This window comes from Pseudomonas sp. K8 (genome assembly GCF_014889455.1).
Taxonomy (GTDB): Bacteria; Pseudomonadota; Gammaproteobacteria; order Pseudomonadales; family Pseudomonadaceae; genus Aquipseudomonas; species Aquipseudomonas veronii.
The window spans coordinates 55,530-102,267 of record NZ_VJWO01000019.1 but is presented as its reverse complement, the minus strand read 5'-3'; the positions used below and the strand labels follow the sequence as shown (position 1 = coordinate 102,267).

The window sequence follows — 46,738 nt, the reverse complement described above, 5'->3', positions numbered from 1 at the left end:
CTTTCATGCTCTGGCCGCCTTACAAAATTTGTTAAAAAAAAATAATAAAACTACCGAAAAACAAAAACCGGGGCACTGGGCCCCGGCTTCCGTCAACCCAACGCTTAAAGGCGTTCGAAGACGGTGGAAATGCCTTGGCCGAGACCAATGCACATGGTTGCAACCCCGAGGTTGCCGCCATTTTGCTTCATCACATTGAGCAAAGTGCCGGAGATTCGCGCGCCGGAGCAACCGAACGGGTGGCCCAGGGCGATCGCGCCGCCGTGCAGGTTAACCTTCTCGTTCATCTTGTCGAGTACTTTCAAATCTTTCAGCACCGGCAGGGCCTGTGCGGCGAAGGCTTCGTTGAGCTCGAAGAAGTCGATATCGGCGACGGTCAGGCCCGCGCGCTTCAAGGCTTTTTGTGTCGCCGGTACCGGACCATAGCCCATGATCGCCGGGTCCACACCCGCTACGGCCATCGAACGAATCACCGCCATCGGCTGGATACCCAGGTCCTTGGCACGCTGCGCCGACATCACGATCATGCACGAGGCACCGTCGGTGATTTGCGACGAAGTGCCGGCTGTCACGGTGCCGCCCTTTGGATTGAACGCCGGTTTCAAGGCGGCCAGGCTTTCCAGGGTGGTATCCGGACGAATGGTTTCGTCGTAGTCGAACAGTTTCAGGAAACCGTTCTCGTCGTAGCCGTTCATCGGGATGATTTCATCCTTGAACTTGCCTTCCACGGTCGCCTTGTGGGCGAGCTGGTGGGAACGCAGGCCGAACGCATCCTGGGCTTCGCGGGTAATGCCGTGCATCTTGCCGAGCATTTCCGCGGTGAGGCCCATCATGCCCGAGGCTTTTGCCGCGTGCAGCGACATGTGCGGGTTGGGATCGACACCGTGCATCATGCTGACGTGGCCCATGTGCTCCACGCCACCGACCACGAATACATCACCGTTGCCGGTCATGATCGCCTGGGCGGCCGTGTGCAATGCACTCATCGACGAACCACACAGGCGGCTGACCGTCTGGGCGGCCGCGGTGTGCGGGATCTGGGTCAGCAAGGAAGCCATGCGGGCGATGTTCCAGCCCTGCTCCAGGGTCTGGTTGACACAGCCCCAGATCACGTCTTCGACTTCGTTCGGGTCGACCTTGACGTTACGCTCCAGCAATTTGCTGATCAGGTGCGCCGACATGTCTTCGGCGCGGGTGTTGCGGTGCATGCCGCCCTTGGAGCGGCCCATCGGCGTGCGACCGAAGTCGACAATCACGACGTCTCTTGGATTCAAGCTCATAAATATTCTCGCTCAAGTGTATGGGACGCTTAACCGAAGAAGCTCTGGCCGTTCTTGGCCATCTCACGCAGCTTCGCGGTCGGGTGGTACAGCGGGCCCAAATCAGCGTATTGATCAGCCAGGGCAACGAACTCGGCCACACCGATCGAGTCGATGTAACGCAGCGCACCGCCACGGAATGGAGGGAAACCAATACCGTACACCAGGCCCATGTCGGCTTCGGCGGCGGTTTCGACGATGCCGTCTTCCAGGCAACGCACGGTTTCCAGGCACAGGGCGATCATCATCCAGTTGATGATGTCCTCGTCGGACACCTCACGCTGTTCATAGATGACCGGCGCGAGCACTTCGTGGACCGACGGATCGGCAACCCTCTTCTGCTTGCCCTTCTTGTCGGTCTCGTAGGCGTAGAAGCCCTTGCCGTTCTTCTGGCCCAGGCGCTTGGCCTCGTAGAGCGCGTCGATCGCCGAGCGGCGGTCGTCTTTCATGCGGTCCGGGAAGCCTTCAGCCATCACGTCGCGACCGTGGTGGCCGGTGTCGATGCCGACCACGTCCATCAGGTACGCCGGGCCCATCGGCCAGCCGAATTTTTCCATGACCTTGTCGATACGCACAAAGTCCACACCGGCGCTGACCAGCTTGGCGAAACCGCCGAAGTACGGGAACAGCACGCGGTTGACCAAAAAGCCCGGGCAGTCGTTGACCACGATCGGGTTCTTGCCCATTTTCTTGGCGTAGGCAACGGTGGTGGCGACGGCCAGCTCGCTGGACTTCTCACCACGGATCACTTCCACCAGCGGCATCATGTGTACCGGGTTGAAGAAGTGCATGCCGACGAAGTTTTCCGGACGCTTGAGGGCCTTGGCCAGCAGCGTGATGGAAATGGTCGAGGTGTTGGACGCCAGGATGGTGTCGTCTTTGACCTGGGCTTCCACTTCCGCCAGTACCGCTTGCTTGACCTTCGGGTTTTCGACAACCGCTTCGACCACCAGGTCGACGTGGCCGAAATCGCCGTAGGACAGCGTAGGACGAATGCCGTTGAGCACTTCAGCCATTTTCGCTGCGGTCATGCGACCTTTATCAACCCGACCTACCAGCAGCTTGGCCGCTTCCGCCAGGCCTTGCTCGATGCCGTGTTCGTTGATGTCTTTCATCAGGATCGGCGTGCCTTTGGACGCCGACTGATAGGCGATACCGCCGCCCATGATGCCGGCACCGAGTACGGCAGCCTGTTTCACATCCTTGGCGACTTCATCGTAGGCCTTGGCCTTTTTCTTCAGTTCCTGATCGTTCAGGAACAGACCGATCAGGCTCTGGGCAGCGGAGGTCTTGGCCAACTTGACGAAACCTGCCGCTTCCACTTCCAGGGCTTTGTCGCGACCGAAGTTCGCGGCTTTCTGGATGGTCTTGATCGCTTCAACCGGCGCCGGGTAGTTCGGGCCGGCCTGGCCAGCCACGAAACCTTTGGCGGTTTCGAACGCCATCATTTGTTCGATGGCGTTGAGCTTGAGTTTTTCCAGCTTCGGCTGACGCTTGGCCTTGTAATCAAATTCGCCGCTGATGGCGCCCTTGATCAGGTTCAGCGCGGCTTCGGCCAGTTTGTCCGGAGCAACCACAGCATCGACGGCACCGACTTTCAGCGCGTCTTCAGCTTTGTTTTCCTTGCCGGCGGCGATCCACTCGATGGCGTTGTCGGCCCCGATGATGCGCGGCAGGCGCACGGTGCCGCCGAAACCTGGGTAGATGCCCAGCTTGACTTCCGGCAGGCCGATTTTCGCAGTGGCCGACATGACGCGAAAATCCGCCGCCAGGCACATTTCCAGGCCGCCGCCCAGCGCGATGCCGTTGATCGCGGCAACGGTCGGCACGTTGAGGTCTTCGAAATCGCTGAAAATCTTGTTGGCTTCGAGGTTGCCAGCCACCAGCTCGGCATCGGGCAGCTTGAAGCTCTCGACGAATTCGGTGATGTCGGCGCCGACGATAAACACGTCCTTGCCGCTGGAGACGATCACGCCCTTGACCGAAGCATCTGCTTTGATGGCGTCTACGGCCTGACGCAGTTCGTTCAGGGTTAGACGGTTGAACTTGTTGACGGACTCACCCTTGAGGTCGAATTTCAGTTCGACGATGCCACTTTCAAGAGCCTTAACCGTGATGGCTTTACCTTCGTAAATCATCAACTGATCTCCACGATATGGAAGCTGAACAGTACACATCGGACGCTGGCCTCTGGTTGGACATTGATGATTTCGTCAATGCTCACCCCAATGCGCCAGGCACACCCGCCAATGCGATAGTCGGGATTCTGTATGAGACGTCTGACAGACAAACGCTCAATTCATACGCCCGTTTGATTTGGGTACGCCACCTTCATCCAATTCCGGGCAATTGTCAATCGCTCGAAAGCGCTAGGAAAAACGCGACTTTCCAGTCATTTCAGAACCCCAACCCTTGGCCCACGCTTCGCCAATATTCAACTATTCACCAAATCAATAATGAATACAGCGTAGGAAAAGACTGTACAGATCCGGATATCCGGCTACGCTTGCGGCAGCCATTACAGAATAGTCAAAACGCCTGGGTGAATACCCGGCGTGAAACACACAGCTTTACCGGCCTGCCTGGCCAACCCCGCCCGATGATGATGTCGGGCTTTTTATTGCCCGACGTTCAGGCCAGGGCCTTGAGCAACGTATCAATGGCCTGCAGGTCGCTCACATCACCCTTCTCGCCCCAGCACAACGCGATCATTTGCCGGTCTGCCTCGACTTTGTAGACGTTGGCCGGCAGCGTCGCAAAATGCGCCAGCAATTGCTCGTCCACGCAGGCTTCCTGCCATTGATTGACCCACACGCCAGGCTCCAGCTGCCAATAACTCCATAGTGCAGGGACCTTGCCGCGCCGTGGCCGGTGGTATTGCGCACACGGGCTCGGCGGCTCCTGCTTGAGCCAGTGCGGCCACGCCTGGGGCGCCAGTTGCATCGCCAGGCCCATGCGGCGCGCCTCCATGCGCAGGGCCATGCGCCCACTCTGATGGCGCGACGGGCGCAGCCATGCCAGGGGGCTCAAAACCACCGCAAGGATTGACACCACTATCCAGACCGTCATATGTGTACTCCCGATTTTTTAGATAAGCGGATTTGACCTGACGCAACCCCATCCGCTTGAAAGCAGCCATACTGAACTTATTGCAGTCCCCTGGAGGAACGCCCCATGTCATACGAACATATTCTGGTCGCCGTAGACCTGACCGAAGAGTGCGATCCAGTGATCAAACGCGCCGTGGATCTGGCTGGCACCACTGCCAAACTGTCCCTGGTGCATATCGTCGAACCGATGGCCATGGCCTTTGGCGGCGACGTGCCGATGGACCTGTCACAACTGCAACAGCAGCAATTCGATCAAGCCAAGGAACGCCTTGAGCGCCTGATCACCAAGTACCCGCCCCTGAAAAAAGATCAGAGCCACCTGACCTATGGTCAGCCACGCCAGGAAATCCATCACCTGGCCAAGGAACAGGGCTGCGACCTGATCGTGGTCGGCAGCCATGGCCGTCACGGCCTGGCCTTGCTGCTGGGCTCCACCGCCAATGACGTCCTGCACGGCGCACCGTGCGATGTGCTGGCGGTGAAGCTGGTAAAAGGCGCGTAGGACCGATCGAGATCCAATATGGGAGGGAGCTTGCTCCCTTCCACATGTTGGACTGCAGCTCATATAAAAAACCCGGTGCTCATTGAAATGAACACCGGGTTTTTTAATGCACTGGAATCAATCAGGCGTCCAACTCGGCCCAACGTTCAACCAGCACTTCCAGCTCCTGGTTCAAGGTTTCCAGGGACGCGATGACCTCGGCGGTTTCCGCCGCCGGACGCAGGTAGAAACCCGCGTCAGCCATTTGCGCTTCGACCGCAGCGATCTGCTGCTCCTTGGCGTCGATTTCACCCGGCAGGGCTTCCAGCTCACGCTGCAGCTTGTAGCTGAGTTTCTTCTTCGCGGCAGGCGCGGCTTCCGGCGCCGGTGCAGCGGCGGCCACGGGGGCGACGACGGCGGAGGTCAAGTCGGCCTTGCCGGACTTGCTCTCGGTCACGCCCAGCAGGCGCGGCGAGCCGCCCTGGCGCAGCCAGTCCTGGTAACCACCGACGTACTCGCGCACCTTGCCTTCACCTTCGAAGACCAGGGTGCTGGTGACCACGTTGTCGAGGAATGCCCGGTCGTGACTGACCATCAGCACAGTGCCGTTGAAGGTCAGCAGGACCTCTTCCAGCAGCTCGAGGGTTTCCACGTCGAGGTCGTTGGTCGGTTCGTCGAGGACCAGCAGGTTGGCCGGCTTGCTGAACAGCTTGGCCAGCAACAAGCGCGCACGCTCACCACCGGACAAGGCCTTGACCGGCGTGCGTGCGCGCTGCGGGCTGAACAGGAAGTCGCCCAGGTAGCTCAGCACATGGCGGCTCTGGCCGTCGATATCGATAAAGTCGCGGCCTTCGGCGACGTTGTCGATCACGGTTTTTTCCAGGTCCAACTGGTGACGCAACTGGTCGAAGTAGGCCACGTCGATGCGCGTGCCCTCTTCCACTTTACCGCTGGTCGGTTGCAGGCCGTTAAGCATCAGCTTGAGCAACGTGGTCTTGCCGGTGCCGTTGGCGCCGAGCAGGCCGATACGGTCGCCGCGCTGCAGGACCATGGAGAAGTCCTTGATCAGGAACGGACCGTCCGGGTGATGGAAGCTGACGTTCTCCAGCACCATCACCTGCTTGCCCGACTTGTCGGCGGTTTCCAGCATGATGTTGGCCTTGCCGGTGCGCTCGCGACGCTCACTGCGTTCAACGCGCAGGGCTTTGAGTGCGCGTACACGGCCTTCGTTACGGGTGCGGCGCGCCTTGATGCCCTGGCGGATCCACACTTCTTCCTGGGCCAGGCGCTTGTCGAACAAGGCGTTGGCGGTTTCTTCAGCGGCCAGGGTGGCTTCTTTGTGGACCAGGAAGCTGGCGTAGTCGCCGTTCCAGTCGATCAGGCCACCACGGTCCAGCTCGAGGATGCGGGTCGCCAGATTCTGCAGGAAGGACCGGTCGTGCGTGATGAACAACACGGCGCCCTGGAAATCCTTGAGGGCTTCTTCGAGCCAGGCGATCGCGCCGATGTCCAGGTGGTTGGTCGGTTCGTCGAGCAGCAGCAGGTCCGGCTCGGACACCAGGGCCTGGGCCAGCAGGACGCGGCGACGCCAGCCGCCGGACAATTCGGCGAGGGTCTTGTCGGCCGGCAGTTGCAGGCGGCTCAGGGTGCTGTCCACCAGTTGCTGCAGGCGCCAGCCGTCGCGGGCTTCGAGGTCTTGCTGGACGTGCATCAGCTTGTCCAGGTCTTCCTCGGTGACGCAGTTCTGCGCCAGGTGATGGTATTGCGCAAGCAACTCACCGACGCCGTCCAGGCCTTCGGCGACCACGTCGAACACTGTCCGTCCGTCGGCCACCGGCAGTTCCTGCGGCAATTCGCCAATCTTGAGGCCCGGGGCGCGCCATACAGAGCCGTCATCGGGCTTCTGGTCGCCTTTTACCAGCTTCATCATGCTGGACTTGCCGGTGCCGTTGCGGCCGATGATGCACACCCGCTCACCACGGGCGATCTGCCAGGACACCTTGTCCAACAACGGCATAGCGCCGAAAGCAAGGGACACATCGCTGAATTTGAGCAGGGTCATACGCTTCTCCAAAAACTGGGCGCGCATTCTACCTGAGTTGAGGGTGGGATGCGGCCGGCATTTTCGCTACGGGTGGGTTCTGTAAGACAATTCCTGCGAACTTGAACGAACAGGTCGGCAAAGCTTTCACCGGCCGCAGGCAAAAGGCTAAGCTAGAGGCAATGAGTGTCGGCGGTGCCGGCGCTAGTCGTGATTTCTTTGCACGGACGTCTCATGCGCAGTCGCCTTTTCAACTTTTTATCTTGTCTGCTTCTTACCGCCACTGCCGCTCAATCCGCCCTGGCCGTGGACATAACCACCCAACGTCAATATTACGATGAAGCCAAACGCGCCCTGGCCAAGGGCGATACCGGGCCCTACATGCAATACAGCCAGGCCTTGGCCGACTATCCGCTGACGCCGTACCTGGCCTACGACGAGCTGACCGCACGCCTGAAGACCGCGAGCAACGAGGAAATCGAACAATTCCTCGCCAAAAACGGCGACCTGCCCCAGGCCAACTGGATGAAACTGCGTTGGTTGCGCTGGCTGGCCGAGCGTGGCGACTGGCAGACCTTTGAAAAGTACTACGACCCCAAGCTCAATTTCGTCGAGCTCGATTGCCTGCATGGCCAGTTCCAGCTCACGCACAATCTGAAAGCCGAAGGCTACAAAACCACCGAAAAACTCTGGCTGACCGGTAAATCGCAACCGTCCGCCTGTGATGCCACGTTCGCGCAGTGGGCCGCAGATGGCCAACTCACCGAACAGAAAATCTGGGACCGCGCCAAGCTCGCCGCCGAAGCCCGCAACTACGCGCTGGCCAACAGCCTGGTGAAAAGCCTGCCGACCCTCGGCGCCCAAGGCCGCCTGATGGTGGACGTGGCGCAAAAGCCGGAGATGCTCAACGACCCATCGCGCTTCCTGCCGGCCACCGAGGCCATGTCTGACGCCGTGGGCCTGGGCTTGCGCCGCCTGGCACGGCAGGACCCGGACAAGGCCATGGCCATGCTCGACGGCTATGCCAGCAGCATGCACTTCTCCCGTGACGAAAAAGTGGCGATTGCCCGCGAGATCGGCCTGACCCTGGCCAAGCGCTTTGATCCACGCGCTCTTGAGGTGATGACCAAGTACGACCCGGAACTGCGCGACAACACCGTGTCCGAATGGCGCCTGCGCCTGCTGTTGCGCCTGGCCCGTTGGGAAGACGCCTACCAACTCACGCGCAAACTCCCGCAGGACTTGGCCACCACCAACCGCTGGCGCTACTGGCAGGCCCGCAGCCTGGAACTGGCCGAGCCGAAAAACCCGCAAGCCCTGGTGCTGTACAAGAACCTGTCGCGGGAGCGCGATTTCTACGGATTCCTCGCCGCCGACCGCTCCAAAGCGCCGTACCAACTGATGAACAAGCCGCTGTTGATGAGCCAGGCGCTGATCAACAAAGTGCGCAACACCCCCGGCGTGCGCCGCGCCCTGGAGTTCTATGCGCGGGGCCAGGTGGTCGATGGCCGCCGCGAGTGGTACCACGTCAGCCGTCACTTCAACCGCGACGAAATGGTCGCCCAGGCCAGGCTGGCCTACGACATGAAGTGGTACTTCCCGGCGATCCGTACCATCAGCCAGGCGCAGTACTGGGATGACCTCGACATCCGCTTCCCAATGGCCCACCGCGACACCCTGGTGCGCGAAGCCAAGGTGCGTGGCCTGCATTCGAGCTGGGTGTTCGCCATCACCCGCCAGGAAAGCGCGTTCATGGACGACGCCCGCTCCGGCGTCGGCGCCAGCGGCCTGATGCAGCTGATGCCCGGCACCGCCAAAGACACCGCGCGCAAGTTCAGCATCCCGCTGGCCTCCCCGGCCCAGGTGCTCGATCCGGATAAAAACATCCAGCTCGGCGCCGCTTACCTGAGCCAGGTACACAGCCAGTTCAACGGCAACCGCGTCCTCGCTTCCGCCGCCTACAACGCCGGCCCGGGCCGCGTGCGCCAGTGGCTGCGCGGCGCCGATCACCTGAGTTTCGACGTGTGGGTGGAAAGCATCCCGTTCGACGAAACCCGCCAGTACGTGCAGAACGTGCTGTCTTATTCGGTGATCTACGGGCAGAAGCTCAATTCGCCACAGCCGTTGGTGGACTGGCATGAGCGGTATTTCGACGATCAATAAAGCGTGACGCACACACAAAAATGCCCGCATCCTTCGATGCGGGCATTTTTTTGCGCGGTGATTTCAGTGCGCAGCCTGTTCCTCCACGCCATCACTGAACTGCAACGCCGCCAACCGCGCATACAGCGGGTTGCTCGCGATCAACTGCTGATGCGTGCCGATCGCCACCAGCTTGCCCTGGTCCATCACTGCGATCCGGTCCGCATGCTTCACCGTCGCCAGCCGATGCGCGATGACCAGCGTGGTGCGGCCCTGCATCAGTTGTGGCAGCGCCTGCTGGATCAGGTGTTCGCTCTGGGCGTCGAGGGCGCTGGTGGCTTCGTCCAGCAGCAGGATCGGCGCATCTACCAGCAACGCGCGGGCGATCGCCAGGCGTTGCCGTTGGCCGCCGGAGAGGCCCATGCCGCCGTCGCCGAGGTGGGTCTGGTAGCCATCGGGCATTTGCAGGATGAAGTCGTGGGCATGGGCAATCCGCGCCGCGGCTTCGACCTGCTCGCGAGTGGCGCTCGGGTTGCCGTAGCGGATGTTGTCTTCGACACTGCCAAAGAACAGCGCCGGGCTCTGGGACACCAGAGCAAAGTGGCGGCGCAGGTCCTGGGGGTCGAGTTCGGTCAGCGGCTGGCCTTCGAGCAGGATGCGGCCGTGCTGGGGATCATAGAAGCGCAGCAACAGGTCGAAAATCGTCGACTTGCCCGCGCCCGACGGGCCCACCAGCGCGAGGGTTTCGCCGGGGTTGATGGTCAGGTTCAAACCGTCGATGGCGTAAGTGTCCGGCCGCGACGGGTAGGAAAAGCGCAGGTCTTGCAGCTCCATGCGGCCGCTGACGCGTGGCGGTAATTGCACGCTGCCGGCGACGGGCGCCTGGATCTCGTTGTGCGACTGCAGCAACTCGCCGATCCGCTCTGCCGCCCCCGCGGCGCGCTGCAACTCGCCGAGCACTTCGCTCAAGGTGCCGACGGCGCTGCCGACGATCAGGCTGTAGAACACGAACGCGGCCAGTTCACCACCGGAAATGCGCCCGCTGATCACATCCATGCCGCCGACCCACAGCATCACCCCGACAGCGCCGAGCACCAGCATGATCACCAGGGTAATCAGCCAGGCGCGCTGGGCAATGCGCTTACGTGCGGTGCTGAAAGCGTCCTCGACGGTCACGGCAAAGCGTTGTTCGTCCTGCGCCTGGTGGTTATAGGCCTGCACGGTCTTGATCTGGCCGAGCGTCTCGGACACGTAGCTGCCGACGTCGGCGATACGGTCCTGGCTCAAGCGCGACAGGCTGCGCACGCGGCGGCCGAAAATCAGGATCGGCGCCAACACCAGCGGCAGCGCCACCACCACGATGCTGGTGAGCTTGGGGTTGGTGACAAACAGCAGCACGATGCCGCCGATGACCATCAACGCATTGCGCAGGAACAGCGACAGCGAGGAGCCGATCACCGATTGCAACAATGTGGTGTCGGTGGTCAGCCGCGACTGGATTTCCGAGCTGCGGTTGTTTTCATAGAAGCCCGGATGCAGGTAGATCAGGTGGTTGAACACCTGCCGACGAATGTCCGCCACCACCCGCTCGCCGATCCACGACACCAGGTAAAACCGCGCAAACGTGCCGACGGCCAGGCCCAGTACCAGGATCATGAACAGGCCGATGGATTGGTTGAGCAAGTGCGGCGACTGGGTCATGAAGCCCTGGTCCACCAACAGGCGAATGCCCTGGCCCATGGACAAGGTGATGCCGGCGGTGACGATCAGCGCCACCAGCGCGCCAAGCGCCTGCCAGCGATAGGGCGCAATGAAGCGGCTGGCCAGGCGAATTGCACGGCGTTGTCGGACTGAGAACATGGGGGGCATCACCTGATGAGGGGAGATCGGAACCTACAGACAACATTGGGGGAACTTGGGTAAATAACAATGAGTCGGGTTAATTATGCCCGCCCACTCTGCCCCCTAGAGGTTATCGGTCTAACACCCGGCTGGAAATTTGTAACGGTTTCTGGTGGACTGAGTATTCGAAGCGATGATCTTGCAAGGAGTTGTAACAGCTCGGTCACGCGGGGGGGTTAAAGTTGGTACACAACCTGATGAGGAGACAGGCCATGACCTTGCAAAACAGCAGCGATGCCAAGATTGAAGTAATCCGCCAACCGCAATACCTGCCTTGCTCCGTCATCGACGCCCAAGGCCGCGAAGTGCAGATTACCGAAGACATGATCCAGCAAGCGTGCCGCGAGCTGGAACAGCGACTGGTCAAGCCTGCCCAGCAAGGCTGAAGCGCCCACGCTCTTTCAGAACCGGCCTTGATGGCCGGTTTTTTTGTGACCTCGTTCCTACAGCAGTTCAGCGCCCAATGCCTCGACGATGCCAGACAACAGCGCCGATTGCCCATGGATACGCACCTTCAAGCCATCGATCTCACGGCGCTCCGGATAGTGCTTGCGCAGCAGATCGAACGCCTTGCGTTGCTCGTCCACCGTTCCCACGAGGCTGCGACGGAAATCCGCATCGTCGCGACGCGGGTCGTACACGCTGCGGCATAACGTCGCCAGCGCCCAGGCGGGGTCGGTAGACGCATTCAAGTGGACCTCGGCCAGCCACGGCGGCGGCAGCAAATCACTCAGTTCAATCGCCGGCGCCTGGCCCAGATGCGCGCAGAACGCCTGGTAGATCTGCGCCGTGCCGCGCTGCTTGCCGTCCAGGCTGTAACCGGCGATGTGCGGAGTGGCCAGCACGCAGAGGTCGGCCAGGTCGACATCCACTTCGGGCTCGCCTTCCCACACATCCAGCACCGCTTGCAGGTCTTCACGCGAAAGCAGCACGTCGCGCAGGGCGGCGTTGTCCACCACCGGGCCACGGCTGGCGTTGATCAGCCAGGCACCGGGCTTGAGGCGGTTGAGGCGCTCGCGGTCGAACAAGTGCCAGGTGGAGCCGTTGCCGGACTTGGTCAACGGCGTGTGCAGGCTGATCACGTCGCATTGCTCGATGATCTGCTCCAGGCTGACGTAGTCACCGTCTTCGGCGATCTGCCGCGGCGGGTCGCAGACCAGCACGTTCCAGCCCAGGCCCTTGAGCACCTTGACCAAACGCCCGCCCACTTCACCGGCGCCGACGACACCGTAAGTCCGCTGGTTGAGGTCGGCGCCCTCGATCTCGGCCAGGGTCTGCAAGCTGCCCAGCACGTAGTCCACCACGCCACGGGCATTGCAGCCGGGCGCGCTGGACCATTGAATGCCGGCACGCTGGAAATAGTCGAGGTCCAAATGATCGGTGCCGATGGTGCAGGTGCCGACAAAGCGCACCTTGGAACCTTCGAGCAAGGCCCGGTTGACGTTGGTCACCGAGCGCACCAGCAGCACATCGGCCTGCTCGACGGTGGCGCGGTCAATAGAACGGCCGGGCACCCGGCGTATTTCGCCAAATCCTTGGAAGAAAGCATCGAGCAGCGGAATATTTTCGTCGGCAACAATCAGCATGGCAGGCTCCTTTGGCGGAACAGCAGTGTACAGGGATGCGATCGGTGTTCCACCGCAGATCGAAGGTGGACGCTGCGGCGCCTGGAAGATCGCTTACAAATAGCTAACACAGGTTTTTTCCTGACCGCTGCGTCAACGCGTAGAATCCGCCGTCCTGCGCTCTTCTTTGGACATCTGCACGTGAACACCGCCACCGCCACCCTCACCCGTCCCGCCCGCATCAGCCGGGAAGTGCGCGGCCTGCTGACACTTGCCGTGCCGATCATGATCGGCCAACTGGCAACCACCGCGATGAGCTTCGTCGATGCGGTGATGGCCGGGCGCGTCAGCCCGCAGGACCTGGCGGCGGTGGGCCTGGGCAATTCGATCTGGATTCCGGTGTACCTGCTGATGACCGGCACCTTGCTGGCCACCACGCCGAAAGTCGCCCAGCGCTATGGCGCCGGTCACTACAGCGAGATCGGGCCGCTGGTACGCCAATCCCTGTGGCTGGCGGTGGTGGTCGGCATCATCGCGTCACTGCTGCTGCTCAGCGCCGAACCGATCCTGCACGCGATGAAGGTTGAACCCGACCTGATCGAACCGTCCATGGGCTACCTGCACGGCATCGCCGCAGGCATGCCGGCCGTTGCCCTGTATTACGTGTTGCGTTGTTTCAGCGACGGCCTGGGCCGCACACGCCCGAGCATGGTCCTGGGCCTGTGCGGGTTGGCGCTGAATATCCCGCTGAACTACATCTTCATCTATGGCCATTTCGGCGTGCCGGCCATGGGCGGCGTGGGCTGCGGCTGGGCCACGGGCATTGTGATGTGGGTGATGATGCTCGGCCTGGCGGGCTGGACGCGCTGGGGGCCGGCGTACCAGAGCAGCGAACTGTTCAAGCGTTTCGATTGGCCGCAATGGGCGGTGATCAAGCGCGTATTGGGCATCGGCCTGCCGATCGGCATCGCGATCTTTGCCGAATCGAGCATCTTCGCGGTGATCGCCCTGCTGATCGGCAGCTTGGGCGCCACGGTGGTCTCCGGCCATCAGATCGCCCTGAACGTCAGTTCCCTGGTGTTCATGATCCCCTACTCCCTGAGCACGGCCGTCACCGTGCGCGTCGGCCAGGCCCTCGGCCGTGGCCTGCCGCGTGAAGCGCGCTTCGCTGCCGGGGTCGGCATGGGCACGGCGCTGGCGTATGCCTGCCTGTCCTGCAGCCTGATGCTGGTGTTCCGCGAGCAGATCGCGGCGATCTACACCCCGGACCCGGTGGTGATCCACCTGGCGTCGACGCTGATCGTGTTTTCCGCGCTGTTCCAGTTTTCCGACTCGATCCAGGTCACCGCCGCCGGGGCCTTGCGCGGTTATCAAGACACCCGCGTGACCATGGTGCTGACCCTGTTCGCCTACTGGGGCGTGGGGTTGCCGGTGGGTTACGCCCTGGGGCTGACCGACTGGCTGGGCGCGGCGAGCGGCCCCAGCGGTTTGTGGCAGGGGCTGATCGTGGGCCTGAGCTGCGCGGCGGGGATGTTGCTGGTGCGCCTGGCGCGCAGCGCACGCCGACGCATTCGCCGGGACAAGGTGCGGGGTTAAGCAGCACACACCCGCGCTTGCTCGCGAAGGTCGCCAGCGATAACGCAGCTTGCCTGGTTTGACGTGGCGCTCTCGGGGTCTTCGCGAGCAAGCTCGCTCCTACAGGAATCGGCGGCTTAGTTTTCGCGAGCAAGCTCGCTCCTACAGGAATCGGGGGCTTAGTCGAGCTTCTTGCGGATCCAGTACAGGTACGTACCGGCCTGTTCCTGCTGAGCCACCAGTTCATGGTCAAGGAACACGCAGAACTTGGGAATGTCGCGGCGGGTCGACGGGTCGGTCGCGATCACCTTGAGCAGGCCGCCAGGCGGCAGGTCACGGATGTGCTGGTGCAGCATCATCACCGGCTCCGGGCAGTTCAGGCCGGTAGCGTCGAGGGTGCCGTCGACGGCAGTGTCGGTCATATCGCTCATTGATTACTCCTACGGCAGGCGCTCAGTTTAACGGGCCTTGGTTTTCTTCACATCCACCAGCCGACGCAAGTGGCAGGTCACTTCCTCACGGTCGTGGTACAGCTGCTTACAGCCGATTTCCACACGAATACCGCGCGCCTTGAAGCCGTCTTCGATGCGCTCGAGCAAACGCTTGACCTCGGCGTAACGCTGCTTCATCGGCAGTTTCAGGTTGACCACCGCTTCACGGCAATAGCCTTCGCCGATCCAGGTTTCCAGCAAGGCGGCGTTGCGAGCCGGTTTTTCGACGATGTCGCACACCATCCAGTCCACCGGCTGCTTGGGCACGAAGGTGAAACCGTCGGCCATCAAGTGTTGCACCAGGCCGGTGTCCATCAGGCTTTCGGCCATGGGGCCGTTGTCGATGGCGGTCACCAGCATGCCCCGGTTGACCAGTTGCCAGGTCCAGCCGCCCGGAGCCGCGCCCAGGTCGACGCCGGTCATGTCGCCGTGCAGGCGCTCGTCCCACTGGTCGCGGGGGATGAAGTGGTGCCAGGCCTCTTCCAGCTTCAGGGTCGAGCGGCTGGGCGCATCGCGGGGGAATTTCAGGCGCGGGATGCCCATCGGCCACATCGCCGAGTTATTCGACTCGGCCAGGCCCATGAACACTTCGCGGCCGCTCTTGAAGGTCAGCAGCAGGCGCGGCTTGCTCGGGTCGTCCACCAGCTTGCCGGCGTTCAGCAGGGCTTTGCGCAGGTGAACTTCGAATTTCTTGCAGAAGTTCGACAGCTCCTTGCCGTCGTTGGTGTCGACCATCTCCAGCCACAGGCTGCCGCACACCGGGAATTCGCGCAGGTGCGCGAGGATCACGCTGATGCGGTCGGTTTCCGGCAGGTCGATGAACACCCCGCGCGCCCACTGCCGCGGGAAGATCAGCTCGGCAAAACGCTGGCCGTGCATCAGGCGCCGGGCACCGTCTTCCTCGGTGCAGACAAATTCGGCGCAGGCGCTGCCGGTCTTGGCCTTGGCGTAGCCGGAAACGTTCAGGCGCGCGGCGTGTTCCGCGATCTCGGAACAGACCTCGCCTTCAAAACCCGGGCGGCAGTGCATAAAAAGGGTGTTCATCGACTCTCCTGGCGACCCAACGGACTTGCGCTATCGCAATGTCTGTCATGAAAACGCGCGCATGATAACTGACTTCGGAACCTTGGATCTGTCCATAGAGTCCAGTAATTAGCCAGCTACTGAAAACAGGGCTAGTTTGATAGTTCTGTTCGTCCCGTCAGGTCCGTAGCCGTGCGGACCATAAGGAGTCATGTAATGTCATCCCTTGATAGCCTGAGAACCCTTAAAACCCTGCAAATCGACGACAAGACTTATCACTATTTCAGCTTGCCCGAAGCCGCCAAGCGCCTGGGTGACCTGGATAAGCTGCCGATGTCTCTCAAAGTACTGCTGGAAAACCTGTTGCGCTGGGAAGACAACAAAACTGTCACCGGCGCCGACCTCAAGGCCATCGCCGCCTGGCTCAAAGAGCGCCAGTCCGACCGCGAGATCCAGTACCGCCCGGCCCGCGTGCTGATGCAAGACTTTACCGGGGTGCCCGCCGTGGTCGACCTGGCTGCCATGCGCGCCGCCGTGGCCAAGGCCGGTGGCGACCCGCAGCGCATCAACCCGCTGTCGCCGGTGGACCTGGTGATCGACCACTCGGTGATGGTCGACAAGTTCGGCACCACCGCCGCGTTCGGGCAAAACGTCGACATCGAAATGCAGCGCAACGGCGAACGCTACGCCTTCCTGCGCTGGGGCCAGAGCGCCTTCGACAACTTCAGCGTGGTGCCGCCGGGCACCGGCATCTGTCACCAGGTCAACCTCGAATACCTCGGCCGCACCGTGTGGACCAAAGACGAAGACGGCCGCACCTATGCGTTCCCCGACACCCTGGTCGGCACCGATTCCCACACCACCATGATCAACGGCCTCGGCGTGCTTGGCTGGGGCGTGGGCGGGATCGAAGCGGAAGCGGCGATGCTCGGCCAGCCGGTGTCGATGCTGATTCCGGAAGTGATCGGCTTCAAGCTCACCGGCAAATTGAAAGAAGGCATCACCGCCACCGACCTGGTGCTGACCGTCACCCAGATGCTGCGCAAGAAAGGCGTGGTCGGCAAATTCGTCGAGTTCTACGGCGACGGCCTGGCCGACCTGCCCCTGGCAGACCGCGCCACCATCGCCAACATGGCCCCGGAATACGGCGCCACCTGCGGCTTTTTCCCGGTGGATGAGGTGACCCTGGACTACCTGCGCCTGTCCGGTCGCCCGGCGCAGACCGTCAAACTGGTCGAGGCCTACACCAAGGCCCAAGGCCTGTGGCGCAACGCCGGCCAGGAGCCGGTGTTCACCGACAGCCTGGCCCTGGACATGGGCAGCGTCGAAGCCAGCCTCGCCGGGCCGAAACGCCCGCAGGACCGCGTGTCGCTGCCGAATGTCGGCCAGGCGTTCAGTGACTTCCTCGACCTGCAATTCAAACCGACCAACAAGGAAGAAGGCCGCCTGGAAAGCGAAGGCGGCGGCGGTGTGGCCGTGGGCAATGCCGATCTGGTGGGCGAAACCGATTACGAGTACGACGGCCAGACCTATCGTCTGAAAAATGGCGCCGTGGTGATCGCCGCGATCACCTCCTGCACCAACACCTCCAACCCCAGCGTGATGATGGCGGCCGGGCTGGTGGCGAAAAAGGCCGTGGAAAAAGGCCTGACCCGCAAACCCTGGGTAAAAACCTCCCTGGCCCCCGGCTCCAAAGTGGTCACCGACTACTACAAGGCGGCCGGCCTCACCCAATACCTGGACAAGCTCGGTTTTGACCTGGTGGGTTATGGCTGCACCACCTGCATCGGCAACTCCGGCCCGTTGCCCGAGCCGATTGAAAAAGCCATCCAGAAAGCCGACCTGGCCGTGGCGTCGGTGCTGTCCGGCAACCGCAACTTCGAAGGCCGCGTCCACCCGCTGGTGAAAACCAACTGGCTGGCCTCGCCGCCGCTGGTGGTGGCGTATGCGTTGGCCGGTACGGTACGCATCGATATCAGCCGCGAACCGTTGGGCAACGATCAACACGGCAATCCGGTCTACCTCAAGGACATCTGGCCAAGCAGCCAGGAGATTGCCGACGCGGTCGCCCAGGTCAGCACCGGTATGTTCCACAAGGAATACGCCGAGGTGTTCGCCGGCGACGCACAGTGGCAAGCCATCGAAGTGCCGCAGGCCGCGACCTACGTGTGGCAGAAGGATTCCACCTACATCCAGCATCCACCGTTCTTCGACGACATCGCCGGGCCGCTGCCAGTGATCAAGGACATCCACGGCGCCAACGTCCTGGCCCTGCTGGGCGATTCGGTGACCACCGACCACATCTCCCCCGCCGGCAACATCAAGGCCGACAGCCCGGCCGGCCATTACCTGCGCGAACAAGGCGTGGAACCGCGCGACTTCAACTCCTACGGCTCACGCCGCGGCAACCATGAAGTGATGATGCGCGGCACCTTCGCCAATATCCGTATCCGCAATGAAATGCTCGGCGGCGAGGAAGGCGGCAACACGCTGTATGTGCCCACCGGCGAGAAAATGCCGATCTACGACGCCGCCATGAAGTACCAGGCCACCGGCACGCCGCTGGTGGTGGTCGCCGGCCAGGAATACGGCACCGGCTCGAGCCGCGACTGGGCGGCCAAGGGTACTAATCTGCTAGGGGTCAAGGCAGTGATCGCCGAAAGCTTCGAGCGCATTCACCGTTCCAACCTGGTGGGCATGGGCGTGCTGCCGTTGCAGTTCAAGCTGGACCAGAACCGCAAGGCGCTCAAACTCACCGGTAAGGAGAAGATCGACATCCTGGGCCTCAGCGACGCGCAGATCGTGCCGCGCATGAACCTGACCCTGGTGACTACCCGCGAGGATGGCAGCAGCGAGAAGATCGACGTGCTGTGCCGGATCGATACCCTCAATGAAGTGGAATACTTCAAAGCGGGCGGCATCCTGCACTATGTGCTGCGCCAGTTGATCGCGTCATAAGGCGATCTCAAAAGCAATGGAGGTCCAATGTGGGAGGGGGCTTGCCCCCGATAGCGGTGTGTCAGTCATCAGATGTATCGACTGATCCACCGCCATCGGGGGCAAGCCCCCTCCCACAGTTTTGACCGCATTTAAAACTTCAAGTCAGCCGAAGAGCCACTTCCACAGCAGTACCAAGACGACAACCGCCAGCACCGGCCGCGCAATGCGGTAGGCCTTGGGATGCTTGCGCTTCCACTGCTTGACCACGCTGCTGATCTTGTCGCTGAACGACTTGCTCCAGGCATAAGCCTGGTTGATGCCGCCGACGCGTTCGTCGTCCAGGTTCTGCGGCGCGGTGGCGCGGCCCAGTTGCGCGCTGACCCAGCGGTTGATGCGGGTCATCAGCGGATTGCTCAGCGGGCGCTCGATGTCGCAGAACAGGATCACGCGGGTCTTTTCCGTCTCGTTCTTCACCCAGTGTACGTAGGTCTCGTCGAACATCACGTCTTCACCGTCGCGCCAGGCGTACTCCTGGCCGTCGACGAAAATGCGGCAGTCGTCAGAGTTCGGCGTGGACAGGCCCAGGTGATAACGCAGGGAACCGGCAAACGGGTCGCGGTGCGGGTTGAGGTGACTGCCGCCCGGCAACAGCGCGAACATCGCGCCCTTGACGTTGGGGATGCTGCTGACCAGAGCCACGGTTTTCGGGCACAGGGCCTCGGCCGAGGGCAGCGGTTTGTCGTACCACTTGAGGTAGAAACGCTTCCAGCCCTTCTTGAAGAACGAGCCGAAGCCGGCGTCGTTATTCTTTTCGGCGGCGCGGATGTAACCCTCGTCGAACAGGTGCATGGCCTCTTCGCGGATCACTTCCCAGTTGTCCTTGAGCACGTCCAGTTCCGGGAACTTGCTGCGGTCCAGGTACGGCTTGGACGGCACGGCCGAGAACAGGTACATCAAGGCGTTATACGGGGCAAACAGCGCCGAGTGGTTGACGAACTGGCGCAACATCGGCAAACGGGCCTTGCCGCGCAGGTGTACGTACAGCGTGCTGCCGATAAACACCAGCAACACCGACAGTTTGGCGGCCAAAGAAAAGGTCATGCAGCAACTCCTGGAAATAAGCGCCTGGCCAACAACCTCCCGTCGAGGGGAAACCAGGCGTAGCAGCCGGCCATGATAAACACTCCGGACCTCGGGAAAAACCCGCGCAGTCCAACAATCAGCGTTTAAAACGGCGCGAGGGTAGGCCAATTATGCATAAGGCCCCCGCTCACACGCTGATTTGCATCAAGCCTGGTTTTCTTGATCGGTAAACAAATCACTGAACAGCATGCTCGACAGGTAGCGCTCGCCGGAGTCCGGCAGGATCACCACGATGGTCTTGCCCTGCATCTCCGGCTTCTCGGCCAGGCGCACGGCGACCGCCATCGCCGCGCCGCAGGAGATCCCGCACAGAATCCCCTCTTCCCGCATCAGGCGCAGGGCCATGGCCTTGGATTCGTCGTCGCTCACCAGTTCCACGCGGTCGACCATCGACAGGTCGAGGTTCTTCGGCACGAACCCGGCGCCGATGCCCTGGATCTTGTGCGGGCTCGGCTTGATCTCTTCACCGGCCAGCGCCTGGGTGATCACCGGCGAGACGATCGGCTCGACGGCCACCGACAGAATCGGCTTGCCCGCAGTGTTCTTGATATAGCGCGACACCCCGGTAATGGTGCCGCCGGTGCCCACGCCCGCCACCAACACGTCGACGGCGCCGTCGGTGTCGTTCCAGATTTCCGGGCCGGTGGTTTTTTCGTGGATCGCCGGGTTGGCCGGGTTTTCGAACTGCGCCGGCATGTAGTAGGTGGCCGGGTCGCTGGCGAGGATTTCCGCGGCTTTGTCGATTGCGCCCTTCATGCCCTTGGCTGGTTCGGTCAGCACCAGCTCGGCGCCCAGGGCCTTGAGCACTTTGCGGCGCTCGATGCTCATCGACGCAGGCATGGTCAGCACCAGTTTGTAGCCACGGGCCGCGGCGACGAACGCCAGGCCGATGCCGGTGTTGCCCGAGGTCGGTTCGACAATGGTCATGCCCGGCTTGAGTTTGCCGGTGCTTTCCGCGTCCCAGATCATGTTCGCGCCAATGCGACACTTCACCGAATAACCCGGGTTACGCCCTTCGATCTTGGCCAGGATGGTCACGCCACGCGGTGCGATGCGGTTGATCTGAACCAGAGGCGTGTTACCGATGGAGTGCGCGTTGTCTGCAAAAATGCGGCTCATGACGGGTCCTTGAGGCGGCTTGAAGAAAGCCCCAAGGGTATGCCTCGTCTTCCAAAGCGTCCAGTCAGAGGAACGTCGGAGACATCGCAATAGTCAATCTCCTACAAGCCCGCAGAACAGCCCCGGGAACGACCATGCCTTCGATCGACTGAGCGCACGCGTGACTGGTCATTCAGAGACTGAATAACCCGTCTGCGTTCACAGTCGCCGGGGCCGCACGGTATAGTCGGGCATTGATGAATTCGAGGAATGACCGATGAAGTTCGAAGGCACCCAGGCCTACGTTGCCACCGATGACCTGAAACTGGCCGTCAACGCGGCCATCACCCTGGAGCGGCCGCTGCTGGTCAAGGGCGAGCCGGGCACCGGCAAGACCATGCTCGCCGAGCAGTTGGCCGAATCCTTCGGCGCCAAGCTGATCACCTGGCACATCAAGTCCACCACCAAGGCCCACCAGGGCCTGTACGAGTACGATGCGGTCAGCCGCCTGCGCGACTCGCAGTTGGGCGTGGACAAGGTGCATGACGTGCGCAACTACCTGAAGAAGGGCAAGCTCTGGGAAGCCTTCGAGGCCGAGGAACGGGTGATCCTGCTGATCGACGAAATCGACAAGGCCGACATCGAGTTCCCCAACGACCTGCTGCAAGAACTCGACAAGATGGAGTTCTACGTCTACGAAATCGACGAGACCATCAAGGCCAAGAAACGCCCGATCATCATCATTACCTCCAACAATGAAAAAGAACTGCCGGATGCGTTCCTGCGCCGCTGCTTCTTCCATTACATCGCCTTCCCCGACCGCGCCACCCTGCAAAAGATCGTCGACGTGCATTACCCCGACATCAAGAAAGACCTGGTCAGCGAAGCGCTGGACGTGTTCTTCGACGTGCGCAAAGTGCCGGGCCTGAAGAAAAAGCCCTCCACCTCCGAACTGGTCGACTGGCTCAAGCTGCTGATGGCCGACAATATCGGCGAAGCGGTACTGCGCGAACGCGACCCGACCAAGGCCATCCCGCCCCTGGCCGGTGCGCTGGTGAAGAACGAGCAGGACGTGCAATTGCTCGAACGCCTGGCGTTCATGAGCCGTCGCGGTAACCGATAAGGGCGCCTGCCATGTTGCTCAACCTGTTCAATGAAATGCGTGCAGCCAAGGTGCCGGTGTCGGTGCGCGAGCTGCTCGACCTGATCAACGCCCTGAAACAGCGGGTGATCTTCGCCGACATGGACGAGTTCTACTACTTGGCCCGGGCGATCCTGGTCAAGGACGAACGCCATTTCGACAAGTTCGACCGCGCCTTCAGCGCCTATTTCAACGGTCTGGAAAAGCTCGACGACCACCTGCAGGCGCTGATCCCCGAAGACTGGCTGCGCAAGGAATTCGAACGCTCGCTGAGCGACGAAGAACGCGCGCAGATCCAGTCCCTCGGCGGCCTGGACAAGTTGATCGAAGAGTTCAAGAAACGCCTGGAAGAACAGAAAGAGCGCCACGCCGGCGGCAACAAGTGGATCGGCACCGGCGGCACCAGCCCGTTCGGCTCCGGCGGCTACAACCCGGAAGGCATCCGCGTCGGCGATGCGGGCAAGCGCCAGGGCAAGGCGGTGAAAGTCTGGGACCAGCGCGAGTACAAGAACCTCGACGATCAGGTGGAACTGGGCACGCGCAACATCAAGATCGCCCTGCGCCGCCTGCGCAAGTTCGCGCGCCAGGGTGCGGCGGAAGAGCTGGACATCGACGGCACCATCGACCACACCGCCCGCGATGCCGGCTTGCTGAATATCCAGATGCGCCCGGAACGGCGCAACACCATCAAGCTGCTGTTGCTGTTCGACATCGGCGGCTCGATGGACGCCCATGTGAAGATCTGCGAAGAACTGTTCTCCGCCTGCAAGACCGAGTTCAAGCACCTGGAATACTTCTACTTCCACAACTTCGTGTACGAGTCGGTGTGGAAGAACAACCAGCGCCGCACGTCGGAGCGCACCTCCACCCAGGACTTGCTGCACAAATATGGCGCCGATTACAAAGTGATCTTTATCGGCGATGCCTCGATGGCGCCGTATGAAATCACCCAGGCCGGCGGCAGCGTCGAGCATTGGAACGAGGAGCCGGGGTATGTGTGGATGCAGCGCTTCATGGCCAAGTACAAGAAGCTGATCTGGATAAACCCGTATCCGAAGGACACCTGGGGCTATACGGCGTCGACCGGGATCGTGCGGGAGTTGGTCGAAGACCAGATGTATCCGCTGACCTTGCGCGGGCTCGAAGAAGGCATGCGGTTCCTTTCCAAGTAACCCGATATCTCCCATAGGCGTGGCGTCACTGGCACTTCAACGCCTCGCGAATGCGCTGCACGGAAGCCACCGAACTGGCGTTATCGCCATGCACACACAAGGTATTGGCCCGCAGGACCAAGGGGCTGCCATCGCTGGCGGTCAAGGGTTCGCCACGGGAAATGGTCAGGGATTGCTGGATGATGGCTTCGGTATCGTGGTGTACCGCGCCGGGCAATTGGCGGGAAACCAGGTGCCCCTTGTTGTCGTAGGCACGGTCGGCGAACGCCTCGAACCACAAGATCACACCGTATTCGTCGCCCAGCGCCTGGGCCGCACGGTTGTCGCGGGTGGCCAGCAGCATCAGCGGCAGTTCGCCGTAAGCGGCAACGGCCTGGATCACCGCACGCAACTGCGCGGGGTTGGCCATCATGTCGTTGTACATCGCGCCATGGGGTTTGACGTAGCTGACCCGTCCGCCCTGGGCGCGGCAAATGCCGTCGAGCGCGCCGATCTGGTAGTGCAACAGGTCTTGGATTTCTTCGGGCGTGTAGGCCATGGAACGGCGGCCGAAACCTTGCAGGTCCTGATACGCCGGGTGCGCCCCGACCAGCACGCCATGCTTGAGCGCCAGGCCGACGGTCTTGCGCATGATGCTCGGGTCGCCGGCATGGAAGCCACAGGCTACGTTGGCGCAATCAATGAACGGCATGACCTCAGCGTCCAGACCCAGGTTCCAGTTGCCATAGCTTTCGCCGATGTCGCAATTCAATAGCAGACGGCTCACGCTGAGTGCTCCTGTAGGCTTTGTTTTTTTGTAGTGTGGGATCTTTTACACAAGACTCGCAACTTATCCCACCGTCCCAGCGACACTTATCGTGAAACGGCGCGATTTTTGGCGTGTGTCCGGGACGGTGTCCACCCCATAAAGGTCGACCCCATGAAGTTGAAGGAACGCGATTAAAACGGTGGGAGCAAGCCCCCTCCCACCATTACAGGCCTTTCTACAGCCCTTTCAAATCACGCTCTTCGATCGGCCGGCTCTGGCGCAGGCGCTTGCCGCCCAGCACCACCCAGTCGATCAAGCGGAACAGGCACTCCAGGCCGAACGACAACAACATCGCCCCGCCCAGGCCCCAGCCCATGGCTTCGGGGGTCAGCAGGATCTGGTAGCTGTAGCCGTTCCAGGTTTCCAGGCGGATCGCCGGGTCGGCCGCGACCGCTACCTGCAATGCGCGAATGTACCAGGGGCCTTGCATGGCCTGGAATTGCTTGTCCAGCGCCAACTGGCGATCCAACAACGTGCCGAGGCTGTTGGCATCGCTGCGAAACACCGGGTCGTCGCTGGCGCGGTAGTGGGCGACCAGGGCCTGCAGGTCGCCGTTGAAGAACTGTTGCGCGGTGGATTCAAAGCCGCGCAGGCCGGTCTGGGCCTCGATCAGGTGGGCTTCGACGCGCTTGGCGTAGTCATTGATGAACCCCGGCACTTGCACACCGACCAACAAGCCAATGGCAAACAACACCAACCGCAGATAGCTGAGCAACATAGTCGACTTCCTTACTCGGTAATGCCCTGGCTGACGCATTCACCGCGCCGCCACAGGCTCCACTGGCCCGGTTCGTAGCGGGTCCAGTTTTCGTTGTCGGTCAGGGGTTCGGTGGCGATCACCGTTACCACATCGTTGGGCGTGGTTTCGGCCTGGAAATCGACGATCACGTCGACATCTTTCAAACGTGCCGGGCCGAACGGAGCACGCCGGGTGATCTGGGCCAATTTGGTCGTGCAGTAGCAGAACAACCAATCGCCGTCGCTGAGCAGGCAGTTGAACACGCCTTTGCTGCGGTATTCGGTGCAGGCGGCGATCAGGTCCGGCAGCATCTGTTCGATCTCCACCGGCTCCGGGAACGCCTCGCGGACGCGGTTGAGCAGGTCGCAGAACGCCGCTTCGCTGTCGGTGTCGCCCACCGGCCGGTAAAACGTGGCGCGCGGGGTGAAGTCGGCCAATTGGCCGTTGTGTGCAAAGCACCAGTTACGCCCCCACAGCTCGCGCACGAACGGGTGGGTATTGGACAGACACACCTTGCCCACGTTGGCCTGGCGGATATGGCCAATCACCACTTCACTTTTGATGGGATAACGCTGCACCAGCCGCGCGACTTCCGATTCGCTGCTCGCGGCCGGGTCCTGGAACAGGCGCAGGCCACGACCTTCATAGAACGCGATGCCCCAACCATCGCGGTGGGGGCCGGTACGCCCACCGCGCTGCATCAGCCCGGTAAAGCTGAACACGATATCGGTGGGGACGTTGGCACTCATGCCCAATAATTCACACATGCCAGGGCTCTCGCTGCAGGGCAGACAACGTTAAAGGCGCGGCTCGACCCGCATACCGCCCACAGGCGCCGGGCGACGGAACGGCTCGTCATCGTCTTCGGGCTCGGCGGCCAAGGCGGCATCAGCGGCGGCCTTGCGCTCACGGCGGGCATTGGCGGCGCGCTCGATGGGCCAGCGGATCAACACAAACACGAGGTACACACCAAAGGCGATCATCGTGTACATGAACAAGTCGGAGACGGCCCGCCAGGCGTTGTTGCCGACCTTGAGCACCAGGTCCAGCGCAGTAATCGCCACGGCCGGCGCGAACTGGGTCTTGACCGGGTCGACGATGGTCGGGCTCAACAGCAGCACGGCCATCAGCAATTGCAGTGGCTCGCGCAACCAGCGCCAGATCCAGCGGGTCATGCGCCACCACACCAACAGGCAGCCCAAAGCGGCGAAGGCGTAAAGGCCCCAAGCGGTCAGATAATCGTTCTCGGTCATGGTGTCCATGGCAAGGTAGGCAAACAGGCCGCTATGATAACGGCTTTTGCGTGTCGCGGCTGCAATGCCTGCCACCATCCGCCAGACAGAGAGTGCTCCATGCCGCCATCGACCCCCATCACTGCCGCCCCGATTGCCCGCAAGGCCCCAGGCCAGGACCCTTACGCCTGGCTGCAAGTACGTGACAGCGCAGAAGTGATGGATTACCTGAAAGCCGAAAACGCCTGGCAGGAAGCCCAACTCGCCGGGCAACAGGCGCTGCGTGAAACCCTGTTCGAAGAGATCAAGGGCCGTATCCTCGAAACCGACCTGTCGCTGCCCTCCCCCTGGGGCCCGTACCTGTATTACACGCGCACCACCGCCGGCGACGAATACGCCCGCCACTACCGCTGCCGGCGCCCGGCCGACGACAGCAACCAGGTGGATGACAGCAGCGAGGAGCTGTTGCTCGACCCCAACGTGCTGGCCAACGGCGGCTTTTTCTCCCTCGGTGCGTTCAGCATCAGCCCCGACCATCAGCGCCTGGCCTACAGCCTCGATACCAATGGCGAAGAGATCTACACCCTATATGTGAAGGAATTGGCCACCAACAAAGTCAGCGAACTGGCGTTCGATAACTGCGACGGCAGCATGACCTGGGCCAATGACAGCCTGACCCTGTTTTTCGGCGAACTGGACGATACCCATCGTCCGCACAAACTCTACCGCTATCGCCTGGACGGCACCGCCGCGCAGGAAGTGTTCCACGAGACCGACGGGCGTTTCTTCCTGCACTGCTACCGTTCCAGCTCCGAGCGCCAGTTGCTGGTGGCCCTGGGCAGCAAGACCACCAGTGAAATCTGGGCGCTGGACGCCGACCAGCCGCACCTGGACTTCACCTGCCTGGCGCCACGGGTCGAAGACCACGAGTACGACGTCGACCACGGCCAGCTCGACGGCGCGTGGACCTGGTTCATCCGCAGCAACCGCGACGGCATCAACTACGCCCTGTTCGTCGCCGCCGACACCGGCCGCGTGCCGACCCAGGCCGACTGGAAAAACCTGATCCCCCACAGCGATGAGGTGATGCTCGACGGCGTGAGCCTGAATGCCGGCGCCATGACCTTGAGCCTGCGCATAGGCGGCCTGCCGGTCATCGAAGTGCATCCCCAGGGTCTACCGACCTATCGTGTGGAATTGCCTGACGCTGCCTACAGCCTCTACGTACAAAACAGCCTGGAATTCCCCAGCGACAAGATCCGCCTGCGCTATGAAGCCCTGAACCGTCCGGCCCAGGTGCGCCAGTTGGAACTGGCCAGCGGCGCGCAACAGGTGCTCAAGGAAACGCCGGTACTCGGCGTCTTCAACGCCGACGATTACGTCAGCCAGCGTTTGTGGGCAACCTCCGCCGATGGTACCCAGGTGCCGATCAGCCTGGTGGTCAAGCGCGACCAGCTTGGCAAACCGACGCCGCTGTACCTCTACGGCTATGGCGCCTACGGCCAGAGCCTCGATCCGTGGTTCTCCCACGCGCGCCTGAGCCTGCTGGACCGTGGCGTCGCGTTTGCCATTGCGCATGTACGCGGCGGCGGCGAGCTGGGCGAAGCCTGGTATCGCAATGGCAAACAAGAACACAAGCAGAACACGTTCAGCGACTTTATCGCCTGTGCCGAACACCTGATCGCACAGGGTTTGACCTGCGCCAAACAGCTGGTGATCAGCGGCGGCAGTGCCGGTGGCCTGTTGATCGGCGCGGTGCTCAACCAGCGTCCGGAACTGTTCCAGGCGGCGATTGCCGAAGTGCCGTTCGTCGACGTGCTCAACACCATGCTCGACCCCGACCTGCCGCTGACCGTCACCGAGTACGACGAGTGGGGCAACCCGCAGGAGCCCGAGGTCTATGCGCGCATCAAGGCGTATGCGCCGTATGAGAACGTGCGCGCCCAGGCCTACCCGGCCCTGCTGGTGATCGCCGGCTACAACGACAGCCGCGTGCAATACTGGGAAGCGGCCAAGTGGGTGGCCAAGCTGCGCGACACCAAGACGGACGACAACCTGCTGCTGCTCAAGACCGAACTGGGGGCCGGCCATGGCGGCATGAGCGGGCGTTACCAGGGATTACGTGACGTAGCGCTCGAATATGCATTTGTGTTCAAGGCGCTGGGGCTGGTTTAGCGGTCCTGTCTGAACGCTGGAGCGCTCGACGCGGTTAACCGCCGGGTGTCTTCGGTTTGCTGTCGTTCGGTGGCACGCCGGGGACCGTCTGGTCCTTCGGTGGCGCAGGTAACACAATAGGCACCAGCGGCGGCGAGCCGTTCGTCTTGGGCACCGCCGGCGGAGTGACTTGCGGATACAGCGTCGGGGTGGGGGTGCCCGGCGCGCCTGGGGTTGGCGCCGGCGCGACCGGTACGGTTTGCAACTCCTGAGCCTGCGCCACACCCAATGTGAGCGCGCCCAACACAATGACCGTTAGAATGCTGCACTTCATCGATGGCTCCATGGCCTGACCGGAATGTCGTAAGGCTACTCCCAACCGCGCAAGAATGCCCTTCCCAATGAGATCTCCATGAAACGTTTCGTTCTGCTGGACACCACCCCGATCCCCGACAACGGCGGTGCCTTGTGCCTGTTCGAATACGGCGAGGACTTTGTCATCAAGATCCAGGGCGGCGACGGCGGCCAGTTGATGAACACGCGCATGCACGGCTCCGAAGACGCGCTGGCAGAAATCCCTTGTCGCAAAGTCGCCGGCCGCCCCGGTTCGCGGGTATTGATCGGCGGGCTGGGCATGGGGTTCACCCTCGCGTCGGCCCTCAAGCACCTGGGCAAGACCGCCGAAGTGGGGGGGGCAGAACTGGTGCCCGGTGTCGTGGAATGGAACCGTGGCCCTTTGGGCGAAAAGGCCGGGCGCCCGCTGCTTGACCCGCGCACCGTGGTCCGCATGGAAGACGTGGCCAAGGTGCTGCAAGCCGAGCCCCAGGGCTTTGATGCGATCATGCTCGACGTGGACAACGGCCCCGAAGGCCTTACGCAAAAAGCCAACAGTTGGCTCTACTCCGCCGGTGGCCTGGCCGCCTGCGCCAAGGCCCTGCGCCCCAAGGGCGTACTTGCGGTGTGGTCGGCCAGCGCCGACAAGCTGTTCAGCGACAAACTGCGCAAGGCCGGTTTCAAGGCCGAGGAAGTGCAAGTGTTCGCCCATGGCAACAAGGGCACGCGGCACACCATCTGGATTGCGGAAAAGCTCAAGGGCTAATTGCGCCGCGATTGGCTAGAATCAACCCTATCCGTGACCCACCCGAAGACAGGAGCCATGATGAGCTCGACCAACCCGCCCTCCCACACCGCCAAGCTCGACCGCATCCTCGCCGATGCCCAGCGCGACCGGGAAATGGGCTACCGCGACAAAGCCCTGAAAATGTACCCCCACGTGTGCGGCCGCTGCGCCCGTGAGTTCGCCGGCAAGCGCCTGAGCGAACTGACCGTACACCACCGCAACCACAACCATGACGACAATCCCCAGGATGGGTCCAACTGGGAGTTGCTGTGCCTGTACTGCCACGACAACGAGCACTCGCGCTACACCGACCAGCAGTACTTCGGCGAAGGCTCCACCAGCAGCCCGACGATCGCCAAGGCCACGCACAACCCGTTCGCGGCGTTGGCAGGGTTGATGAAGAAAGACGACTGAAGTTGCACGCGGGCTGCCCCGCCCTCTTCGCGGGCAAGCCCGCTCCTACCCTTGACCGCATTCCAGAGCATGGACACGGGCCAATGTGGGAGCGGGCTTACTCGCGAAGGCAGCAGTGCCAGCGGCGCAGCGCTCGATAGCGACCACAGCCCGACCAATCCCCGTATAATCGCCGCTTTTCTCCAAGGCACCCTTCCCCGTGGGCAATAAACGCTACAGCTGCATCGGTCTGTATAACCCCAAATCCCCCGAAAACGTCGGTTCGGTGATGCGCGCCGCCGGTTGCTACGGCGTGGCCTCGGTGTTCTACACCGGCAAACGCTACGAGCGCGCCCGGGATTTCATCACCGACACCAAGAAGGTCCACCACGACATTCCGCTGATCGGCATCGATGACCTGAGAAAAATCCTGCCGCTGGGCTGCATCCCGGTCGCCGTCGAACTGGTGGACGGCGCCCGCCCGCTGCCCGAATACACCCACCCCGACCGCGCGCTGTACATCTTCGGCCCCGAGGACGGCTCCCTCGACAAAGAGATTCGCGACTGGTGTGAAGACGTGGTGTACATCCCGACCACCGGCTGCATGAACCTCGCCGCCACCGTCAACGTGGTGCTCTACGACCGCCTGGCCAAGGGCAATAACACCCGCTCGGGGCCCAAATACTGAGTTGCCGGGAACATCCGGCGCCTGCACACAGTCAGTTGCGTATCACTAGCCCTTGTTGGAGACCGATCATGAGCGACAGCAAAACCCTGCGACCTGTCATTGAATCCACCCCACGCCAGGCCCGCCCCACGCAGAACGTACACGGCTGGGAGCGCATCGGCTCGGTGGCCGGCGGCGTGATCATGGTCGGCAAAGGCCTGCGCCGTGGCGGGATTTTCGGGCTGCTCCAGGTGGCGATTGGCGGCGTGGCGCTGACGCGTGGGTTTACCGGGCACAGTTCGCTCAAGGACAAGCTGGAACAAGGTCGCCAGGAAATGAACAGCCTGCGCACGAAAATCGAGCGGGCCGGTGACGAGTTGAAGAACCTGAAGACCAAGGCGCAAGCGGGGGCCGAAAAGGCCACAAAAACCACCGGCTGAGCCAAGTCTTCTGCCTGTTGCTGATCCAGATGTGGGAGGCGGCTTGCTCCCACCTTTATTCTGGGTCAGCGCAACAGCTTGGAGTCCAGCACCACCGACGACTCGCCGATAATGCTCTGGGCCAGTCGCACAAACTCTGGGGTGCTGACGCTGTTCGCCCGCATCACCACTTGCGCGAGATCATCCAGCGAGCGCTTGTTGTGGGTTTTCACGCGGATCTCGCGATCCAGCTCCTGCATCACCACCACTGCCCGCGCCACGGTTGCGCCGCTGACGTGCTCGCCACGCAGGCTGGTGACGTTCTTGCCTTCGCGGGTCAACCGCGCCTGTATCGCCGCATAGCGCTCATCGGTGATCCCGCCGCCACGGCGCAACAGTTCGATCGCGTAATACTCCGCCAGGCCTTCGCTGATCCAGTCGCTGGCATCATGGTCACTGAAGCGGCCGATGGCATGCACCACTTCGCGGATCAACGGGCTGCTGCCGTTTTCACTGACCAGCGGCGTGCGGCTGTTGAGGTAGACCGAGTCGCGCGCCGAGAAGGCGCCACGGCGCATCGGGTCGCTGGCGCCGACAATCAATAGCTTGGCGGGGTGACGCGGGAACGCGGCTTCCACCTGCGGCCAGACGAAAGTCAGCAACGTCAGCACGTCCATACGGCGCATGGCCTGGCCCTTGGGCGAGGTCACGGTGACGTCGGTTTCGCCCAGGCGCACACGGCGGCTGCCGAGGTTACCGGCGAGCATCCAGCCGGTGGGCCGGTCGAACAGGCGCGAGACGTTGTTGATCCGGAAGGTGTGCTTGCCGATACGCGGCCAGGCGGTTTCGACGCTTTTCCAGCCCGTCGGCAGCTCGAACACCAGGCGCGAGACCAGCTCGACGCCGTCCTGCTGGTCGAGGTGCGCGGTCGGCACCAGGTCTTCCCCGCGAAACAGCGCCCAATCCGGCGTCATGCGCGTTTCATAGATACCCGGCTTGCGCGCATGGCTGAGGCGTACACGGTAGGTCAGGCTGGCCTTGTCGGCGCTGGGTTGCCAAAGGCCGCGATGGCCACTGACTTTCCATTGGCCATCGGCCTTGAAATCGCTGTAGTCACCGTCGCGACCCAGCTCGAAATCCAGGCTGCGCACCGCCGAACCCTGGGACAGACTCACGCGCACCTCAGCCTGATCGCTCTGGGGCAGCAGTTTGACGTGATAGTCCAGGTCGACTTTCTTCGCGCACCACGCCGGTGTGCTCAGCGCCAGCAACACCAGGCTGGCCGCCAGCCGGGTCAGGCCCTTCATACTCGCTCCTTGTTCAGCCAGCGCGGAAGATCAGGTAATCCTCCCAGTCTTCTTCGGGCACGCTGCCTTCGCGGAGCATGCGTCCGGACTGGGAAATGCGTTCGTGATGCACGGCGTCACGGTCGCCGCAGACCAGGTGATGCCACAGCGGCAAGTCCTTGCGCTCGCTGACCAGGCGGTAACCGCAGGTGGGCGGCAACCACTTGAACTGGTCGGCTTGGCCCGGGGTGAGCTGGATGCAGTCGGGCACCGACGCGCGGCGGTTGGGGTAATCGGTACACTGGCAGGTTTTCAGGTCGAGCAGTTTGCAGGCGATGCGCGTGTAATAGACGCTGTTGTCGTCTTCATCCTCGAGCTTTTGCAGGCAGCACAGGCCACAGCCGTCGCACAACGACTCCCACTCCTCCTGATCGAGGTGTTCAAGGGTTTTGCGTATCCAGAAAGGTTCGACTTTGGCGGCCATGGCTCTACATCGGTATCGGTGGGTGAAAAGGCCGCCAGTCTAGTGCCCAAGGCCACTGGGGCCAAGCGCTTACGACTGGCGGTGTTGCAAGACTTGTCAGTCTAGTGGGAGCGCAGTAGCTTTGAGCGCCGAATTGACGATCAGGAACTGCCCATGAGCACCAACCCCCGCGCTGCCGATTACCCGATCAACCCCCAGTTCACTGAGCGCTGGTCGCCTCGCGCCTTTACCGGCGAGAGCATCCCGCAGGAAACCCTGCTGAGTTTTTTCGAAGCCGCGCGCTGGGCGCCATCGGCCTACAACTCGCAGCCCTGGCGTTTTCTCTATGCGCGCCGTGACACGCCGGACTGGGAACGTTTCCTCGGTCTGTTGAACGAATTCAACCGCAACTGGGCGCAGCATGCGTCGGCCCTGGTGATCATCGCCTCGAAAACCGACTTCATCGCCCCCGGCGCCAGCGAAGAAACCCCGGCGCTGTGGCACACCTTCGACACCGGTTCGGCCTGGGGCTACCTCGCGCTGCAGGCCAGCCTCAGCGGCTGGCACAGCCATGGCATGGCCGGCTTCGATCAGGCGCTGACGCGCAAAGAGCTGAAGATTCCCGAGGGTTATGCGCTGCATGCGGCGGTCGCGATTGGCAAGCTGGGCGACAAGTCGAGCTTGCCCGAGTACCTGCAAGGCCGTGAGACCCCAAGCCCGCGCAAGCCGTTGAGCGAGCTGGTTTCGCAAGGCGATTTCAGTCTCTAGGACTGACGTGGGAGCTGGCTCGCCAGCCCCCACCTGTGGTTCGACGCGGTGTCAGTAGCCGCGCTCGAAATCCACTTCACCGCGCAACACTTGCTTGGCCTGGTAGGCGCGCACGTTTTCCAGAAACAGTTGCACCATCATCGATGGCGAGGTCGGCGCCGAGCTGTGCCCGGTCAGCAGCAAGCCCCAGGCGGTCCAGAACGGGTGGCGCTGCGGCAACGGTTCCTGGCGGCACACGTCGATCACCGCGCCAGCCAGGTGCCCTTCTTTCAACGCTTCGACCAGATCCGCATCAACCACCGCGACACCGCGGCCGACGTTGATAAACAACCCGCTCGGCTTGAATTGCTTGAACAGCGCCGCGTCGTACAGGTCGTGGGTGTTCGGCGTGTTGGGCAACAGGTTGATCACGTAGTCCGCTTCGCCCACCAGCCGGCCGAGCTGATCGAGCGCGGCCACTTCGACAAACGGCGCCTGCTCGCGCGCCTGGCTGGCGATGCCGTACAGCTTGACGCCAAACGGCACGAGGAACTGCGCCACGCGCTGGCCGATATCACCGCAGCCGACGATCAGCACCGTGCGCCCCGCCAGGCTCTGGCCCATGCGGTTGTCCCACTTGCGCTCGACCTGGCTGACCAGGCGCGCCAAGACTTCGCGTTCATGGCCGAGCATGTAGGTGAGGATAAATTCCGCCATGACCTGGCCAAAAATCCCCACCGCACGGGTCAAGCGATAGTCGCGGGGCAGGCCGTCGGCCAGCAGCGGCGTGATGCCGGCCCAGGTCGATTGCAGCCACTGCGGCTGGTGCCCCTGGCGCAACAGGGTGGCGAGCAGGTCCGGCTGGCCGAGCCACACCGGGCAATCGGCGGCCAGGCGCGAGAGTTCGGCCGAGTCGCCGCTGGTCAACACCTCGAGGTCCGGGGCCGCTTCGCTCAGCAACCGGGCGTAGAGCGGGTGATCCTGTTCAGCAATCAGAACACGCATGGTGCAAACCTTTCAAAAACAATGCGGACGGCCGCCCGCATCCTTACGGCCACCATCCATTAATACGATTCCATGGAAAAGAATGCGCCCCGGGCAGGGCACGCCACGATCACATCGGGTCGTTGCGGCGCAGCAGCTCTTCGGGCAAGTGTTCGATGTACTCGTCCTCGGCCGGTGGCATTTGCAGGTGGTAGCCCTGCTTTTCGAGGTTTTCCAGGACCACTGCGATGTCCTCGCGCGACAGCTTGCGCTCGGGCGTCAGCACCATGTCGAAGGCGTGATGGGCCTTGCCGAAGGCTTCCATCAAGGGTTCCGGCACGCGCTCCAGGGCATCGCTTTTCAGCACGTAGAGATACATTTCGTTGCGTTTCAAGCTGCGATAGATGGAGCAAATACGTTTCAAGGCTGTTCTCCGGCAGTGGCCAGGCTGTCGAGCAGCGCCTGGCCCATCAACTCGCGGCGCCAGCCACGCAGCGAGTCTGGCAATTGGTAAGGCCCGTCGGGGTAGCCACTTTTGACCAGGGCTTCGAGGGTTTTCTTGCGCAGCATCAGTTCCGGCGCCATCTCCAGACGTTCGGCTTGCGCCTGGCCCAAGGCGCGCAGGTGCTTGATCAGCGTCGCGGCGTCCACCGGCAGCGGTTCAGCCACGGCGGGCGGCCATTGGTCCATGGACACGCTGCCGGCGCGCTTGATCAGGTCCAGCAGAAACTGGCCATCCTGACGCACGGTACGCGGGTGCATGTCTTCGATTTTGCCCAGGGCGACGAGGTTATCCGGCTGGGATTTGGCCAGGGGCCACAGCGAGTGTTCACGAATGATGCGATTGCGCGGCAGGTCACGGGCACGCGCTTGCTGCTCGCGCCAGGCGCACAGTTCACGCAGCACGGCGAGTTGGGCACGGGACAGTTTCCACGCCAGCTTGGCCTCGCGGTACACCTCGTAAGGGTCGACTTCGCGGCGCAGGTTGGCCACCAGTTCGGCACCGTCTTCCAGCACCCAGGCGTACTTGTCGTCCGACAGCCGCGGGCGCAGGCGAATGAAGACCTCGGCCAAGTGGACCGCATCTTCGGCGGCGTAGCTCACCTGGGTCTCGGACAACGGGCGCTGCAGCCAGTCCGAGCGGGTTTCGCCCTTGGGCAAGTCGATATCGAGCACGGCTTGCACCAGGCGCGAATAGCCCATGGAGAAGCCGAGGTTCAGGTAAGCCGCGGCCAGTTGGGTGTCGAACAACGGCACTGGCAGGCTGCCAGTCAGGCGCAGCAACACTTCCAGGTCTTCACTGCAGGCGTGGACCACTTTGATCACGGCCGGGTTTTCCAGCAACGCCGCCAGCGGTTGCCAGTTGTCGATGGTCAGGGGGTCGATCAGGTAAGCGCGAACGCCATCACCGATCTGGATCAGCCCGGCAATGGGATAAAAGGTGTCGACCCGCATGAACTCGGTGTCGAGGGCGACGAATGGCAACTGCTGCCATTCGGCGCAATGCTGGCCGAGGCTATCGTTGTCGCAGATCCAGTGAATATCGATGGCCACACGGCTCTCCCTTGAAGAATGGCGCGCAGTATATATCGCGGAAGGGACTTGCGAGCATCCGCAGTGCACACGCAATCATGAAAACTCCGACAGCATGTGAAGAATAGTCGGACAGATTGGAGTTATCCCATCTTACGTAGAACGTAGACACGCCATACGCTGGAGCCAGGAATGAACTCCTGGTGATTCAGGATCTGGAACCCCGCCTGGCAGAACTCCTCCTCCACTGGCGTCCGGGAGGCGACCGACACGATCACGGTGTCGCGGCTGACCCGATGAAACTCCTGTAGCAGCGCTTGGCGCCCTTCGCGGCTGGGCACGTGGCGAAACAATTCCAGACAGAAAATGCAATCTACCGCGTTCGCCGACAAGCCGATGGAAAATGCCGAGCCCTGAAAGGTCTTGACCCGCTTGAGCAGCGCCGCCGGGTGATGGGTGCGGGCGTGGTCGAGCATGTCCTGGGAGTTATCCGAGGCGAGGATGACCCGGTTGACGTGTTCGGCCAACACCGGCCAGAACCGCCCCGAACCGCAGGCCAGGTCGAGGATCAGACCGGGCTCGCCGGCCACCTTGAGGGCATTGCGCACCAGCCGCCCGTCACGCCACGCCGCCAGACGCCGGCGCAGCCCAGGCGGGCGCGTATCGCCGCAGACCCTGGCGTGCTCACGGTCACAGCGTTCGGCGTATTCGATCTCGATGGACGAAAGTGGTGGTGACAACATCACGGGCTCATGTGAGTGGAACGGTAGTGAACGACCTTGATTCGCAGCTTAACCAGTGCAACGTGAAAAAAAGGTCGAAAAAACCACCACCGTCAATCCGTTCACGCCGAGTGCAGATACCAGCGCCAATCCTGCTCGCCCACCTCGCCCATGAACTGCCGATATTCAGCCCGTTTCACCGCCAGGTACACGCCGAGGAACTCACTGCCGAACGCCTCCCGTGCCCAGCTGGAGTCTTCCAGGGCGCGCAGGGTGGTGAGCCAATCGGTGGGCAGCAACGCGTTGGCCTGGGCGTAGCCGTTGCCTTCCACCGGAGCGCCGGGGTCAAGTCGTTCGCGGATGCCGCGGTGGATACCGGCGAGGATCGCCGCCGCCGCCAGATAGGGGTTGGCGTCGGCGCCGCAGAGGCGGTGTTCGATGTGCCGCGACGGCGCCGGACCACCCGGCACACGCAGGCTGACGGTGCGGTTGTCGACGCCCCAGGTGGCGGCCAGCGGCGCATAGCTGTTGGTCTGGAAGCGGCGATAGGAGTTGGCGTTGGGGCAGAACATCAGCAGCGAATCGAGCAAGGTGCTGAGCATGCCGCCCACGGCCTGGCGCAGCAGCGGCGTACCGTCGGCGGCCTCGCTGGCGAACAGGTTATGGCCCTCGGCGTCCGCCAGGCTGACATGCATGTGCATGCCGGTGCCGGCCAGGTCGTCGAACGGTTTGGCCATGAAGCACGCCGTCATCCCGTGTTTGTGCGCCACGCCTTTGACCAGGCGTTTGTAGCGCACCGCTTCGTCCATCGCTTGCAGGGCATCGGTGCGGTGTTCGAGGGTGATTTCGACCTGGCCCGGCGCGTATTCGGAAATCGCCGTGCGCGCCGGGATGCCTTGCAGTTTGCAGGCGCTGTAAAGGTCGGCGAGAAACGGCTCGATCTGCTCCAGCTCGCGCAGGCCATAGACCTGGGTCGCACGCGGGCGGCCGCCGTCCATGTCACGCGCCGGTTGCGGGCGGCCGTTGTGGTCGGGTTTCTGGTCGAGCAGGTAGAACTCCAGTTCCGCCGCCATCACCGGGTAATAACCATCGGCCTTGAGCCCGTCGATCACCCTGGCCAGCACGTGCCGGGGGTCGGCCACGGTGGCGGGCAAGCCTTCGGTGGGGTGCATGCTGACTTGCACCGCCGCCGTCGGAATCAGCCGCCATGGCATGCGCTGCAAACTGCCGCTGATCGGGTAGGCGCGACAGTCGATATCGCCCACCTCCCACACCAGCCCGGAGTTTTCCACGTCATCGCCATGGATGGTCAGGCCAAGGATCGTGCTGGGCAGCGGGCGGCCGCTTTCATACACCGCCAGCAGTTCGTCGCGATGCAGCAACTTGCCGCGCGGCACGCCATTGTTGTCGAGGATGAACAGCTCGAACATCTCGATGTCCGGGTTCTGCTCAAGGAAAGAGCGGGCTTCGTGCAGGCTGGCAAAAACACTCATGGCAATTCTCATACGTTTGCGTCAGGCAGGCGCACAGGCGCCGCCGGGCGGATGCGCGCAGGTGCGCGTCATCCATCGGATAGATCAACGTAGGAGAGAGGTATCTGGTGGGCGCGCATGTCGACAGTGGAACAGGGCCCAGAAAGCCAGCGCGGAGGGCAACGCCTCGACATCCGCCGGACCGCTCGGCGCGAGCACGCCAGGCAGTGTCTCGGGGTAAGTGTCGGGGTAACCGTCCATGGGCGAATCACAGTGAGGGAGATGCCTGGCAGCGTCACACGCCGGGTCAGGGGCGTCAATTCAGGGTTGACGGAGTTTGGTTGCACGTTGGCTAAACATTCGCCGTCCTTGCCACCCCGCCATCTTGCTGGAAATAATGGCCGCCCGATCATGCCCAAGGACTCGACCGCATGAAAGCTCCTTTAGCCCTGTGTGTATTGGTGAGTCTGGCGACACCCGCCCTCGCGGACACGCCCCCCTCGCGCCTGGACAACGTGCTCGACAGCGGCACGCTCACCGTCTGCACCACCGGCGACTACAAGCCCTACACCTTCCTGCGTGCCGATGGCCGCTACGAAGGCATCGATATCGCCATGGCCGAGTCCCTGGCCAAGAGCCTCAACGCCAAAATCGCCTGGGTGCCCACCACCTGGAAAAGCCTGATGCCGGACTTCCTCGCGCACCGCTGCGACATCGCCGTGGGCGGTATTTCGGTGTCGCTGGAACGCCAGAAAAAGGCGTTCTTCAGCCAGTCCCTCGGCGTCGACGGCAAGATCCCGCTGGTGCGCTGCGCCGATGTGCAGCGTTACCAGAGCGTCGAGCAGATCAACCAGCCACAGGTGCGGGTGATCGAACCGGCGGGCGGCACCAACGAAGTGTTCGCCCGGGCGCACCTGGGCCAGGCGCAACTGCGCCTGCACGACAACGTGACCATCTTCGACGAACTGCTGGCGGGCAAGGCCGATGTGATGATCACCGACGCCAGCGAGGCGCGCTTCCAGCAGAAACTCAAGCCGGGGCTGTGCGCGGTCAACCCGCAGCGGCAGATGCAATACAGCGAGAAAGCCTTCCTGCTGCCACGCGACGATGTGGCCTGGAAAAGTTACGTCGACCAGTGGTTGCACCTGAGCGTGGCCACCGGGGTGTACGACGGCATCGTCAATCAATGGCTGGCGGCGCCCTGAGCCGCAGCCGTCTAAGCTGTGCTCACATCCATAAGAACGAGGCACGGATAATGAAGCGACTGCTCCGATTCAGCTGGCTGTTGCTGTTGGGTTTCAGCCAGGTACACGCCGCCGCCTTGCCGGAGGAGGAAGCCCAGGCGGCCAAGGCTCTGCTGGGGAAAGCCTTGGCCTACTACCAGAGCAATGGCGACAAGGCCTTCGCCGCCTTCAGCCGCCAGGGCGAGTTCGTCGACCATGACCGCTATGTGTTCGTGGTCGACACCCAGGGCGTGTTGCTGGCCAGCGGCGGGCCCTCCTCCGCCTTGATCGGCCGCGATGTGTCCGAAGTGCTCGGGGCAGATTTGCGCCAGTCGTTCAAGGACGCGCTCAAGGCGCCGGAAGGCCAGGGCATCCAGCAGGCCGACTACCGCTGGCAGAACTGGAACGACGGCAAGATCGAACACAAGCATGTGTTTTATCAGCGTGTCGGCGAACGCATCCTCGCGGTGGGCTATTACCTGCCACGGGCCACGCCGGAACAGGCGCGAGCGCTGCGGGACCAGGCCGTCAAGGCGCTGGTCAAGGATGAAGCCGGCACGCTGAAGGCGATCAACTCATTGCAGGGCGGTTTCCTGCAGGACGATCTCTACGTGTTCGTGGTCGACCTCGATACCCGGCGCTATGCCGCCCATGGCACCAACCTGCGGCTGATCAACACCGACTTCAGCAAGATCAAGGACCCCGACGGCAAGCCGGTGGGCGCACCGATCCTCAAGTTGATGGCGGAGCAGGATCAGGGTGAGTACACGTACCGTTGGAAAAACCCGGTGACCGGCAAGGTCGAGAACAAGCATGCGTATTTGCGCAAAACCGGGCATTTCATGGTGGCGGTCGGTTCTTACAGCCCTTGAATTGCACAGGCGGTCAAACCGGTGGGAGCGGGCCAGCCCGCTCGCACATTTGGATCTCCAGCCGGCCCGTCAGCGGGCCTTGTCTTCACGGCCGCGCAGCATGCGATCAGGCATCGCAATCGCTGCCGCCAACCCCAGCAACGACACCGCCGCACTGACCATCAGCAAATGCCGGAACGTCACCGCCAGTTCCCCGCGCAGGGCATCCTGCGCCGGGCCCGGGGCGGCGTTCAGGCCATCGAGCAAAACGCTGCCGGAACCGCCCTCGACCACCAGCGCGCCGCTGGCCAGGTGGGCAAAGCTGGAGTCCTGCAACAGCGCCAGCAACAACGCCGACATGCACGCCACCCCGACCGCCCCGCCCAGGGAACGGAACAGGTTGGTGGTGCTGGTGGCGACGCCGATATCGTGCTGGTCCACCGAGTTCTGCGTGCCCACCAGCGAGGTCGGGAACTGCATGCCGGCAGCGATGCCGCACAGCAGCATGAACATCGCCGTCAGCCCGATCGCCTGCGGCGCGCTGAACGCCATGCCGAGAATCGCCAAGGGGCTCAACACGGCGCCGCTGAGGATCAGCGGTTTATAGCGCCCGGTCACCGAGGTCATGCGCCCGGCAAAGTAGGCGCCCATCGGCAAGCCCATCGCCAGTGGCAGCAGGTGCAGCGCGGCACTGTCGGCGCCGGAGCCGGTCACGGTCTGAAAGCGCAAAGGCATCAGCACCGTCAGGGAAATCGCCTGGAAACTGGTGAAAAACATCGTACACCAGCACAGCACCGCGCTGCGGTTGGCGAACAGGTGCATCGGCAACAACGGTTCCCGCGCACGCCGCTCATGCCAGACAAATATGCTCAGCGCCACCAGCGCGCAGGCCAGCAACGCTAGCACCGAGTCATTGCGCCAATCATGGCCCTGGCCGATTTCGGTGATGCCCAGCAGCAAGGCGCTCAAGCCGATGATCAGCAGCACGGTACCGAGGTAATCGATGATCGGCTTGCGTTGCGGCAACGGCAGCCCGACCAGGCTGCGATGGGCCACGTACCAGGCGCCGGCGCCCAACGGCAGGTTGATCAAAAACACCCAGCGCCAGGACAGGTACTCGGTCATATAACCGCCCAGCACCGGCCCAGCCACGCTGGCCACCGCGTACATGCCGCTGAAATAGCCCTGGTAACGCCCGCGCTCGCGCGGCGGGATGATGTCGCCGATGATCGCCTGGCTCACCGAAATCATCCCGCCGGCGCCGATGCCCTGGAGCACCCGCGCCAGCACCAGTTGCTCCATGCTTTGCGCCATGCCACAGAACAGCGACGCCAGGGTGAACAGGCCCATGCCGATCAGCATCATCGGCCGCCGCCCGTACAGGTCGCCGAGCTTGCCGTAGATCGGCACCGCCACTGTCATCGCCACCATGTAGCCGGAGATCACCCAGGCCAGCAGGTTGACGTCGTGGAACCGCGCGGAAATGGCCGGCATGGACACGGCGACAATGGTCTGGTCCAAGGCACCGAGGAAGATCGCCATCATCAACGAGACGAGGATGCTGCGCACGGCAGGTACGGCTGGAGTAGGCTGATTGAGCTGAGTCACGGTAAACCTTCGAGCAAGGCCCGCAGGAAAAGGCGACCTGCGGGCATGCTCGATACGATAGCAGGCTATTCGATAGCTTCGTAAGGAAGCCCGGCGTAATTTTCCGCGATGGTGGTGCGACCGGCGTGCGAGTGGATGAAGTACGCCAGTTCGCTCTCGGCAATGCGCTGGCTGAACCCGTCCGCTTCGGGAAACTGATGCAGCATCGACGTCATCCACCAGGAAAACCGCTCAGCCTTCCACACGCGTCGCAGGCAGATTTCCGAATATTTCTCCAGCAACTCCACGCGCCCCTCGCGGTAGACCTTGAGCAAGATGCGAAACAGCGTGCTCACGTCGCTCGCCGCCAGGTTCAAGCCCTTGGCCCCGGTGGGTGGGACGATGTGCGCCGCATCCCCCAGCAGAAACAAACGCCCGTACTGCATCGGCTCGACCACGAAGCTGCGCAGCGGCGCGATGCTTTTTTCGATCGACGGCCCGGTCACCAACTGCTCGGCCAACTGGCTTGGCAGGCGCGTTTTCAGTTCAGCCCAGAAACGCTGGTCCGACCACTCATCGGCCGACTCCTCAACGGGTACTTGCAGGTAGTAACGGCTGCGCGTTGGCGAACGCATGCTGCACAAGGCAAACCCACGCGCATGCTTGGCGTACACCAGTTCAGGATGGACCGGCGGCGTGTCGGCCAGGATGCCCAGCCAGCCGAAGGGATACACCCGCTCGAAGACCTTCAGCGACTCGGCCGGGATCGATTGCCGGGCGACACCGTGAAAACCGTCGCAACCGGCCACGTAATCACACTCCAGGCGAAAGGCTTCGCCTTCATGTTCGAACGTCAGCCAGGGTTGATCAGTTTTGAGCCCGTGGGGTTGCACCTCACGCGCGTTATACAAGGTGACGCCACCGGTGGCGGCGCGTGCGGCCATCAGGTCGCGGGTCACTTCGGTCTGGCCGTAGACCATCACCGATTGACCGCCGGTGAGCGCCTTGAGGTCGATGTGAGTCAGTTGGCCATTAAGCGCCAGTTCGAAGCCATCATGGACCAGGCCTTCCGCGTCCATGCGCTGGCTGACGCCGGCCTCGCGCAACAGGTCGACCATGCCTTGCTCCAACACCCCGGCACGGATGCGCCCCAGCACGTAATCGGCGCTCTGGCGCTCTAGAATCAGGGTTTGGATACCGGCCTGCTGCAACAGTTGGCCGAGCAACAGTCCCGAAGGACCGGCGCCGATGATGGCGACTTGAGTTTTCAGCGTTTTCATTATTTTTATGGTCCGAAAAATTCACCCGAACGGATAAGGTGAAAGAGTTGTCATTGGTCTTATTGCTGACATTTTTCACTTGAGTGGGCGCTATAAGAAGGTGAAAACTGCGCCAAAGCCTGCGCTTTTTGCCAATCGGGGCGATTACCGAACCACTTGCCTGAGTATCGGATTGAAACTATGACCAAAACTGCCAGTTCCGCGATTCCGGTGTTCAAGCTGTACGGGGAAAACCAGCAATGGCCGACGCCGGATTTGTTGCACTGCGAAACGATTTCCCGACGCAGCCGGGACTACCAGTGGGAAATCCAGCCCCACCGGCACGCGGATCTGTGCCAGTTGCTGTACGTCCACCAAGGCCAGGCGCAACTGGAAATCGAAGGCCAGCGCACCACCCTCAACGAAGCGACCTTGCAGGTGCTGCCGCCGCTGTGTGTGCACGGATTCCGGTTTGCGGAAGATGTCGAAGGCTACGTGCTGACCCTGGCGGCACCGCTGGTCAGCCACCTGCAAGCGCAATTGGGCGCAACGGTGGACGGCCTGCAGGTGCTGGGCAGTTACCCGGCAGGCAAGGACAGCGACTATCTCAACAACCTGTTCGCCCGCCTGCAGGACGAATACGCCGATGAGCAGCCGGCCCGGGACATGCTGATGCACGCCCTGGTCAGCGTGCTGCTGGTGTGGATCAGCCGCCAGGCCATCCAGCGCCGTCACCCGCGGGCACCGCGTGGGCGTGAGTATTTCCGGCGCTTTACCCAATTGGTCGAACAGCATTATCGCGAACACCCGAAGATTGAAGACCTGGCCCACAAGCTGGGTATCTCGGTCTCACACCTGAACGGCACATGTCGGGAATTGGGTGGGCAACCCGCGCTACAGATCATGCACGACCGCCAATTGCTGGAAGCCAAGCGCCTGCTGACCTACACCAGCATGACCATCAATGAAATGTCGGAGGTATTGGGCTTTTCCGACCCGACCAACTTCTCGCGGCTATTCCGCCGCCGGGTCGGGTTTTCGCCCAAGGCATTTCGCGAACGACTCAAGGCCGAAACACCCGAGGATTAAACGCGGGATCGTCCTTGGTTGGCCATTAGCGCAACGCGCTGAAACTGCCGGTGCGCGGAATGCATTGATCCTGATGGCAACTGATCGCAAAGCTCGGCTGCATGCGGGCCTGCTCGACGCGATAGGCAGCGGTGCCGTACAGCGCGCTGACCAAGGCGCAAAGGATGAAAATTTTCAGGTACTTTCTGGTTTTGACGGTCATGGCACAGACCTCTGAAGGACCTACTCGGTGCTGTTTAAAGCATAGGTCAGCCAGGGCGAGTTGCCATTATTGGACGCCATTCAATATCTGTATGTCGGGTCACAGGCCCCGGTCCCACTCCGGCGTTTCCGGAAACCTCAGCACCAGGAAATCCAGGAGGCTGCGCAGCGCCGACGGCATGTGTTTGCGCGACGCGTACACCGCGTAGATGTTCATCTGCCGCGGTTCGGCCGCGGGCAACAGGCGCACCAGTTCGCCACGGCGGATGTGCTCGCCGGCCTGATAACTGGGCAGCATCGCCACCCCCGCCCCGGCGAGCGTCACGCGTAACAGTGTGCTGGCTTCGTTGGCGGTGATATTGCCGTGGACCGGCACTGAAACGTGTTCGCCGCCTTCCTCGAAATGCCACAGGCTTTTGCCGAAGTACGAGTGGGTCAGGCAGTTGTGTCGCGCCAGGTCCTCGACCTTTTGCGGCGCCGGATGCTCAAGCAGGTAGGCCGGGGTCGCGCACACCACCGAGCGACAGACCGTCAGGCGCCGCGCGATCAGGTTGGGGTCCAGGTCGTTGCTGGTGCGGATGGCCAGGTCGATGCGCTCATCCACCAGGTTGACCGTGCGATCGAGCATCTGCAGGTCGACCGTCACCAAGGGGTAGCGCCTGACGTATTCGGCGATGGCCTCGGCCAACTGCGCCTGGCCGAACGAGGTGCTGACACTCAGGCGCAGCAGGCCACGGGGCGCGTCATCCGGTTCGCTGACGGCGGCCTGCATGTCGCCGCACAGTTCCAGCAATTGCCGGCAACGTGGCAGGGTTTCACCGCCGGCGGCCGTGAGGCTGAGTTTGCGCGTGGTGCGATGCAGCAAGCGCGCGCCGACCCAGTCTTCCAGCTCGGCCAGGTAGCGCGAGACCACCGGGCGCGACAGGTCCAGATGGTCGGCGGCGGCGGACTGGCTGCCCAGATCCACCACCGTCACAAACACGCGCATTGCTTGAAGACGATCCATGATCTGCCCGATTTTAGAAACAAACTATGTCCCAGCATCGCATTTTTTGTGGTGTTTGGTGCAACTAAGCTCTGCGCATCCCTTACCGATTGCCGGAGTTGCCCGATGTTGTCCACCCTCAAGCGCCTGACCCTGGCGACCGCCGCCCTGGCCTTCGCCGTCCAGGCTGCCGCCGCCGAGCTGACCCTCGACGTGTACAACCCCGGCGAGGCCGCGATCTTCCCGGTCAGTTCGGTGCTGGTCAGCGGCGCGAAAGACGCGATCCTGGTCGACGCACAGTTCGGCAAAAGCCAGGCCGAACACCTGGTGCAGAAGATCCGCGCCAGCGGCAAACACCTGACGACCATCTACATCAGCCACGGCGACCCGGACTACTACTTCGGCCTCGACACACTGACCGCCGCATTCCCCGACGCCAAGGTGCTGGCCCCGCAAGCGGTGGTCGACCACATCAACGCCACCGTCGCCGGCAAACTGGCGTTCTGGGGCCCGAAAATGGGCGCCGACAAGCCAGGCAAAACCATCGTGCCGCAGGTGCTCGACGGCCACCGCCTGACGCTTGAAGGGCAACCGCTGGAAGTGATCGGCCTCGACGGCCCGCAGCCGGACCGCAGCTTTGTATGGGTGCCGTCGATCAAGGCCGTGGTCGGCGGTGTGGTCGTCGCCGACAACATCCACCTGTGGATGGCCGATACTCAGAGCGCGCAGTCCCACAAAGACTGGCTGGCTACCCTGCAACGCATCGCCGAACTGCAGCCGCGCACGGTGGTTCCGGGGCATTTCCTCGGCAGCCCGTCGCTGCAATCCGTGGCCTTTACCGCCGACTACATCCAGGCCTTTGACGAAGAAACCGCCAAGGCCAAGGACTCCGCCGCCCTGATCGCGGCGATGAAAAAGCGTTACCCGACCCTCGCCGACGAAAGTTCGCTGGAACTGAGCGCCAAAGTCGCCAAGGGCGAAATGAAGTGGTGAAGCGTTTCAAACCTTAACTGTACTGGAGAATGTCATGAGCAAGATCGCAATCATTGGGGCCACCGGCCGCGCCGGTAGCCAACTGCTGGAAGAAGCGCTGCGACGCGGGCACAGCGTCACCGCCATCGCGCGCAACACTGACAAGCTCGCCGTGCGTCCTGGCGTCAGCGTCAAACAGGTCGATGCGCTGGATGCCGAGGCCTTGCAACAGGCCATCAGCGGCAGCGATGTGGTGATCAGCGCGGCGCATTTCGCCACCCTGCCCGCCAGCGCGGTGATCGGCCCGGTGAAAAAAGCCGGGGTCAAACGCCTGCTGGTGGTGGGCGGCGCGGGTTCGTTGCTGCTGCCGGGCGGCACTCGGGTGATCGACAGCGAGGGTTTCCCAGAGGCGTACAAGGCTGAAGCCAGTGCCGGCGCGACGTTCCTCGAGGCGTTGCGTCAGGAGCAGGAACTGGATTGGACCTTCCTGTCGCCATCGGCCGAATTCGTTGAAACCGAGCGCACCGGCACCTTCCGCCTGGGCCAGGATGATTTGCTGGTGAGCCGCGAAGGCCGCAGCTGGATCAGCTTCGCCGACTTCGCCATCGCGATGATCGATGAAGTGGAAACACCGAAGCATTCGCGCCAGCGTTTCACCGTCGGTTATTGAGCCGACACGATCAACCTGT

At 62.4% G+C, this 46,738-nt stretch carries 44 protein-coding genes; 18 read left to right on the top strand and 26 right to left on the bottom strand.

Translation table 11 applies throughout. The features are described 5' to 3' along the window. Nucleotides 1-104: 104 nt before the first annotated feature. From fadA to INT12_RS15620, 3 genes are all read right to left on the bottom strand, one after another. Nucleotides 105-1,280, bottom strand: coding sequence for an acetyl-CoA C-acyltransferase FadA (gene fadA, locus INT12_RS15630; RefSeq protein WP_026140242.1), 1,176 nt, complete (start codon nt 1,278-1,280; stop codon nt 105-107). 29 nt (nt 1,281-1,309) lie between these two features. Then, on the bottom strand, nt 1,310-3,457 hold the full coding sequence (gene fadB / locus INT12_RS15625) for a fatty acid oxidation complex subunit alpha FadB (RefSeq protein ID WP_193040188.1): 2,148 nt from the start codon (nt 3,455-3,457) through the stop codon (nt 1,310-1,312). A gap of 493 nt (nt 3,458-3,950) precedes the next feature. Then, nucleotides 3,951-4,388: a hypothetical protein gene (locus INT12_RS15620; RefSeq protein WP_193041232.1), complete on the bottom strand. Its 438-nt coding sequence runs from the start codon at nt 4,386-4,388 to the stop codon at nt 3,951-3,953. Between the two features lie 105 nt (nt 4,389-4,493). Here INT12_RS15620 and INT12_RS15615 point away from each other — a divergent pair, with 105 nt between their 5' ends. Continuing rightward, nucleotides 4,494-4,931: a universal stress protein gene (locus tag INT12_RS15615; protein WP_104903750.1), complete on the top strand. Its 438-nt coding sequence runs from the start codon at nt 4,494-4,496 to the stop codon at nt 4,929-4,931. 121 nt (nt 4,932-5,052) lie between these two features. Here the strand turns inward: INT12_RS15615 and INT12_RS15610 are convergent, their stop codons facing one another. Beyond that, nucleotides 5,053-6,972, bottom strand: coding sequence for an ATP-binding cassette domain-containing protein (locus tag INT12_RS15610; RefSeq protein ID WP_017848770.1), 1,920 nt, complete (start codon nt 6,970-6,972; stop codon nt 5,053-5,055). Between the two features lie 213 nt (nt 6,973-7,185). Here INT12_RS15610 and INT12_RS15605 point away from each other — a divergent pair, with 213 nt between their 5' ends. After that, nucleotides 7,186-9,114: a transglycosylase SLT domain-containing protein gene (locus tag INT12_RS15605; protein WP_017848769.1), complete on the top strand. Its 1,929-nt coding sequence runs from the start codon at nt 7,186-7,188 to the stop codon at nt 9,112-9,114. A gap of 63 nt (nt 9,115-9,177) precedes the next feature. Here INT12_RS15605 and INT12_RS15600 read toward each other — a convergent pair whose 3' ends face one another. Next, nucleotides 9,178-10,962, bottom strand: a complete 1,785-nt coding sequence (locus INT12_RS15600; RefSeq protein WP_177031598.1) for an ABC transporter ATP-binding protein/permease — start codon at nt 10,960-10,962, stop codon at nt 9,178-9,180. A gap of 245 nt (nt 10,963-11,207) precedes the next feature. Between INT12_RS15600 and INT12_RS15595 the strand changes: the two genes are divergently transcribed. Further along, nucleotides 11,208-11,381, top strand: a complete 174-nt coding sequence (locus INT12_RS15595; protein ID WP_017848767.1) for a PA1571 family protein — start codon at nt 11,208-11,210, stop codon at nt 11,379-11,381. Between the two features lie 57 nt (nt 11,382-11,438). Here the strand turns inward: INT12_RS15595 and pdxB are convergent, their stop codons facing one another. After that, the gene (gene pdxB, locus INT12_RS15590) at nt 11,439-12,581 is read right to left on the bottom strand and encodes a 4-phosphoerythronate dehydrogenase PdxB (RefSeq protein WP_017848766.1); all 1,143 of its coding nucleotides are present in this window, start codon (nt 12,579-12,581) and stop codon (nt 11,439-11,441) included. 180 nt (nt 12,582-12,761) lie between these two features. Between pdxB and INT12_RS15585 the strand changes: the two genes are divergently transcribed. Next, the gene (locus tag INT12_RS15585; protein WP_193040985.1) at nt 12,762-14,156 is read left to right on the top strand and encodes an MATE family efflux transporter; all 1,395 of its coding nucleotides are present in this window, start codon (nt 12,762-12,764) and stop codon (nt 14,154-14,156) included. Nucleotides 14,157-14,314: 158 nt separating this feature from the next. Here INT12_RS15585 and tusA read toward each other — a convergent pair whose 3' ends face one another. Together tusA and rlmM are read right to left on the bottom strand one after the other, a co-directional pair. After that, nucleotides 14,315-14,566: a sulfurtransferase TusA gene (tusA, locus tag INT12_RS15580; protein ID WP_017848764.1), complete on the bottom strand. Its 252-nt coding sequence runs from the start codon at nt 14,564-14,566 to the stop codon at nt 14,315-14,317. Nucleotides 14,567-14,593: 27 nt separating this feature from the next. Beyond that, the gene (gene rlmM / locus INT12_RS15575; RefSeq protein WP_017848763.1) at nt 14,594-15,670 is read right to left on the bottom strand and encodes a 23S rRNA (cytidine(2498)-2'-O)-methyltransferase RlmM; all 1,077 of its coding nucleotides are present in this window, start codon (nt 15,668-15,670) and stop codon (nt 14,594-14,596) included. A 195-nt stretch (nt 15,671-15,865) separates the two neighbouring features. Here rlmM and acnA point away from each other — a divergent pair, with 195 nt between their 5' ends. Then, nucleotides 15,866-18,607, top strand: a complete 2,742-nt coding sequence (gene acnA, locus INT12_RS15570) for an aconitate hydratase AcnA (RefSeq protein WP_193040158.1) — start codon at nt 15,866-15,868, stop codon at nt 18,605-18,607. Nucleotides 18,608-18,751: 144 nt separating this feature from the next. On the opposite strand, the gene INT12_RS15565 is transcribed toward acnA, so the two are convergent. Together INT12_RS15565 and cysK are read right to left on the bottom strand one after the other, a co-directional pair. Then, on the bottom strand, nt 18,752-19,690 hold the full coding sequence (locus tag INT12_RS15565; protein ID WP_017848761.1) for an aspartyl/asparaginyl beta-hydroxylase domain-containing protein: 939 nt from the start codon (nt 19,688-19,690) through the stop codon (nt 18,752-18,754). A gap of 186 nt (nt 19,691-19,876) precedes the next feature. After that, nucleotides 19,877-20,851, bottom strand: a complete 975-nt coding sequence (cysK, locus tag INT12_RS15560) for a cysteine synthase A (protein ID WP_017848760.1) — start codon at nt 20,849-20,851, stop codon at nt 19,877-19,879. Nucleotides 20,852-21,107: 256 nt separating this feature from the next. Here cysK and INT12_RS15555 point away from each other — a divergent pair, with 256 nt between their 5' ends. Both INT12_RS15555 and INT12_RS15550 read left to right on the top strand, forming a co-directional pair. After that, a complete protein-coding gene (locus INT12_RS15555; protein WP_017848759.1) occupies nt 21,108-21,953 on the top strand; it encodes an AAA family ATPase in 846 nt (281 codons plus the stop codon). An 11-nt stretch (nt 21,954-21,964) separates the two neighbouring features. Then, nucleotides 21,965-23,143, top strand: a complete 1,179-nt coding sequence (locus INT12_RS15550) for a vWA domain-containing protein (protein ID WP_046384330.1) — start codon at nt 21,965-21,967, stop codon at nt 23,141-23,143. A gap of 25 nt (nt 23,144-23,168) precedes the next feature. Here INT12_RS15550 and INT12_RS15545 read toward each other — a convergent pair whose 3' ends face one another. The 4 genes from INT12_RS15545 to INT12_RS15530 all read right to left on the bottom strand — a co-directional run bounded on the left by INT12_RS15545 (nt 23,169) and on the right by INT12_RS15530 (nt 26,021). Then, nucleotides 23,169-23,909: a 5-oxoprolinase subunit PxpA gene (locus INT12_RS15545; RefSeq protein ID WP_017848757.1), complete on the bottom strand. Its 741-nt coding sequence runs from the start codon at nt 23,907-23,909 to the stop codon at nt 23,169-23,171. A gap of 217 nt (nt 23,910-24,126) precedes the next feature. Beyond that, nucleotides 24,127-24,669: a DUF2937 family protein gene (locus tag INT12_RS15540; protein WP_017848756.1), complete on the bottom strand. Its 543-nt coding sequence runs from the start codon at nt 24,667-24,669 to the stop codon at nt 24,127-24,129. Nucleotides 24,670-24,680: 11 nt separating this feature from the next. After that, complete coding sequence (locus INT12_RS15535; RefSeq protein ID WP_026140241.1) at nt 24,681-25,457, bottom strand: class II glutamine amidotransferase; 777 nt, start codon at nt 25,455-25,457, stop codon at nt 24,681-24,683. A gap of 30 nt (nt 25,458-25,487) precedes the next feature. Continuing rightward, nucleotides 25,488-26,021, bottom strand: coding sequence for a hypothetical protein (locus INT12_RS15530; RefSeq protein WP_017848754.1), 534 nt, complete (start codon nt 26,019-26,021; stop codon nt 25,488-25,490). A 21-nt stretch (nt 26,022-26,042) separates the two neighbouring features. Here INT12_RS15530 and INT12_RS15525 point away from each other — a divergent pair, with 21 nt between their 5' ends. Further along, nucleotides 26,043-28,097, top strand: a complete 2,055-nt coding sequence (locus tag INT12_RS15525) for a S9 family peptidase (protein WP_193040157.1) — start codon at nt 26,043-26,045, stop codon at nt 28,095-28,097. A gap of 34 nt (nt 28,098-28,131) precedes the next feature. On the opposite strand, the gene INT12_RS15520 is transcribed toward INT12_RS15525, so the two are convergent. Then, nucleotides 28,132-28,410 (bottom strand): hypothetical protein, encoded by a 279-nt coding sequence (locus tag INT12_RS15520; protein WP_017848752.1) that lies wholly within the window; start codon nt 28,408-28,410, stop codon nt 28,132-28,134. Between the two features lie 78 nt (nt 28,411-28,488). Here INT12_RS15520 and INT12_RS15515 point away from each other — a divergent pair, with 78 nt between their 5' ends. The 4 genes from INT12_RS15515 (at nt 28,489) to INT12_RS15500 (ending at nt 30,696) form a co-directional block, all read left to right on the top strand. Beyond that, nucleotides 28,489-29,175: a hypothetical protein gene (locus INT12_RS15515; protein ID WP_193058908.1), complete on the top strand. Its 687-nt coding sequence runs from the start codon at nt 28,489-28,491 to the stop codon at nt 29,173-29,175. Nucleotides 29,176-29,235: 60 nt separating this feature from the next. Next, nucleotides 29,236-29,610: a YajD family HNH nuclease gene (locus tag INT12_RS15510; protein WP_003210675.1), complete on the top strand. Its 375-nt coding sequence runs from the start codon at nt 29,236-29,238 to the stop codon at nt 29,608-29,610. A gap of 199 nt (nt 29,611-29,809) precedes the next feature. Further along, nucleotides 29,810-30,277 carry an RNA methyltransferase gene (locus INT12_RS15505; protein ID WP_017848750.1) on the top strand — a complete coding sequence of 156 codons (468 nt, stop codon included), beginning with the start codon at nt 29,810-29,812 and terminating at the stop codon, nt 30,275-30,277. 68 nt (nt 30,278-30,345) lie between these two features. Next, a complete protein-coding gene (locus tag INT12_RS15500; RefSeq protein WP_046490402.1) occupies nt 30,346-30,696 on the top strand; it encodes a DUF2892 domain-containing protein in 351 nt (116 codons plus the stop codon). Between the two features lie 65 nt (nt 30,697-30,761). Here INT12_RS15500 and INT12_RS15495 read toward each other — a convergent pair whose 3' ends face one another. Both INT12_RS15495 and INT12_RS15490 read right to left on the bottom strand, forming a co-directional pair. Further along, nucleotides 30,762-31,982 carry a hypothetical protein gene (locus tag INT12_RS15495; RefSeq protein ID WP_104903755.1) on the bottom strand — a complete coding sequence of 407 codons (1,221 nt, stop codon included), beginning with the start codon at nt 31,980-31,982 and terminating at the stop codon, nt 30,762-30,764. A gap of 13 nt (nt 31,983-31,995) precedes the next feature. Further along, complete coding sequence (locus tag INT12_RS15490) at nt 31,996-32,445, bottom strand: YcgN family cysteine cluster protein (protein ID WP_017848747.1); 450 nt, start codon at nt 32,443-32,445, stop codon at nt 31,996-31,998. 153 nt (nt 32,446-32,598) lie between these two features. Here INT12_RS15490 and INT12_RS15485 point away from each other — a divergent pair, with 153 nt between their 5' ends. Continuing rightward, entirely contained in the window at nt 32,599-33,192 is a 594-nt protein-coding gene (locus INT12_RS15485; protein ID WP_017848746.1) for a nitroreductase family protein, read from the top strand. 51 nt (nt 33,193-33,243) lie between these two features. Here the strand turns inward: INT12_RS15485 and INT12_RS15480 are convergent, their stop codons facing one another. From INT12_RS15480 to INT12_RS15460, 5 genes are all read right to left on the bottom strand, one after another. Further along, a complete protein-coding gene (locus INT12_RS15480; protein ID WP_017848745.1) occupies nt 33,244-34,176 on the bottom strand; it encodes a D-2-hydroxyacid dehydrogenase in 933 nt (310 codons plus the stop codon). A 109-nt stretch (nt 34,177-34,285) separates the two neighbouring features. Then, nucleotides 34,286-34,579, bottom strand: a complete 294-nt coding sequence (locus INT12_RS15475; RefSeq protein ID WP_017848744.1) for a YcgL domain-containing protein — start codon at nt 34,577-34,579, stop codon at nt 34,286-34,288. Further along, nucleotides 34,576-35,709 carry a ribonuclease D gene (gene rnd / locus INT12_RS15470; protein ID WP_169884554.1) on the bottom strand — a complete coding sequence of 378 codons (1,134 nt, stop codon included), beginning with the start codon at nt 35,707-35,709 and terminating at the stop codon, nt 34,576-34,578. Before rnd ends, INT12_RS15475 begins: the two co-directional genes overlap by 4 nt. Before the next feature lie 122 nt (nt 35,710-35,831). Further along, nucleotides 35,832-36,431 carry a class I SAM-dependent methyltransferase gene (locus INT12_RS15465; RefSeq protein WP_193040156.1) on the bottom strand — a complete coding sequence of 200 codons (600 nt, stop codon included), beginning with the start codon at nt 36,429-36,431 and terminating at the stop codon, nt 35,832-35,834. A 101-nt stretch (nt 36,432-36,532) separates the two neighbouring features. Next, nucleotides 36,533-37,903 (bottom strand): glutamine synthetase family protein, encoded by a 1,371-nt coding sequence (locus INT12_RS15460; protein WP_046384337.1) that lies wholly within the window; start codon nt 37,901-37,903, stop codon nt 36,533-36,535. Nucleotides 37,904-38,313: 410 nt separating this feature from the next. Here INT12_RS15460 and INT12_RS15455 point away from each other — a divergent pair, with 410 nt between their 5' ends. Both INT12_RS15455 and INT12_RS15450 read left to right on the top strand, forming a co-directional pair. Next, the gene (locus INT12_RS15455) at nt 38,314-39,087 is read left to right on the top strand and encodes a transporter substrate-binding domain-containing protein (RefSeq protein WP_017848740.1); all 774 of its coding nucleotides are present in this window, start codon (nt 38,314-38,316) and stop codon (nt 39,085-39,087) included. A 50-nt stretch (nt 39,088-39,137) separates the two neighbouring features. After that, the gene (locus INT12_RS15450) at nt 39,138-39,977 is read left to right on the top strand and encodes a cache domain-containing protein (RefSeq protein ID WP_017848739.1); all 840 of its coding nucleotides are present in this window, start codon (nt 39,138-39,140) and stop codon (nt 39,975-39,977) included. Between the two features lie 69 nt (nt 39,978-40,046). Here INT12_RS15450 and INT12_RS15445 read toward each other — a convergent pair whose 3' ends face one another. Together INT12_RS15445 and pobA are read right to left on the bottom strand one after the other, a co-directional pair. Next, a complete protein-coding gene (locus INT12_RS15445; RefSeq protein WP_193040155.1) occupies nt 40,047-41,564 on the bottom strand; it encodes an MDR family MFS transporter in 1,518 nt (505 codons plus the stop codon). A 65-nt stretch (nt 41,565-41,629) separates the two neighbouring features. Further along, nucleotides 41,630-42,823 carry a 4-hydroxybenzoate 3-monooxygenase gene (gene pobA / locus INT12_RS15440; RefSeq protein ID WP_193040154.1) on the bottom strand — a complete coding sequence of 398 codons (1,194 nt, stop codon included), beginning with the start codon at nt 42,821-42,823 and terminating at the stop codon, nt 41,630-41,632. A gap of 180 nt (nt 42,824-43,003) precedes the next feature. Between pobA and INT12_RS15435 the strand changes: the two genes are divergently transcribed. Further along, nucleotides 43,004-43,891, top strand: a complete 888-nt coding sequence (locus INT12_RS15435; RefSeq protein ID WP_046490390.1) for a helix-turn-helix domain-containing protein — start codon at nt 43,004-43,006, stop codon at nt 43,889-43,891. Nucleotides 43,892-43,916: 25 nt separating this feature from the next. Here INT12_RS15435 and INT12_RS15430 read toward each other — a convergent pair whose 3' ends face one another. After that, entirely contained in the window at nt 43,917-44,093 is a 177-nt protein-coding gene (locus INT12_RS15430; RefSeq protein WP_017848735.1) for a hypothetical protein, read from the bottom strand. A 99-nt stretch (nt 44,094-44,192) separates the two neighbouring features. After that, nucleotides 44,193-45,098 carry a LysR family transcriptional regulator gene (locus tag INT12_RS15425; protein WP_032804836.1) on the bottom strand — a complete coding sequence of 302 codons (906 nt, stop codon included), beginning with the start codon at nt 45,096-45,098 and terminating at the stop codon, nt 44,193-44,195. 105 nt (nt 45,099-45,203) lie between these two features. Here INT12_RS15425 and INT12_RS15420 point away from each other — a divergent pair, with 105 nt between their 5' ends. Both INT12_RS15420 and INT12_RS15415 read left to right on the top strand, forming a co-directional pair. Then, the gene (locus tag INT12_RS15420) at nt 45,204-46,070 is read left to right on the top strand and encodes an MBL fold metallo-hydrolase (RefSeq protein WP_193040153.1); all 867 of its coding nucleotides are present in this window, start codon (nt 45,204-45,206) and stop codon (nt 46,068-46,070) included. 34 nt (nt 46,071-46,104) lie between these two features. Then, nucleotides 46,105-46,719, top strand: coding sequence for an NAD(P)-dependent oxidoreductase (locus INT12_RS15415; RefSeq protein WP_017848732.1), 615 nt, complete (start codon nt 46,105-46,107; stop codon nt 46,717-46,719). The last annotated feature ends 19 nt before the right edge of the window (nt 46,720-46,738 follow it).

Excerpts from the sequence above, each read along its gene's own strand:
- fadA (WP_026140242.1), bottom strand. The coding sequence starts at position 1,280 with ATGAGCTTGAATCCAAGAGACGTCGTGATTGTCGACTTCGGTCGCACG.
- fadB (WP_193040188.1), bottom strand. The coding sequence starts at position 3,457 with ATGATTTACGAAGGTAAAGCCATCACGGTTAAGGCTCTTGAAAGTGGC.
- INT12_RS15620 (WP_193041232.1), bottom strand. The coding sequence starts at position 4,388 with ATGACGGTCTGGATAGTGGTGTCAATCCTTGCGGTGGTTTTGAGCCCC.
- INT12_RS15615 (WP_104903750.1), top strand. The coding sequence starts at position 4,494 with ATGTCATACGAACATATTCTGGTCGCCGTAGACCTGACCGAAGAGTGC.
- INT12_RS15610 (WP_017848770.1), bottom strand. The coding sequence starts at position 6,972 with ATGACCCTGCTCAAATTCAGCGATGTGTCCCTTGCTTTCGGCGCTATG.
- INT12_RS15605 (WP_017848769.1), top strand. The coding sequence starts at position 7,186 with ATGCGCAGTCGCCTTTTCAACTTTTTATCTTGTCTGCTTCTTACCGCC.
- INT12_RS15600 (WP_177031598.1), bottom strand. The coding sequence starts at position 10,962 with ATGCCCCCCATGTTCTCAGTCCGACAACGCCGTGCAATTCGCCTGGCC.
- INT12_RS15595 (WP_017848767.1), top strand. The coding sequence starts at position 11,208 with ATGACCTTGCAAAACAGCAGCGATGCCAAGATTGAAGTAATCCGCCAA.
- pdxB (WP_017848766.1), bottom strand. The coding sequence starts at position 12,581 with ATGCTGATTGTTGCCGACGAAAATATTCCGCTGCTCGATGCTTTCTTC.
- tusA (WP_017848764.1), bottom strand. The coding sequence starts at position 14,566 with ATGAGCGATATGACCGACACTGCCGTCGACGGCACCCTCGACGCTACC.
- rlmM (WP_017848763.1), bottom strand. The coding sequence starts at position 15,670 with ATGAACACCCTTTTTATGCACTGCCGCCCGGGTTTTGAAGGCGAGGTC.
- acnA (WP_193040158.1), top strand. The coding sequence starts at position 15,866 with ATGTCATCCCTTGATAGCCTGAGAACCCTTAAAACCCTGCAAATCGAC.
- INT12_RS15565 (WP_017848761.1), bottom strand. The coding sequence starts at position 19,690 with ATGACCTTTTCTTTGGCCGCCAAACTGTCGGTGTTGCTGGTGTTTATC.
- cysK (WP_017848760.1), bottom strand. The coding sequence starts at position 20,851 with ATGAGCCGCATTTTTGCAGACAACGCGCACTCCATCGGTAACACGCCT.
- INT12_RS15555 (WP_017848759.1), top strand. The coding sequence starts at position 21,108 with ATGAAGTTCGAAGGCACCCAGGCCTACGTTGCCACCGATGACCTGAAA.
- INT12_RS15550 (WP_046384330.1), top strand. The coding sequence starts at position 21,965 with ATGTTGCTCAACCTGTTCAATGAAATGCGTGCAGCCAAGGTGCCGGTG.
- INT12_RS15540 (WP_017848756.1), bottom strand. The coding sequence starts at position 24,669 with ATGTTGCTCAGCTATCTGCGGTTGGTGTTGTTTGCCATTGGCTTGTTG.
- INT12_RS15535 (WP_026140241.1), bottom strand. The coding sequence starts at position 25,457 with ATGTGTGAATTATTGGGCATGAGTGCCAACGTCCCCACCGATATCGTG.
- INT12_RS15530 (WP_017848754.1), bottom strand. The coding sequence starts at position 26,021 with ATGGTGGCAGGCATTGCAGCCGCGACACGCAAAAGCCGTTATCATAGC.
- INT12_RS15525 (WP_193040157.1), top strand. The coding sequence starts at position 26,043 with ATGCCGCCATCGACCCCCATCACTGCCGCCCCGATTGCCCGCAAGGCC.
- INT12_RS15520 (WP_017848752.1), bottom strand. The coding sequence starts at position 28,410 with ATGAAGTGCAGCATTCTAACGGTCATTGTGTTGGGCGCGCTCACATTG.
- INT12_RS15515 (WP_193058908.1), top strand. The coding sequence starts at position 28,489 with ATGAAACGTTTCGTTCTGCTGGACACCACCCCGATCCCCGACAACGGC.
- INT12_RS15510 (WP_003210675.1), top strand. The coding sequence starts at position 29,236 with ATGAGCTCGACCAACCCGCCCTCCCACACCGCCAAGCTCGACCGCATC.
- INT12_RS15500 (WP_046490402.1), top strand. The coding sequence starts at position 30,346 with ATGAGCGACAGCAAAACCCTGCGACCTGTCATTGAATCCACCCCACGC.
- INT12_RS15495 (WP_104903755.1), bottom strand. The coding sequence starts at position 31,982 with ATGAAGGGCCTGACCCGGCTGGCGGCCAGCCTGGTGTTGCTGGCGCTG.
- INT12_RS15490 (WP_017848747.1), bottom strand. The coding sequence starts at position 32,445 with ATGGCCGCCAAAGTCGAACCTTTCTGGATACGCAAAACCCTTGAACAC.
- INT12_RS15485 (WP_017848746.1), top strand. The coding sequence starts at position 32,599 with ATGAGCACCAACCCCCGCGCTGCCGATTACCCGATCAACCCCCAGTTC.
- INT12_RS15480 (WP_017848745.1), bottom strand. The coding sequence starts at position 34,176 with ATGCGTGTTCTGATTGCTGAACAGGATCACCCGCTCTACGCCCGGTTG.
- INT12_RS15465 (WP_193040156.1), bottom strand. The coding sequence starts at position 36,431 with ATGTTGTCACCACCACTTTCGTCCATCGAGATCGAATACGCCGAACGC.
- INT12_RS15460 (WP_046384337.1), bottom strand. The coding sequence starts at position 37,903 with ATGAGTGTTTTTGCCAGCCTGCACGAAGCCCGCTCTTTCCTTGAGCAG.
- INT12_RS15455 (WP_017848740.1), top strand. The coding sequence starts at position 38,314 with ATGAAAGCTCCTTTAGCCCTGTGTGTATTGGTGAGTCTGGCGACACCC.
- INT12_RS15450 (WP_017848739.1), top strand. The coding sequence starts at position 39,138 with ATGAAGCGACTGCTCCGATTCAGCTGGCTGTTGCTGTTGGGTTTCAGC.
- pobA (WP_193040154.1), bottom strand. The coding sequence starts at position 42,823 with ATGAAAACGCTGAAAACTCAAGTCGCCATCATCGGCGCCGGTCCTTCG.
- INT12_RS15435 (WP_046490390.1), top strand. The coding sequence starts at position 43,004 with ATGACCAAAACTGCCAGTTCCGCGATTCCGGTGTTCAAGCTGTACGGG.
- INT12_RS15430 (WP_017848735.1), bottom strand. The coding sequence starts at position 44,093 with ATGACCGTCAAAACCAGAAAGTACCTGAAAATTTTCATCCTTTGCGCC.
- INT12_RS15425 (WP_032804836.1), bottom strand. The coding sequence starts at position 45,098 with ATGGATCGTCTTCAAGCAATGCGCGTGTTTGTGACGGTGGTGGATCTG.
- INT12_RS15420 (WP_193040153.1), top strand. The coding sequence starts at position 45,204 with ATGTTGTCCACCCTCAAGCGCCTGACCCTGGCGACCGCCGCCCTGGCC.
- INT12_RS15415 (WP_017848732.1), top strand. The coding sequence starts at position 46,105 with ATGAGCAAGATCGCAATCATTGGGGCCACCGGCCGCGCCGGTAGCCAA.